Source organism: Amycolatopsis sp. NPDC048633, from assembly GCF_040650695.1.
Taxonomy (GTDB): Bacteria; Actinomycetota; Actinomycetes; order Mycobacteriales; family Pseudonocardiaceae; genus Amycolatopsis.
Genome location: NZ_JBEZHS010000022.1, coordinates 57,672 through 110,959, shown reverse-complemented (window position 1 = coordinate 110,959; position 53,288 = coordinate 57,672). Strand labels below are relative to the sequence as shown.

The 53,288-nt window shown below is 70.1% G+C and carries 64 protein-coding genes (2 of these 64 cut by a window edge); 23 read left to right on the top strand and 41 right to left on the bottom strand.

The window, feature by feature from the left end:
- The 4 genes in view from AB0C38_RS32025 to AB0C38_RS32010 are tightly spaced (each overlapping or abutting the next) and all read left to right on the top strand, a layout consistent with a single transcriptional unit that may run on beyond the window.
- A protein-coding gene (locus AB0C38_RS32025) for a sugar ABC transporter permease (protein WP_360680744.1) crosses the window boundary here: on the top strand, nt 1–761 show its 3' portion. It extends 226 nt beyond the left edge of the window; the window shows 761 of its 987 coding nt (coding positions 227–987); its start codon lies beyond the left edge, outside the window; its stop codon occupies nt 759–761.
- Nucleotides 758–1,648, top strand: coding sequence for a carbohydrate ABC transporter permease (locus AB0C38_RS32020; protein WP_360680741.1), 891 nt, complete (start codon nt 758–760; stop codon nt 1,646–1,648). Before AB0C38_RS32025 ends, AB0C38_RS32020 begins: the two co-directional genes overlap by 4 nt.
- Nucleotides 1,645–2,910, top strand: a complete 1,266-nt coding sequence (locus AB0C38_RS32015; protein WP_360680738.1) for a 6-phospho-beta-glucosidase — start codon at nt 1,645–1,647, stop codon at nt 2,908–2,910. Before AB0C38_RS32020 ends, AB0C38_RS32015 begins: the two co-directional genes overlap by 4 nt.
- On the top strand, nt 2,907–3,875 hold the full coding sequence (locus tag AB0C38_RS32010; RefSeq protein WP_360680735.1) for a BadF/BadG/BcrA/BcrD ATPase family protein: 969 nt from the start codon (nt 2,907–2,909) through the stop codon (nt 3,873–3,875). The genes AB0C38_RS32015 and AB0C38_RS32010 overlap by 4 nt, the downstream gene beginning before the upstream one ends.
- Before the next feature lie 47 nt (nt 3,876–3,922).
- Here the strand turns inward: AB0C38_RS32010 and AB0C38_RS32005 are convergent, their stop codons facing one another.
- The 4 genes from AB0C38_RS32005 to AB0C38_RS31990 all read right to left on the bottom strand — a co-directional run bounded on the left by AB0C38_RS32005 (nt 3,923) and on the right by AB0C38_RS31990 (nt 6,701).
- Nucleotides 3,923–4,432 (bottom strand): SRPBCC domain-containing protein, encoded by a 510-nt coding sequence (locus AB0C38_RS32005; RefSeq protein ID WP_360680733.1) that lies wholly within the window; start codon nt 4,430–4,432, stop codon nt 3,923–3,925.
- Nucleotides 4,429–4,752, bottom strand: coding sequence for a metalloregulator ArsR/SmtB family transcription factor (locus AB0C38_RS32000; RefSeq protein ID WP_360680730.1), 324 nt, complete (start codon nt 4,750–4,752; stop codon nt 4,429–4,431). The genes AB0C38_RS32005 and AB0C38_RS32000 overlap by 4 nt, the downstream gene beginning before the upstream one ends.
- Before the next feature lie 90 nt (nt 4,753–4,842).
- Nucleotides 4,843–6,210 (bottom strand): gluconate:H+ symporter, encoded by a 1,368-nt coding sequence (locus tag AB0C38_RS31995; protein WP_360680728.1) that lies wholly within the window; start codon nt 6,208–6,210, stop codon nt 4,843–4,845.
- Complete coding sequence (locus AB0C38_RS31990; RefSeq protein ID WP_360680727.1) at nt 6,207–6,701, bottom strand: gluconokinase; 495 nt, start codon at nt 6,699–6,701, stop codon at nt 6,207–6,209. Before AB0C38_RS31990 ends, AB0C38_RS31995 begins: the two co-directional genes overlap by 4 nt.
- Nucleotides 6,702–6,803: 102 nt before the next feature.
- Between AB0C38_RS31990 and AB0C38_RS31985 the strand changes: the two genes are divergently transcribed.
- Nucleotides 6,804–7,487: a FadR/GntR family transcriptional regulator gene (locus tag AB0C38_RS31985; RefSeq protein WP_360680724.1), complete on the top strand. Its 684-nt coding sequence runs from the start codon at nt 6,804–6,806 to the stop codon at nt 7,485–7,487.
- A 191-nt stretch (nt 7,488–7,678) separates the two neighbouring features.
- A complete protein-coding gene (locus AB0C38_RS31980) occupies nt 7,679–8,569 on the top strand; it encodes a cobalamin biosynthesis protein (RefSeq protein WP_360680721.1) in 891 nt (296 codons plus the stop codon).
- A gap of 3 nt (nt 8,570–8,572) precedes the next feature.
- Here AB0C38_RS31980 and AB0C38_RS31975 read toward each other — a convergent pair whose 3' ends face one another.
- The 4 genes from AB0C38_RS31975 to AB0C38_RS31960 are packed head-to-tail and all read right to left on the bottom strand — an operon-like array spanning nt 8,573 to nt 11,750.
- Nucleotides 8,573–9,682 carry a TerD family protein gene (locus tag AB0C38_RS31975; protein ID WP_360680718.1) on the bottom strand — a complete coding sequence of 370 codons (1,110 nt, stop codon included), beginning with the start codon at nt 9,680–9,682 and terminating at the stop codon, nt 8,573–8,575.
- A gap of 39 nt (nt 9,683–9,721) precedes the next feature.
- Entirely contained in the window at nt 9,722–10,339 is a 618-nt protein-coding gene (locus tag AB0C38_RS31970) for an FMN-binding negative transcriptional regulator (protein WP_360680715.1), read from the bottom strand.
- Nucleotides 10,340–10,388: 49 nt separating this feature from the next.
- On the bottom strand, nt 10,389–11,228 hold the full coding sequence (locus AB0C38_RS31965; protein ID WP_360680713.1) for an SURF1 family cytochrome oxidase biogenesis protein: 840 nt from the start codon (nt 11,226–11,228) through the stop codon (nt 10,389–10,391).
- Nucleotides 11,229–11,288: 60 nt separating this feature from the next.
- On the bottom strand, nt 11,289–11,750 hold the full coding sequence (locus AB0C38_RS31960; RefSeq protein ID WP_360680826.1) for a low molecular weight protein-tyrosine-phosphatase: 462 nt from the start codon (nt 11,748–11,750) through the stop codon (nt 11,289–11,291).
- A 146-nt stretch (nt 11,751–11,896) separates the two neighbouring features.
- Here AB0C38_RS31960 and AB0C38_RS31955 point away from each other — a divergent pair, with 146 nt between their 5' ends.
- From AB0C38_RS31955 to AB0C38_RS31925, 7 genes are all read left to right on the top strand, one after another.
- Nucleotides 11,897–12,085: a hypothetical protein gene (locus AB0C38_RS31955; RefSeq protein WP_360680711.1), complete on the top strand. Its 189-nt coding sequence runs from the start codon at nt 11,897–11,899 to the stop codon at nt 12,083–12,085.
- A complete protein-coding gene (locus tag AB0C38_RS31950; protein ID WP_360680708.1) occupies nt 12,082–12,603 on the top strand; it encodes a hypothetical protein in 522 nt (173 codons plus the stop codon). Before AB0C38_RS31955 ends, AB0C38_RS31950 begins: the two co-directional genes overlap by 4 nt.
- 5 nt (nt 12,604–12,608) lie before the next feature.
- Complete coding sequence (locus AB0C38_RS31945) at nt 12,609–13,307, top strand: DUF2637 domain-containing protein (protein ID WP_360680705.1); 699 nt, start codon at nt 12,609–12,611, stop codon at nt 13,305–13,307.
- Complete coding sequence (locus tag AB0C38_RS31940) at nt 13,304–14,320, top strand: hypothetical protein (protein ID WP_360680703.1); 1,017 nt, start codon at nt 13,304–13,306, stop codon at nt 14,318–14,320. Before AB0C38_RS31945 ends, AB0C38_RS31940 begins: the two co-directional genes overlap by 4 nt.
- A 75-nt stretch (nt 14,321–14,395) precedes the next feature.
- Nucleotides 14,396–15,181 carry a hypothetical protein gene (locus AB0C38_RS31935; protein WP_360680700.1) on the top strand — a complete coding sequence of 262 codons (786 nt, stop codon included), beginning with the start codon at nt 14,396–14,398 and terminating at the stop codon, nt 15,179–15,181.
- 192 nt (nt 15,182–15,373) lie between these two features.
- Nucleotides 15,374–15,985, top strand: coding sequence for a hypothetical protein (locus AB0C38_RS31930; protein WP_360680698.1), 612 nt, complete (start codon nt 15,374–15,376; stop codon nt 15,983–15,985).
- A 30-nt stretch (nt 15,986–16,015) separates the two neighbouring features.
- A complete protein-coding gene (locus tag AB0C38_RS31925) occupies nt 16,016–16,252 on the top strand; it encodes a hypothetical protein (RefSeq protein ID WP_360680695.1) in 237 nt (78 codons plus the stop codon).
- Between the two features lie 15 nt (nt 16,253–16,267).
- Here AB0C38_RS31925 and AB0C38_RS31920 read toward each other — a convergent pair whose 3' ends face one another.
- A complete protein-coding gene (locus AB0C38_RS31920; RefSeq protein WP_360680693.1) occupies nt 16,268–17,029 on the bottom strand; it encodes a GntR family transcriptional regulator in 762 nt (253 codons plus the stop codon).
- A gap of 633 nt (nt 17,030–17,662) precedes the next feature.
- On the opposite strand from AB0C38_RS31920, the gene AB0C38_RS31915 reads away from it, so the two are divergent.
- Both AB0C38_RS31915 and AB0C38_RS31910 read left to right on the top strand, forming a co-directional pair.
- Nucleotides 17,663–17,974, top strand: a complete 312-nt coding sequence (locus AB0C38_RS31915) for a PadR family transcriptional regulator (RefSeq protein WP_360680691.1) — start codon at nt 17,663–17,665, stop codon at nt 17,972–17,974.
- Nucleotides 17,971–18,450: a hypothetical protein gene (locus AB0C38_RS31910; RefSeq protein ID WP_360680690.1), complete on the top strand. Its 480-nt coding sequence runs from the start codon at nt 17,971–17,973 to the stop codon at nt 18,448–18,450. The genes AB0C38_RS31915 and AB0C38_RS31910 overlap by 4 nt, the downstream gene beginning before the upstream one ends.
- Before the next feature lie 27 nt (nt 18,451–18,477).
- Here the strand turns inward: AB0C38_RS31910 and AB0C38_RS31905 are convergent, their stop codons facing one another.
- The 23 genes from AB0C38_RS31905 to AB0C38_RS31795 form a co-directional block, all read right to left on the bottom strand.
- A complete protein-coding gene (locus tag AB0C38_RS31905; protein WP_360680688.1) occupies nt 18,478–19,206 on the bottom strand; it encodes a hypothetical protein in 729 nt (242 codons plus the stop codon).
- Nucleotides 19,206–19,541: a hypothetical protein gene (locus AB0C38_RS31900; protein WP_360680683.1), complete on the bottom strand. Its 336-nt coding sequence runs from the start codon at nt 19,539–19,541 to the stop codon at nt 19,206–19,208. The genes AB0C38_RS31905 and AB0C38_RS31900 overlap by 1 nt, the downstream gene beginning before the upstream one ends.
- Nucleotides 19,538–19,930 (bottom strand): hypothetical protein, encoded by a 393-nt coding sequence (locus AB0C38_RS31895; protein WP_360680680.1) that lies wholly within the window; start codon nt 19,928–19,930, stop codon nt 19,538–19,540. The genes AB0C38_RS31900 and AB0C38_RS31895 overlap by 4 nt, the downstream gene beginning before the upstream one ends.
- Complete coding sequence (locus AB0C38_RS31890) at nt 19,930–20,484, bottom strand: hypothetical protein (protein ID WP_360680677.1); 555 nt, start codon at nt 20,482–20,484, stop codon at nt 19,930–19,932. The genes AB0C38_RS31895 and AB0C38_RS31890 overlap by 1 nt, the downstream gene beginning before the upstream one ends.
- Before the next feature lie 21 nt (nt 20,485–20,505).
- Nucleotides 20,506–21,207 (bottom strand): hypothetical protein, encoded by a 702-nt coding sequence (locus AB0C38_RS31885; protein WP_360680674.1) that lies wholly within the window; start codon nt 21,205–21,207, stop codon nt 20,506–20,508.
- Nucleotides 21,207–22,190 (bottom strand): DUF5047 domain-containing protein, encoded by a 984-nt coding sequence (locus AB0C38_RS31880; RefSeq protein WP_360680672.1) that lies wholly within the window; start codon nt 22,188–22,190, stop codon nt 21,207–21,209. Before AB0C38_RS31880 ends, AB0C38_RS31885 begins: the two co-directional genes overlap by 1 nt.
- A gap of 158 nt (nt 22,191–22,348) precedes the next feature.
- A complete protein-coding gene (locus tag AB0C38_RS31875; protein ID WP_360680669.1) occupies nt 22,349–23,752 on the bottom strand; it encodes a hypothetical protein in 1,404 nt (467 codons plus the stop codon).
- Nucleotides 23,749–25,623: a hypothetical protein gene (locus tag AB0C38_RS31870; protein ID WP_360680666.1), complete on the bottom strand. Its 1,875-nt coding sequence runs from the start codon at nt 25,621–25,623 to the stop codon at nt 23,749–23,751. The genes AB0C38_RS31875 and AB0C38_RS31870 overlap by 4 nt, the downstream gene beginning before the upstream one ends.
- 56 nt (nt 25,624–25,679) lie before the next feature.
- Nucleotides 25,680–26,174 carry a hypothetical protein gene (locus tag AB0C38_RS31865; RefSeq protein ID WP_360680663.1) on the bottom strand — a complete coding sequence of 165 codons (495 nt, stop codon included), beginning with the start codon at nt 26,172–26,174 and terminating at the stop codon, nt 25,680–25,682.
- A gap of 205 nt (nt 26,175–26,379) precedes the next feature.
- Nucleotides 26,380–26,658, bottom strand: a complete 279-nt coding sequence (locus AB0C38_RS31860; RefSeq protein ID WP_360680660.1) for a hypothetical protein — start codon at nt 26,656–26,658, stop codon at nt 26,380–26,382.
- Between the two features lie 11 nt (nt 26,659–26,669).
- Nucleotides 26,670–27,020, bottom strand: a complete 351-nt coding sequence (locus AB0C38_RS31855; RefSeq protein ID WP_360680658.1) for a hypothetical protein — start codon at nt 27,018–27,020, stop codon at nt 26,670–26,672.
- Nucleotides 27,021–27,034: 14 nt separating this feature from the next.
- Nucleotides 27,035–27,448, bottom strand: a complete 414-nt coding sequence (locus AB0C38_RS31850) for a hypothetical protein (RefSeq protein WP_360680655.1) — start codon at nt 27,446–27,448, stop codon at nt 27,035–27,037.
- 12 nt (nt 27,449–27,460) lie between these two features.
- Nucleotides 27,461–27,829, bottom strand: coding sequence for a hypothetical protein (locus AB0C38_RS31845; protein WP_360680653.1), 369 nt, complete (start codon nt 27,827–27,829; stop codon nt 27,461–27,463).
- The gene (locus AB0C38_RS31840; RefSeq protein ID WP_360680651.1) at nt 27,826–28,179 is read right to left on the bottom strand and encodes a hypothetical protein; all 354 of its coding nucleotides are present in this window, start codon (nt 28,177–28,179) and stop codon (nt 27,826–27,828) included. Before AB0C38_RS31840 ends, AB0C38_RS31845 begins: the two co-directional genes overlap by 4 nt.
- Before the next feature lie 2 nt (nt 28,180–28,181).
- Nucleotides 28,182–29,495 (bottom strand): phage major capsid protein, encoded by a 1,314-nt coding sequence (locus AB0C38_RS31835; protein ID WP_360680648.1) that lies wholly within the window; start codon nt 29,493–29,495, stop codon nt 28,182–28,184.
- A gap of 129 nt (nt 29,496–29,624) precedes the next feature.
- The gene (locus AB0C38_RS31830) at nt 29,625–30,434 is read right to left on the bottom strand and encodes an HK97 family phage prohead protease (protein WP_360680645.1); all 810 of its coding nucleotides are present in this window, start codon (nt 30,432–30,434) and stop codon (nt 29,625–29,627) included.
- Nucleotides 30,427–30,684: a hypothetical protein gene (locus AB0C38_RS31825; protein ID WP_360680643.1), complete on the bottom strand. Its 258-nt coding sequence runs from the start codon at nt 30,682–30,684 to the stop codon at nt 30,427–30,429. The genes AB0C38_RS31830 and AB0C38_RS31825 overlap by 8 nt, the downstream gene beginning before the upstream one ends.
- Nucleotides 30,681–31,931, bottom strand: coding sequence for a phage portal protein (locus AB0C38_RS31820; protein WP_360680640.1), 1,251 nt, complete (start codon nt 31,929–31,931; stop codon nt 30,681–30,683). The genes AB0C38_RS31825 and AB0C38_RS31820 overlap by 4 nt, the downstream gene beginning before the upstream one ends.
- A complete protein-coding gene (locus tag AB0C38_RS31815) occupies nt 31,931–32,128 on the bottom strand; it encodes a hypothetical protein (protein WP_360680638.1) in 198 nt (65 codons plus the stop codon). Before AB0C38_RS31815 ends, AB0C38_RS31820 begins: the two co-directional genes overlap by 1 nt.
- Nucleotides 32,129–32,138: 10 nt before the next feature.
- Nucleotides 32,139–33,683, bottom strand: a complete 1,545-nt coding sequence (locus tag AB0C38_RS31810) for a terminase (protein WP_360680636.1) — start codon at nt 33,681–33,683, stop codon at nt 32,139–32,141.
- Nucleotides 33,680–33,994, bottom strand: coding sequence for a hypothetical protein (locus tag AB0C38_RS31805; RefSeq protein ID WP_360680633.1), 315 nt, complete (start codon nt 33,992–33,994; stop codon nt 33,680–33,682). Before AB0C38_RS31805 ends, AB0C38_RS31810 begins: the two co-directional genes overlap by 4 nt.
- Nucleotides 33,995–34,151: 157 nt before the next feature.
- Nucleotides 34,152–34,538, bottom strand: a complete 387-nt coding sequence (locus AB0C38_RS31800) for a hypothetical protein (protein ID WP_360680632.1) — start codon at nt 34,536–34,538, stop codon at nt 34,152–34,154.
- Nucleotides 34,532–34,810, bottom strand: a complete 279-nt coding sequence (locus AB0C38_RS31795) for a hypothetical protein (RefSeq protein ID WP_360680629.1) — start codon at nt 34,808–34,810, stop codon at nt 34,532–34,534. The genes AB0C38_RS31800 and AB0C38_RS31795 overlap by 7 nt, the downstream gene beginning before the upstream one ends.
- 126 nt (nt 34,811–34,936) lie before the next feature.
- Between AB0C38_RS31795 and AB0C38_RS31790 the strand changes: the two genes are divergently transcribed.
- Both AB0C38_RS31790 and AB0C38_RS31785 read left to right on the top strand, forming a co-directional pair.
- On the top strand, nt 34,937–35,209 hold the full coding sequence (locus AB0C38_RS31790; protein ID WP_360680626.1) for a hypothetical protein: 273 nt from the start codon (nt 34,937–34,939) through the stop codon (nt 35,207–35,209).
- Between the two features lie 138 nt (nt 35,210–35,347).
- A complete protein-coding gene (locus AB0C38_RS31785; RefSeq protein ID WP_360680623.1) occupies nt 35,348–35,998 on the top strand; it encodes a hypothetical protein in 651 nt (216 codons plus the stop codon).
- 384 nt (nt 35,999–36,382) lie between these two features.
- Here AB0C38_RS31785 and AB0C38_RS31780 read toward each other — a convergent pair whose 3' ends face one another.
- The 4 genes from AB0C38_RS31780 to AB0C38_RS31765 all read right to left on the bottom strand — a co-directional run bounded on the left by AB0C38_RS31780 (nt 36,383) and on the right by AB0C38_RS31765 (nt 40,737).
- The gene (locus tag AB0C38_RS31780) at nt 36,383–38,089 is read right to left on the bottom strand and encodes a phage/plasmid primase, P4 family (protein WP_360680620.1); all 1,707 of its coding nucleotides are present in this window, start codon (nt 38,087–38,089) and stop codon (nt 36,383–36,385) included.
- Nucleotides 38,086–38,409 carry a hypothetical protein gene (locus tag AB0C38_RS31775; protein ID WP_360680617.1) on the bottom strand — a complete coding sequence of 108 codons (324 nt, stop codon included), beginning with the start codon at nt 38,407–38,409 and terminating at the stop codon, nt 38,086–38,088. The genes AB0C38_RS31780 and AB0C38_RS31775 overlap by 4 nt, the downstream gene beginning before the upstream one ends.
- Nucleotides 38,410–38,590: 181 nt before the next feature.
- Nucleotides 38,591–38,857 (bottom strand): hypothetical protein, encoded by a 267-nt coding sequence (locus tag AB0C38_RS31770; RefSeq protein WP_360680615.1) that lies wholly within the window; start codon nt 38,855–38,857, stop codon nt 38,591–38,593.
- Between the two features lie 455 nt (nt 38,858–39,312).
- A complete protein-coding gene (locus tag AB0C38_RS31765) occupies nt 39,313–40,737 on the bottom strand; it encodes a recombinase family protein (protein ID WP_360680613.1) in 1,425 nt (474 codons plus the stop codon).
- A gap of 362 nt (nt 40,738–41,099) precedes the next feature.
- Here AB0C38_RS31765 and AB0C38_RS31760 point away from each other — a divergent pair, with 362 nt between their 5' ends.
- The 4 genes from AB0C38_RS31760 to AB0C38_RS31745 all read left to right on the top strand — a co-directional run bounded on the left by AB0C38_RS31760 (nt 41,100) and on the right by AB0C38_RS31745 (nt 45,731).
- The gene (locus tag AB0C38_RS31760; protein WP_360680610.1) at nt 41,100–41,921 is read left to right on the top strand and encodes a Nif3-like dinuclear metal center hexameric protein; all 822 of its coding nucleotides are present in this window, start codon (nt 41,100–41,102) and stop codon (nt 41,919–41,921) included.
- 9 nt (nt 41,922–41,930) lie between these two features.
- Nucleotides 41,931–42,668 (top strand): C4-type zinc ribbon domain-containing protein, encoded by a 738-nt coding sequence (locus AB0C38_RS31755; RefSeq protein ID WP_360680608.1) that lies wholly within the window; start codon nt 41,931–41,933, stop codon nt 42,666–42,668.
- Nucleotides 42,665–43,804, top strand: coding sequence for a bifunctional RNase H/acid phosphatase (locus tag AB0C38_RS31750; RefSeq protein ID WP_360680605.1), 1,140 nt, complete (start codon nt 42,665–42,667; stop codon nt 43,802–43,804). The genes AB0C38_RS31755 and AB0C38_RS31750 overlap by 4 nt, the downstream gene beginning before the upstream one ends.
- Before the next feature lie 184 nt (nt 43,805–43,988).
- The gene (locus tag AB0C38_RS31745; protein ID WP_360680603.1) at nt 43,989–45,731 is read left to right on the top strand and encodes a hypothetical protein; all 1,743 of its coding nucleotides are present in this window, start codon (nt 43,989–43,991) and stop codon (nt 45,729–45,731) included.
- Between the two features lie 107 nt (nt 45,732–45,838).
- On the opposite strand, the gene AB0C38_RS31740 is transcribed toward AB0C38_RS31745, so the two are convergent.
- The 5 genes from AB0C38_RS31740 to AB0C38_RS31720 all read right to left on the bottom strand — a co-directional run bounded on the left by AB0C38_RS31740 (nt 45,839) and on the right by AB0C38_RS31720 (nt 52,286).
- Nucleotides 45,839–47,080, bottom strand: a complete 1,242-nt coding sequence (locus AB0C38_RS31740) for an SLC13 family permease (protein ID WP_360680600.1) — start codon at nt 47,078–47,080, stop codon at nt 45,839–45,841.
- Between the two features lie 94 nt (nt 47,081–47,174).
- The gene (gene sfnG / locus AB0C38_RS31735; protein ID WP_360680597.1) at nt 47,175–48,287 is read right to left on the bottom strand and encodes a dimethylsulfone monooxygenase SfnG; all 1,113 of its coding nucleotides are present in this window, start codon (nt 48,285–48,287) and stop codon (nt 47,175–47,177) included.
- 57 nt (nt 48,288–48,344) lie between these two features.
- On the bottom strand, nt 48,345–51,125 hold the full coding sequence (locus AB0C38_RS31730; RefSeq protein ID WP_360680594.1) for an AAA family ATPase: 2,781 nt from the start codon (nt 51,123–51,125) through the stop codon (nt 48,345–48,347).
- A 31-nt stretch (nt 51,126–51,156) separates the two neighbouring features.
- Entirely contained in the window at nt 51,157–51,711 is a 555-nt protein-coding gene (locus AB0C38_RS31725) for a hypothetical protein (RefSeq protein ID WP_360680591.1), read from the bottom strand.
- Nucleotides 51,708–52,286 carry a sigma-70 family RNA polymerase sigma factor gene (locus tag AB0C38_RS31720; RefSeq protein WP_360680588.1) on the bottom strand — a complete coding sequence of 193 codons (579 nt, stop codon included), beginning with the start codon at nt 52,284–52,286 and terminating at the stop codon, nt 51,708–51,710. Before AB0C38_RS31720 ends, AB0C38_RS31725 begins: the two co-directional genes overlap by 4 nt.
- Nucleotides 52,287–52,523: 237 nt before the next feature.
- On the opposite strand from AB0C38_RS31720, the gene AB0C38_RS31715 reads away from it, so the two are divergent.
- Nucleotides 52,524–53,201 carry a DUF4142 domain-containing protein gene (locus AB0C38_RS31715; protein ID WP_360680585.1) on the top strand — a complete coding sequence of 226 codons (678 nt, stop codon included), beginning with the start codon at nt 52,524–52,526 and terminating at the stop codon, nt 53,199–53,201.
- A gap of 8 nt (nt 53,202–53,209) precedes the next feature.
- A protein-coding gene (locus tag AB0C38_RS31710) for a ferredoxin (RefSeq protein ID WP_360680583.1) crosses the window boundary here: on the top strand, nt 53,210–53,288 show its 5' portion. Its footprint extends 728 nt past the window's final position; the window shows 79 of its 807 coding nt (coding positions 1–79); the start codon lies at nt 53,210–53,212; its stop codon lies off the right edge, out of view.

Below are 53,288 nucleotides of genomic sequence, written 5' to 3'. Positions count from 1 at the left end.
GGATGTTCACCACCGAGCCGCTCGTCGGCACGGCCGCGTACAACACGCTGTGGCTGGTGGTCATCCTGACGACGTGCCGGGTGCTGTTCTCGCTCGGCATCGCGTCGGTGATCTCCCGCCTCAAGTCGGGTGTCGGTCTGGTCCGGACGCTCTGCTACCTGCCGACCCTGGCCCCGCCCGCCGCGGCGACGCTGGCGTTCGTCTTCGTGTTCAACCCCGAATTCGGCCCGGTCAACCGGTTCCTGCGGCTCATCGGCATCGACGGCGGGCTCTGGTTCAACAGCCCGGCGATGTCGAAGCCCGCGCTGACGCTGCTGGCGCTGTGGGGCTCCGGCGAGCTGATGATCATCATCCTGGCCGCGCTGCTCGACGTCCCGACCGAGCAATACGAGGCCGCCGAGCTCGACGGTGCCGGCCCGGTCCGGCGGTTCTGGCACGTCACGCTGCCGTCGATCTCGCCGGTGCTGCTGTTCGGCGTGGTCAACTCGATCATCTACGCCTTGCAGTTCTTCACGCAGGCGATCGTCGCGTCGTCCGCGTCCGCGGGCACCGCCGACGTCGCCGGCAACTCGAAACTCATCGGTGCGCCACAGAACTCGACGCTGACGTACCCGATCTGGTTGTACGTCCAGGGCTTCCGCTACTTCAACATGGGTTACGCGGCGGCGATGGCCGTGCTGCTGTTCATCGTGAGCGCCGGCTTCACGTGGATTCTGGTGAGGCAGCTCCGCAAGTCCCAGCACCAGGAGGAGGGGGCATGACCGCACTGGCCGAAGCGCCGCAGAAACCGGCGGGTGTGCCGCCGAGGGTGCGGTTCAAGCGCAGCTGGGACAAGCGGCTGTCCTACATCGCGACGCACGCGATCGGCATCGCGCTCGGCGTGATCTTCATGCTGCCGCTGCTGTTCGTGTTCCTCACCGCGGTGATGAAGAGCGACCAGGCGATGACGGCGAGCCTGTGGCCGACCGAATGGCACTTCGAGAACTTCGTCGAGGTGTTCAAGAAGGCGCCGCTGCTCGAGTACTTCGGCAACAGCCTGCTGTACTCGGCCCTGGCGACGGCGGGCGCGCTGCTTTCGGCGATCCCGGCGGCCTATGGCCTCGCGAAGCTGCGGTGGCGCGGGCAGAACCTGTTCTTCATGCTGACCGTGGCCGCGATGCTGCTGCCGCCGCAGGTCACCATCGTGCCGCTGTACGACCTGTGGGTCCGGATGGGGCTCACCGGCACGCTGGTTCCGCTGATCGTGCCGTACTTCTTCTTCGACGCGTTCTCGATCTTCCTGCTCCGCCAGTTCTTCCTCACCATTCCGAAGGACTACATCGAGGCGGCGAAGATCGACGGCTGCAACGAGTTCCAGGCGATGGTCCGGGTGCTGATCCCGATGGCCAAGCCGGGGATCGCGGCCACCGCGATGTTCTGCTTCCTGTTCACCTGGAACGACTACTTCGGCCCGCTGCTCTACACCGGCGAGGACCAGGACCACTGGCCGCTGTCGCTGGCGATCGCGTCCTTCCGCGGCATGCACCACGTCGAGTGGAACCTGACGATGGCCGCCACCGCGCTGATCATGGCGCCGGTGATCGTGCTGTTCGTGTTCGCGCAGAAGTCGTTCGTCAAGGGCATCACATTCACGGGAGTCAAGGGATGAAGCTGGCAGTCGTCGGTGGCGGGTCCACCTACACGCCGGAGCTGATCGACGGGATCGCCGGTCGCCGGTCCACTTTGGACGTCGACGAGATCGTGCTGGTCGACCCGGACGCCTACCGCGTCGAGGCCGTCGGCGGGTTCAGCCAGCGGATCCTCGACCACGCCGGTCACCCCGCGCGGGTGCGGACCACGCAGTCGCTCGAAGAGGGCGTCGACGGCGCGTCGGCGGTCCTGATCCAGCTGCGTGTCGGCGGGCAGCGGGCGCGGCGCTCCGACGAGACGTTCCCGCACGCCTGCGGCTGCGTCGGCCAGGAGACGACCGGTGCCGGCGGGCTCGCGAAGGCGTTGCGCACGGTGCCGGTGGTGCTCGACATCGCAGAGCGCGTCCGCAAGATCGCCGGCGACGACACGTGGATCGTCAACTTCACGAACCCGGTCGGCATCGTCACCCGCGCGTTGCTCAACGAGGGGCACCGCGCGGTCGGGCTGTGCAACGTCGCGATCAACCTCCAGCGGCAGTTCGGGAAGCTGCTCGGCGTCGGCGCGGACGACGTCAAGCTCGTCCACACCGGACTCAACCACCTGAGCTGGGAGCGCGGCGCGCTCGTCGACGGCGTCGACCGGCTGCCCGAGCTGCTGGAGAAGCACCTGGACTACCTGGCCAACGAGGTCAGCGTGCCGGAGAAGTGGTTGCGGCGGATGAACGTCGTGCCGTCGTACTACCTGAAGTACTTCTACGCGCACGACGAGCAGGTCACCAAGCAGCGCACCGAGCGGCCGCGCGCGGACGTCGTGTCCGACGTCGAGGAAGAGCTGCTGAAGATCTACCTCGACCCGGAGCAGAACACCAAGCCGGAGTCGCTGGAGAAGCGCGGCGGCGCGTACTACTCCGAGGCGGCGGTGCAGCTGGTGCACGCGCTGACCGCGGGCGGGCCGGCCGAGGAGCACGTGGTGAACGTCCGCAACGACGGCACGTTCCCGTTCCTGCCGGACGACGCCGTCATCGAGGCACGGTCCACTGTGGACTCTTCCGGCGCCACGCCGATCGCGCAGACGCCCGTGGAGCAGAACTTCGCCGGGCTCATCGCGGCGACGACGGCGTACGAGTTCCTGGCCTTGGAGGCCGCGGTCAAGGGCGGCCGCGACCGCGTGGCCGACGCGCTGCTGGCGCACCCGCTGGTCGGCCAGTACACGAAGGCCGACACGCTGGCGGACTCGCTGGTGCAGATCAACCGCGAGTACCTGCCCTGGGCGCGCGGATGAGGCCAGCTGTCATTGCCATCGACGGCGGGAACAGCAAGACCGAGGTCCTGGTGATCTCGGAAGACGGCGTCGTGCTGGGCAAGTCGCGCGGGCCCGGGGCGTCGCCGCAGAACATCGGCGTCGCGGCCTGCGTCGCGGCGCTCGAAGAACTGGTGCTGGAGGCGTTCCCGGGGTTCGGCGAGAAGCCGTTCGCGGTGCACACGTCGGCGTACCTCGCGGGGCTCGACTTCCCGCGTGAGGAGGAGGCCTTGCACGCGGCGCTGGCGGCGCGCGGCTGGAGCGACACGCTGGTCGTCGGCAACGACACCCTCGCGCTGCTCCGGGCGGGCAGTGCCGGAGTCGGCGTGGCGGTCGTGTGCGGCGCCGGGATCAACGGCGCCGGCGTCGGCCCGGACGGCCGGGTGCACCGCTTTCCCGCGCTGGGCAAGATCTCCGGCGACTGGGGCGGCGGCTACCGGCTCGGCGAGGAGGCCCTGTGGTGGGCCGTGCGCGCCGAGGACGGCCGCGGCCCGCGGACGGCGTTGATGCCGGCGGTGGCGTCCTTCTTCGGGAAGCCGACGCTGCTGGACGTCGTGCAGGGCCTGCATTTCGAAGAGATCCCGGCCGCCTCGATCCACGGGCTGTGCCCGCTGCTGTTCGAGGTGGCGGCGGCGGGCGACGAGGTCGCGGGCGACATCGTCACCCGGTTCGTCGAGGAGGTCAGCGTGTTCGCGGCGGTGATCCTGCGGAACCTGGACCTCACCGAAGAAGCACCGGAGATCGTCCTCGGCGGCGGCGTGCTGACCGGGGTCGGCGCGCCGGTGATCGCGGAGATCGAACGCCGGTGCCTCAAGGTCGCGCCGCGCGCGGTGGTCCGCGTCGTCGACGTGAACCCGGTGGTGGGGGCGGCTTTGTTCGGATTGGACACGCTGGGCGCGTCGGACGCCGCGAAGGCGTCCCTGAAGGCGGCGACCCAGCGCGCATAGACCTGGTGGCCTGCCTCGAAGCGGCGCGAGGCAGGCCACCAGCCCCTTCACGGTGCGGGGACCAGGGTTTCGCCGGTCTCCAGCAGGGACTTGAGGTCCGACAGGATCCAGTCCCAGCCGCCGCCCGCGTTCTCGCCCGGGCCGGCGTCGACGTCTTCCAGCTGCCCGCTCACCAGCGCGGCGATCTGCGGCGCGCCGGTGACGTCGTGGGTGACGGTGAGTCTCGTGCCCGCGGTCTTGGTTTCCTCGATGTCGTAGGTGAGCGTCGTGTACGGCTCGGCCAGCAGCTCTGGACTCATGAGCAGCTTCCACGTGATGACGAGCTTGCGCGGCGGGTCGACTTCCAGGACCTCGCCGTCGAGGAGGTCACCGGTGAACCCGGCGTCGATGAACCCCTGCGTCGGGCGGGTGCGGTGCTTGCCGCCGACCTTGAGGTCGAAGTCGGCGAGGCCGGTGTAGCCGTACTTCTGCGTCCATTCGGGCTTGGTGATGGCTTCCCAGATGCGCTCCGGGGTGGCCTTGATGTAGACGCGGTGGACCTGCACGGTGGTCGTCATGGTTCTTCGCCTTCCAGTTCGTTCTTGAGATCGAGCAGCGCGGTCACGTGGCGTTCGGTGTACTTGTCGATCCACCGGTCGTGGATCTGCCGGATCGGCACGGGGTTGAGGAAGTGCCGCTTCTCCCGGCCTTCCCTCCGCGTGACGACGAGCCCGGCCTCTTCCAGGAGCTTCAGGTGCTTCATGACGCCGAAGCGGGTCATGTCGACCTGGGTCTCCAGCTCGGTGAGCGTGCGGCCGTCGCGCTTGAAGAGCAGGTCGAGCAGGAACCGGCGGGTCGGATCCGCCAGCGCCTTGAACACCAGGTCGTCGTCGGGCACGTCGGAAGGATAGGTGACCAAAAGGTCACATGTCAACGGTTGAAGAAGGCCGCCACCCGGGATGGGTGACGGCCTCCCCGCGTCCAGCGCCTAGACGATCAGCGACAGCGGCAGGATCAGCGCGATCGCCACCACCGAAATCAGCGTCTCCATCACCGACCAGCTCTTCAGCGTCTGCCCGACCGACAGCCCGAAGTACTCCTTGACCAGCCAGAACCCGGCGTCGTTCACGTGCGAGAAGAACAGCGACCCCGCGCCGATCGCGAGCACCAGCAGTGCGCTGTGCGACGGGTCCATCGAAGCCGCCAGCGGTGCGACGATGCCCGCCGCCGAGACCGTGGCCACCGTGGCCGAGCCCGTCGCCAGGCGGATCGCCACCGCCACCAGCCAGCCCAGCAGCAGCGGGGACAGGTTCGCGTCCTTGGCCAGGCCCGTGATGACGTCGCCGACGCCCGCGTCGACCAGCGTCTGCTTGAACCCGCCGCCCGCGCCGACGATCAGGAGGATCCCCGCGATCGGGCCCAGCGAGTCACCGACCACAGTGGACAGCCGCGCGCGGTCGAGGCCGGCCGGGCGGCCCAGCAGCACCATGCCCACCAGGACCGCCGCCAGCAGCGCGATCAGCGGGTCGCCGACGAAGTCGAGGATTTTCCGGGCCTCGTTCTCCTTACTCAGCAGGATGTCCGAGAGCGCTTTCGCCAGCATGAGCACGACCGGCAGGAGCACCGTCGTGAGTGTCGCGGCGAAGCTCGGGCGCGGCTTGTCCGGGTCGGCGCGCTCCGGGATCAGGCGCTCGGGCGGGGTCGCGTCCGGCACCATCCGGGCGGCCAGCTTGCCGAACAGCGGGCCCGCGATGACCAGCGTCGGGATGCCGACGAGCAGGCCGAACGCCAGCGTGATCCCGACGTTCGCGTTGAGCGCGCCCGCCGCGGCCAGCGGGCCCGGGTGCGGCGGGACCAGCCCGTGCAGCACCGAAAGGCCGGCGACCGCGGGAATTCCCAGCAGCATCAACGGTTTCCCGGTGCGCTTGGCCGCGAGCAGCACCACCGGGATCAGCATGACCAGGCCGATCTCGAAGAACATCGGCAGCCCGATCAGCGCCGCCACCAGCGCCATCGCCCACGGCAGCGCCGCGCCGCGGGCCTTGCCGAGCACCGTGTCGACGATCTGGTCGGCGCCACCGGAGTCGGCCAGCAGCTTGCCCAGCATCGCGCCGAGGGCGATCAGGATGCCGACCGACGCGACCGTGCTGCCGACACCGCCGGAGAAGCTCTTGATCAGGTCGGCGATCGGCATCCCGGCGGCGAGGCCGAGCAGGAGCGAGCCGAGCACCAGCGCCAGGAACGGGTGCAGCTTCACCTTCGTGATCAGCACGACGATGACGGCGATCGCGACCACGGTCGCGGCGATCAGGCGGGTGTCGTGGCCGGTCCAGGCGGCCGCGAGGACGGTGGTCATGCGTGCTCCCGGAAGGCGGTCAGGGCGGCGTCGGTGATCTCGCCGGGCGTCTCGCGGATGTCGAAGATCGCGCCGGGCTCGTCCGGGTCGAGGGGTTCCAGGTCGGCGAGCTGGGAGTCGAGCAGCGACACCGGCATGAAGTGGCCGGACCGGGACCGCATGCGTTCGGCGAGGATCTCGCGATCACCGTGCAGGTGGGCGAACCAGACGTTCCCGCCGCTCCGCAGCACGTCGCGGTACCGGCGCTTGAGCGCGGACGACGTCACGACGCCGCCGGTGGCCTGGTGCTCGCGGATCCAGCCGGCGATGGCTTCGAGCCAGGGGGCGCGGTCCTCGTCGGTCAGCGGGTGTCCCGCGGTCATCTTGTCGATGTTGGCCTGCGGATGGAACGTGTCCGCCTCGGCGTACTCGACGTCGAGCGCGTCCGCGAGCGCCGTGCCGATCGTCGTCTTGCCGGAGCCTGACACCCCCATCACCACGATGACGGTCATCCGCACCTCCCACTTCGTTGTGCTCAGGTGAGTGAAACTCAAAAGTACTACTTATTCAAGATGAAGTACTACTTAATCGAGCCAGCTGGTTAGGTTGGCGGGGTGAGGCACGAGCAAGTATTGGACGCCCTCGGCGCGTCGATCGCGAACGGAGCGCTGACACCGGGCACCGTTTTGCGCTCCGAAGAGCTGCAAGAGCGCTTCGGCGCTTCGCGAACCGTGGCGCGCGAAGTCGTCCGGGTGCTGGAGACGATGCGGCTGACCAGCAGCAAGCGCCGGGTCGGGGTGATCGTCCGGGAGCCGGCGGAGTGGAACCACTACGACCCGCGGCTGATCCGCTGGCAGCTCGACGGCCCCGCCCGCCCGGCGGCCCTCGCGACGCTGAACGAGCTGCGGTCGGCGATCGAGCCGTGCGCGGCGCGGTACGCGGCCCTGCGCGCGACGCCGGAGGAGCGCGGCCGCCTCGGCGCGCTGGGGGAGCGGCTGGCGCGCACGGCTCGGGCCCGCGACCTCTCGACGTTCCTCGAGTACGACATCGCGTTCCACGGCCTGCTGCTCGGCGCGTCCGGCAACCCGATGTTCGCGCAGCTGTCCGAGGTCGTCGCGGAGGTGCTCACCGGGCGGACCGGGCACGGGCTGATGCCGCCGGAGCCGCAGCCCGAGGCCGTGGCGCTGCACCTGGAGGTGGCCGCGGCGGTGACCGCCGGCGACGCGGACCGGGCGGAACGCGCGATGCGCGACATCGTCGTCCAGGCGCGTGAGGAGATCGCGGCGCTGGTCGAGTAGGGCCTTCGGGGAAGAGACGCAGCGCCGGGACCTCCGCCGGCTCGGACCGACGAGCCCGCACGGTGGCGTTCCGGGGCGATCGGCCGCCGCGGCAACCCCCTCCGCCGGCTCGGGCCGGGGAGCGGCGGGGCGGGTTCCGGGGTCGAGTAGCCTCCCTCGGGAACGGGACTTTCTTCTGCCGGGGGGCACGGGTGAGCGCGGCGCGCGCGATCGGACTGGTGTTGGGCGTGGCGGCCGACGGCGCCCTCGGCGACCCGCGTCGCCGCCCTCCGGTGACGGCTTTCCGCCGGCTGTCGCCAGGCCCTGGCCTCGTCGTCGCGGGTGCCGCGGTGGCGGGCGGGCTGCTGCTCGAGCGGGTCGGCCGTGGCCGCCCGTTGGTGCAGGCGTCGGCGACGGCGGTGACGACGTGGGCCGTGCTCGGCGCGGCCGGCCTGGCCGTGCAGGGCACGGAACTGGCGCGCGACCTCGAAGAGTCCCGCTTCGACCCGGCCCGCGAGACGCTGTCCGAACTGGACCCCCGGGTGGCCGACGGCCTGGACCTGGTGGGGCTTTCGCGCGCGTCGGTGGAGATGCTGGCCGAGAACACTTCGGACGCGGTCGTCGCGCCCCTGGTCTGGGGCGCGGTGGCGGGGGTGCCCGGCCTGCTGGGCGCCCGGGCGGTGAGCCTGCTCCGCCGGGCGCGCATGGGACGTCAGGGCCATTGGGCGATCGACCGGCTCGACGAGCTGGTCCACCTGGTCCCGACCCGCGTGGCGGCGGGCCTGACGGTGCTGGCGGCCCCGGTGGTCGGCGGCTCGGCGGGCGGCGCCTGGCGTGCGTGGCGCCGCGACACGATCGCCCACCCGAGCCCGAACGCCGGCCGCGTCGAGGCGGCGTTCGCCGGAGCCCTGGAGGTCCGCGTCGGCGGGCGGACGGTCTATCCGCACGGGGTGGCGGAGCTGCCGGTGCTGGGCGTCGGCCGCAACCCGGACGCGGGACACGTGACGCGGGCGGTGGAGCTGTCCCGGGTGGTCGGGTGGCTGGCCGGGGTGACGTCGGTGGTGCTCGCGGTGGTCGCGGGCCTGTGGCGCCGGAATCGCTGAGCTTCAGTAGCTGAGCCCGTATTCGCGGGACACCCCGACCAGACCGGACGGGAATTCCTGGGCCGCGGGCTCGAAGAGCCAGCTCTTCTTGTGCCGGCGTAGCGAGCAGATGACCGCCGAAGTCCCCTCGGACAGGCTGTCGGGGCCGTGCCCGGCCAGTTCGGCGCCATCGGGGCCGGTGAGCCGGACGTACGGGTCCTCGACCTGCTCGAAGCTCAAGTAGCGGGTGTCGGCGTCGTAGATGGTCAGGACGAACACGATCTTCCGCACGTCGGCGTCGAGCTCGCGGAAGGAGATCCGGATCCGGTCCTCGTTCGCGTTCTGCTCCGCCCGGGCCTGCCGGATACCGCCGCAGGGACTGCGCTCGTTGTTGAAGAAGACGTGGTAGTCGTCGCCGAGAGCGTTGCCGCCGGCACCGCACCCGATCGCGGCGGCGTCGAGGTCGATCTCCACGCACGTGCCCTCGGCGAGCCGCCACCCGAGCTCGACGTCCACCGACTCGAGCCGGGGCAGCCGGATCGGCGCCGGCTCGGCCGGAGCGCCCGGCTCGATGAGGAACACTCCCGCGGCGATTTCGCGCGAGCGCACGCGAACCCGCGGCGCCAGCCCCCGCGGCCAGGTCGTCTTCGTGCTCCACACGACGCCCCGCAGGCGGTGCAGGTCGCCGGTCCCCGGCCGGGAAAGCTCACCACTCGACCGGCCGAAGGCGGACAGATCGAGGTCCGACAGGTCGGCCGTGATCCCCGCGACCGCCGCGGCGAGCCGCGACCGGAGTGCGTCCACCAGAGCCCGTTCGCGGGTCTGCGCGGAGTCCCGGGCCCGGACCAGGGTCGCGTAGCGGTTACCCAGCAGGGGCAGGTAGCGGGCGATGTCGAGCGCGCAGGCGATGGCCTCGTCGAGGTGGTGCCCCGCGTCGTGGCGGCGGGCGGCCGCCCGCAGGTCCGCTGAGAAGGAGCGTGCTCGCTGACGGATCTCCGGCCGGGCGCGGTTGATCACGACCTGGCCCAGCAGCCGGTCGAGCGCCCGGGCGGTCTCGCGGAGCTGTTCGACCTCGCTGATGAGCGCGGCCGCTTCCGCACCCCGCCGAGGGCGGATTCCGAAGCGATCGGTCACGACCCGCATGCTGCCCGACCTCGCCGGGGAGGGGTCCCCTCAGCCGCGGCGCCTCAGCTGTGTCAACGCTTCCTCGTCGAGCCGTCCACCGCGGTCTGCCAGGTGGGCGCTGATCCGCTCCCGGTCCTCGGCCGTCTTGTTGCCGCCGAACTTGAACTTCGCCCGCACACCCGTGATCGTGAACTCGATCCCGCGGATCCCCGGCAGCAGCCGCCGGTCCGGCGACTCCGAAGCCGCGCTCACGGCCGCCCGCGCACCGTCCGTCTCGAAGTGCCGCAACTGCTTCTCCAGCAAAGCGGCCTTCAACGCCGGGTCGTCGACCAGCCGCACGTCGCCCTCGAGCTGCACCGTCGCGTAGTACGACGTCGGGACGCCGAACGCCGGGTCCGCGGCCGTGTTCCAGTCCGCGCGGATGTACGTGTAGTCGTCGACGACCGTCAGCAGTGCTCGCGGGTGCTCCTCCAGCAGCGGCCAGATCGGGTTCGGGCGCGCCAGGTGCGTCACCACCGTGCGGTCGCCGTCGAACGCGAAGTGCGCCGGGGTCACCACCGGCAGGTCGCGGCCCGCGCCGCCGGCGATCAGCTGGCCGAAGTCGTGTCCGGACAGCCACTCGCGCCACTCGGCGTCCTCGGCGGCGTCCCACGGGTGGATCAGCATGACCCGAGTATCGCCCGGCAAGTGGCACTGCTGAAGGGCCAGTAAGAAGCTATTTCTGATGGCCACTTTCGGCGAGCTCGTCTTCGGCCAGGATCTCCGAGACGGACTTCCGGCGCGTACTGGCCGCCGCGGGCTCCCCGGTGACCAGCGCGCCACCCGGCTTCAGCTCACGCACGGTGAAGTACAGCCAGCCCAGCAGCGCCATCGCGCCGAACGCGATCCACTGCAGCGCGTAGGACAGGAACGGCCCCGAGTCGGTCTGCGGCAGCGGCAGCGCGCCCAGCACGCCGGGCTGGCCGGCGTCGAGCTGGAAGTACCCCGGCCGGATGTCGAGCTTCCCCGCCCGCGCGACCACCCGCGAGTCGACGACGTAGCTCTGGAGCTGCCCGCCGGTCGACGCGTCGGCGAACGCGTCCCGGTTCTTCGGGTCGGTCTCGTCGGCGCGCGCCCGCGCGGTGACCTGCACGATCCCGGGCGGCGGCGGCGCGTACGGCAGCACGCCGGACTTGCTGTCGAGCCGGACGTACCCGCGGTCGACCAGCACGACCGTGCCGTCCGTGGTCCGCATCGGCGTCAGCACCTCGAAGGCGCCCTCGCCCTGGACCGTCCGCAGCCGCGCGACGACCTCCTTGTCCGGGAGGTACTGGCCGGTGATCGAGACGAGGTGCCATTCCGTGTGCTGGTCGGGCACGCTCCCCGGCGGCAGCAGCTGCGTCAGCGGCAGGGGCGCGGCGGTGAACGACGCCGCCAGCGCGGAGTTCTGCTGCTCGCGTTCGGTGTTGCGGCCGAACTGCCACGGCGAAAGCAGCGTGAAGCAGCAGATGGCGAAGGTGAACACCACCACCGTCAGAGCCAGCCACCCGGGCTTGAGCAGGAACCTCAACCGCACCCCACCACGGTAGGCCGTACCCCGCCCCGGCCGCCCGCCGACCTCCACCGGCTGTGACTTCTACCCGCGCGAACGCACCCAATCCAGCAAACCGGGCATCGCGCGTTCGATCATGCCGAGGACGTCTTCGAAGCCGTCGTCACCGCCGTAGTAGGGGTCCGGGACTTCGGCGCCTTCGGGGGCCGTCGGGTCGAACGACCGCAGCAGCCGCACTTTCGCGGGATCGCCGGCCCGGGAGCGCAGGAACTCGGCGTGCCCTTCGTCGGCGGCGAGCAGAAGGTCGGCACCGAGGTCTTCGTCCGAAACCTCGGAGGCGACGTGCCCGGTGGGATAGCCGTGGGCTTTGAGCGTCGCGCGGGCCCGCTTGTCGGCGGGTTCCCCGGCGTGCCAGGGCCCGGTGCCGGCACTGGACACGCGGACGGCGTCGCCGAGACCGGCGTCGTCGAGGTGCGAGCGGAACACGAGTTCGGCCATCGGCGAGCGGCAGATGTTGCCGGAGCAGACGAAGACCAGGTTCAACACTTTTTCGTCCTTCACTCCGGGAGCGTAGCTGTGACCTTCCTTCTTCCCGTCCTCGCCAGCCTTGGCGGCGCACTGGCCGGGGCCCTCCTCGGCTTGGCCGCCTGCCGCCTCGGCGTCGCGCTCGCCGACTGGTCGGAGGCGCGGCGATGAACGTCACCGAGGCCAACGACACCAGCCGCGTCCTGCGGTACCTGCTCCAGCTGCGCACCGGCGGCGGGCGCGGCCCCGACGCGGACGTCCGCGAGGCGGCCGAACGCCTCGCGGGACGCGTGAACAAGACCCTGCACGCCGGGGTCACGCCGGAGGAGATCGCCGCGGGGTGGGACGCCCGATGACGCGGCCGCTCGCTCTCGTGGGCGTCCTGCTGGCCCTGGTGACGCTCTTGGCCACGGTCGCGCCGAAGGTCAGCGCCACGCCGGCCACCTGGACTCCGGTCCGCGACATCGATGGTGCCACCGGCGCGCGATGCGAACTGGACACCTCCATCCGGACGGCGCTGGAGCGCCTGCACGAACCCGGCCTGCGGTACACCGTCGAGTCCGGGATGGACGCAGGCGGCTATGCCGAACCGGAGCACATCGTCATCTCCGACGCCTGGTCCGGCTGGTGCTCGCTCGTCTGGGCCGTCGTCGCGCACGAGGTCGCACACGTCCGCCAGTTCCGCGACGCCCGCCCGCTCAGCGACTACGAGGCCGAGATCGGCGCGGACTGCGCGGCCCTGCGGACCGGCTGGCTCACCGAGCAGCAGTCGCCCTACCTCGCCGAGCGACACGCCCACGGCGGCCCGGCTGGCTGCACCGACTTCGAGCAGCTGACGGCGTGGCTGCTGGCATCCGATTGGGGTCAGCGGTGAACGACATGAGCACGCGCGGCACCACCGACGGCTTCCGCACCAGCGGCATCATCTTCGGCGCCCTGGTGGCGCTCGTCGCCGCCGTCGCCAGCTACACCCACATGCGAGACCTCGCCGCGAAGCACGGCGAAACGTGGCTGGCGTGGCTCGTCCCGCTGTCGGTCGACGGGCTCCTGGTCGTCGCCAGCCTGGTGATCCTCCGCGCCCGTCGTGACGGCACCCCGGCGCCGGGCCTGGCGTGGCTGGCGGTCGTCGTCGGCGTCCTGGTGAGCCTGGTGGCGAACGTGGCGAGCGCCGGGCCCGACCTGGTGAACAAGGTGGTGGCCGCCTGGCCGCCGCTGGCGTTCGCCATCGCCTACGAGCTGGTCGTGTCCCTCATCCGCCCGACCGCTGCCAGCGACTCGGCGGCGGCTGGCGAGCCGGAGCCCGTCCGCCAGGAGACGCACCAGGGCGCTGGTGAACTTCACCAGGAAGCTGGCGACGGCCCGGTGGCCAGCGAAGACGTGCACCAGGACGCCCCGCCACTGCGGGACCGCGTGGCCGAGGCGCTAGCCGCCGCCGAGGCCGCCGGGCGACGCGCGCCCGGCCGTCAGGCGCTCGCCCGCCAGCTCGGCGTCGGTGAGCACGAGGTTCGCCAGGTGCTCGCCGAGCTGCGTCAAGAGCAGCCCGCCCGGCTGGCGATCGTCCACCAGGACGCCCGGTGAGGCGCCGGTGGCGCTCCAGGCGCCGCTCCCGGCTCGCCCGGTTCGTCTGGTGGCTGCTGGCGCGGCTCACCCGGTTCGCCTGGCGCCATCGGGCGGCCCTGGCACCGGTGTGGGTGTTCGCCAGCGTCACGGTCACCGGCCTGGCGCTGTACCTGGCTCCGGGCGCCTGGTGGCTGGTGCCCGCCATCGGCGGCCCGGTCACCGGCCTCGCGTTGCACACCTGGGGCGACCGGCTGTCCCAGCCGCTCCAGCACGCGCTCGCCTTCGTCGTGCCCGACCGGTTCGACGAGGGCCGCAAGGGCATGCTCGACCGCGACAGCGAGCGCGCCTACCTCGGCGTGCTCCTCGCGGTCGGGGGCGGCTGGGCGGGCCTGCTCGGCGCGACCGGCCTGCGCGCGCCCGGCATCGGGTGGGTCGGACTCGGGCTGATGCTCGCGCTCGGCACGCCGTGGTGGTGGCACCGGCGCATCCGCCGCACCGGCCGCGGGAACCGGTTCGCCCGCCGTTGGCCGGTCGTGACGCAGGACGTATTGGCGTTCAACGGGTCGAAGGTGCTCCCCACCGGCGTCGAGACGATCCCCGGCACCAAGGGCGGCACAGTGCTCGCCGTGAAGCTGGCCTCCGGCAAGACGATCGAGGACGTCGCCTACCGCGCCCCGGCGGTCGGCTCGGTCTACAACCTGCGCAAGGGCGCGGTCACCATCTCTCCCGGCCGCACGGAGCGGCAGGTAGCGGTGCGCATCCTGCCGCGCGACCCGTGGCAGGCCCGCATCGAGCACCCACTGATCGCCAACCCGCGCCGGCACTCGCTGGCCGAGTCGGCGTTACTGCCGATGGGCGTGCTCGACGACGGCCGCGACCAGCTGTTCCAGCTGCGGCACCTGGCCGTGGTCGGACAGAACGGGTCCGGGAAGTCGGCGTTCCTGGAGTCGCTGCTGGTGTGGCTGCTGTCCAGCGTGGACGCCGCCGTCATCGGGGCCGACATGGCGGCCGGGGCAACCCTCGGCGCCTGAGAGTCCGCCCTAGCGGCCCCGCTGGCCACGACCACCGAGGACGCCGTCCGGCTGCTGGTCGGCCTGGAGCAGGTCGTGCAGTACCGGGAGGGCTTGCTGGCCGCCGGGAAGCGCGCCGCAGGTGGCGCCGGGGCGGACGTCTTGGAGGTCTCGCCGGAGATGCCATGGCTGGTGGCAATCCTGGAGGAGTTCCCCGACCTGGTGGCCGAGGGCGGCGACCAGGTGGTGAAGCTGGTGGGCCGGATCGCGAAGCGCGCCCGCAAGACGAAGACGACGCTGGTGCTGGCCGCGCAGAACTCGACCAAGACGGACATGGGGTCGACGGAGCTGCGTGCACAGCTGGGCATGGCGGGGTTCCGGCTGGACTCGCAGCAGTCGAAGACGTCGTGGGGCGAGCTACGCAGCCGGGGCTACACCTCGGTGGGCCTGCCGACCGGCGTGTTCCTGCTGCACGACCAGGAGCACGACGCGCCGCGCCAGTCGAAGGGGTTCTTCGTGACCCCAGCGGAGCGGGCCCGCTTCCTCGCCGGCCTGCCGGGCGCACGCCTGCTCGACGCCGGGTCGGCCACGCGGCTGCTCGGGCCCGATGGGCAGCCGGTGCACGCCGAGGCGGAGCGGCTCGCGCACGAAGACGCGGTGTCGCCGGAGGCGGTGCCCACGCCCGTCCGCGTGCCGGTGCAGCGCCCGGCGAGCAAGCACGACTGCGTCGCCGAGCTGCTGTCGGCAGCACCGGTAAGTCCGGCACAGCTGCGTGAGGCGACAGGCTTCCCGGACTCGACGCTGCGGCGGCTGCTCGCCGAGCTGGAGGCCGAGGGCCGGGCACGGCGAGAGGGCCGCGGCAGGTGGGTGCACTCAGGGTGATGCTCTTGGCGAGCGCTCAACGCTCACCGGCGCGCCATACGCGCAGGCGAGAGCGAGCGTTGAGCGCTCGGCGAGCGTTGCATGACGACGGAAAGTAACGATCGGATTGCCGACGCTGAGGTCGGCAAAACTCGCGTAACACCCGACGTTCGCCCCGCGACACTTGATCACAACATCCAAGGGGACGAAGTAATGATCAAGCGCACCATCTTTTTCGCTGCGGCCGGAATTGCCACTCTCGCGCTGACGGCCTGCGGCAACCAGGCGCCCGCTCCGGCGGCGGCCAGCGCAGGCGCTGCCGCTCCCGCGAGCGTGCCTCCGTCGACGTCGGCCGCCCCCTCGTCGACGGCGCCGGCATACATCGCGAAGAAGGTCGGCGAGAAGGCAGGTGTCACCAACTCTGACGGCAGTCAGGCCGTTGACTTCTGGGTCACGAAGATTGCCGTCGACCCGAAGTGCGAGCAGTACATGTCGCGTGACACGGGCAAGCACACGATCTTGCTGGATGTGACCGTGAAGACCTACATCGACAAGGACTCGTCCACCGGCATCAGCGCGTTCAGCATCCTGCCTGGCTTGATCAACCCGTACGCCTTCTCCACGACGGGCAGCGACGGAGTCACGAACCAGGCTGAGACGGACATGTGCGTAATGCCGAAGCAGCTGCCCTCGTCCTACGCGCCGAACCGCACGTACACCGGACAGATCGCTATCGCGACGACGTCCAAGAGCGGCACTCTCCAGATGACCGACAACTCCGGGATGTTCGGGCCCGGCGCGCACGGCTGGGAATGGTCGTACTGATCGTTGTCGACGAGCAAAGTAGGAGCCTCAATGATCACCGTCGTCCTTTTGAGGGACCACTACCAGCCTGCGACGCTCGAACTTCCTGACGACGAGCCGCCGGCCGTACTTCGCATCCCGACGACCGAGGGGACGAACACCTTCAACACCGACCAAGGCACATTTACGAAACCGCGCCCTGGCACTGCGGTGTACGACTACTCGCGCGAGTCCGACGACAGGGGGCGCCCCGTCTACATCCACCGCTACACCGAGGCGACGCCGTAGCGGCAGCCAGGCTCGTCAGTCGGCGGGCCACTCGTACGACAGCTCGTAGCGGTCGGCGGCCATCACCATGTCGTTCATCTCCAGCGGAGTCCCGTCCTCGCCGAACGCCACGCGCGTCACGGTGATGACGGGCACGCCGACAGCCAGCTGCATGAGCGACGCTTCGTCCGGCGTCGGCATGCGGGCGCCGACGTGCTCGGCGAAGGACCCGATGCGGTGTCCGGCCTCTTCCAGCCGTGCGTACGCGCCGCCGGGCCCGGTGTCGACCTGCTCGATCGCGGTGTCGCGCGTGAGCTGGCGAGGGAGGCGCGACACCGCGAGCTGGACCACAAGCCCATCGGCGCGCATCACGCGGTCCCGGACGGTCACCTCGGTCCCTTCGTCGACTGCGAGGTGAGCCGCTGCGCGTGCGTCGGCCTGCTCGAAGCGGATCTTCACCGACGTGGACGGCGTGAAGCCGCGGGCGGCGGCGTCGGCAAGGAATGCACCGCGATTGCGCTCGCGGGCTTCGCGGGAGAGCCGCGTCCGGGCGACGCGCTGAATGCTGGCCGGCGGCCGGACGAAGACACCGCGTCCGTGCTCCGCCGTCACGAGTCCTTCAGAGCGCAGCAAGTTCACTGCCTCGCGGATCGTCGGCCGTGAGACGCCGTAGGAGTCGACAAGGTCGCGTTCGCTCGGCAACTGCTCGCCGGGCGCATACGCGCCTGCGGTGATCTTCTCGCGCAGGTCCGCAGCTACCTGCCTGAATGCGGGCATTCCGCTCGTCCGATCAACCATGCTTCCAGTATCTCACTGGTCAGCTTGTCTTGACCAGTGACCTGTCTCATGGCACGGTGAGTGGTCAAGACGTGCTTACCAGTGGTTTGAGGCGGGCGATGACGACGAGAGTCACGGAGACGCGATCAAGCGGAGCCCGGTACGTGCAGCGCTACGTCAGCGCGGACGGCCGGATACACGACTTCGCCCTCTCGGTCCTCGAACGGGCGGGAGCCAATGTCACCTACGTGCCGCGGTGCCAAGAGGACCGGAACTACCCCGCTGCGCGGTTCTTCGCCGATGAACTGCACGATGCAGACGAAGTTGGACAGGAATGTCGATGCCCGTGGTGCGGGGCGAAGGCGCGGCGCCGATGAGCTGGACGACGTTCATGCCGAACTCGGGCGGCGGGCCAATCGTGAGTCCTGCCGAGCGGGAGCGGCTTGAGCGGCCGCGAGAAGCCGACGACTCCCGATCGGATCGTAGATGCCCGCCACCCGGCGACTCGGCCGAGGATCAGCCTCCGCCCATGCTCTCCGCATAACGCAGGCCAAGACTCCCGGCCGCCGCGCTGCCCTCCATCGGCGCGGTGGCCGGGTTCCATGTCGATCGACCCCTACCTATGTAGATTACGACCCGTGTAGACTTCGATCCATGCGAACGACTCACGCCCTGGTTCAGGTCGCGGAGGTCCTGATGGCGGACCAGGCCGACCGGCACTGGGGGTACGACTTGAGCAAGCGGGCAGGAGTGCGCTCCGGCGTGCTGTACCCGTTGCTGACACGGCTGCTTGATGCCGGGTGGCTCACGGACGGCTGGGAAGACCCCTCTCAGCTGACGGAGAGGCGGCCACCGCGTCGCTACTACGAATTGACCGATTCCGGGCGTCGCGAACTGGGCGCGGTCCTCCAGAAGGCCAAAGTGGACCCTCGCTTCCAGGGCTTCACGATCGGGTGGGCGCAGTGAAGGACTTCATCTTCTCCTGGTGGGACCTCGCTTTAGGCTTGCTCGTCTTTGGTTTCGCGCCAGGCCTCGTCCTTCGAGTAGTGGTTCTGATCTACCCGAAGGACGACCCGCGCAGGCGCGAACTACTGGCCGAGCTGTACGCAGTCAAGCGACTGGAGCAACCGTTCTTCGTTGCGCAGCAACTAGAGACAGTTCTCTTCGAAGGTGTGCCTCACCGCGTCAAGGCCTTCTTCTCGTGGTTGTACAACACATCCGACCCGGACCGGATGATCTGGCGTGTCCAAAACATAGTGGCACCAGGGCTCTTGGCCGTTGCCGGGGCCGACGCGCTTTCCGATCTCACCAAGACGCCTTGGCTCTCCGCCTCTGCCCTACCCGCGACAATCGTAATGACGATCATCGTCCCCATTATGGTGATTGGCCATGTTCGGTGGCTCCGTGCGGGCGGCCGACGCAAACGTCGCGGCAAGCAGTAGTCAGCGCGGTCCTTATGCAGCAGCCGCTCAGACGATCGCCTGCACGTACAGGTCGATTTCGGACGCGCACGAGTAGGAGATCTCGGCCTTCGTGGTCCCACGCGGGATCGAGATGACTTCGCCTTCCTTGATCTCGGTGCGCCACTGCACGGGGTCACCGCCGGTGCCCTGCCCCGGCACGGCGGACCAGCAGTAGATGTGGCCGCCGAAGATGACGGTCTTGGCCGCGAAGATCAGCTTCACATCGGCGTCCGGCGGCAGCGCGATGACCTCGGAGCGGGTGTTCGGTTCGGCGGGCAGCTTCATGTGCGTGTCTCCGTTCAACAGCTGGCGGCCGGATGGCTTGGTGCCGCCGCCGAGGTTCCAGGGGTCGGTGCGGTCGCCCAGCGCCCCGGCGAACACCGAGACGTGGACGTGGTGTTCGTGCGCGTTAGCGCCCGAGTAGGGCATCCACTGCCACGAGTGCTGGCCCGCGCGGCTGTCGATGATCCGGTGGTTGAAGATCACGTACTTGATCCGCGGGTCCCGGCTCGCCACGAGCACGTCGGCGAGCCACTGGCCGGCCAACCCGCCCATCGGGTCGTTCGTGAAGTCGCGGGCGCACACCTGCCCCGTGCTCGTCGGGTTGTGGTCACTCTCCCGGGCGGAGTGCGAGGCGTCGCCGATCGAGCCGTCCGACACCTTCGACCGGTTCGGTGCCTTCGCGTTGAGCTGGCCGAGCAGCACGTCCAGGCTGCGGGCGACGTACCAGGACATCAGGGCACCTCCGGAAGATAGAGCGGTGGCGGGTCGGCGATCGAGCCGCCGAGCTGGCGCAGCTGGTCCACGACCTGCTCGTCCCAGCGGTGGTGCACCCGCAGCACGTCGTCGTGCCGCCGCTGCGTCGCCCGGACCTCGCGCAGCTCGGTGCGGACCTCGCGCAGGTCCTCGCCGAGGTCCTTGTTGGACTCGGCCGCGGTTTGCACCAGCACTGCGGCGGAGTCGGCGTTGACCTTCCGGGCGTCCGAGCGGGCCTTGACGATGTCGAAGATCGCCTTGGCCACCGCGCCGACACCCCCGGCGCCGCCGAGCCACGTGAGGACGTCGCTCATCGCAGGGCCACCTTCCGTGCGCGGGAGATCTGCACCGCCCGCCACGTCGCGGCTGCCGACATCGCGAGCAGGAAGAGGCAGAAGGCCAGCGCCCGGACGCCGGTCGTGCCGATGCCCCAGCAGGCATAGGCGAAGCCGACGCCGGCGAGCCCGGTCAGTCCGGCGCGCTCCCACAGCACGCCCTTCACCGTGGCCGCGCGGATGATGCCGGTAAGCGCGACCGAGCACGTGATCAGCCCGACGGCGAGGAACACGTGGCCGAACGGGATGGGGTAGCCGCGCAGCGTCGTCGTGGCCACCGAGTCGAAGGCGACCAGGCCCGCCACGCAGTACAGCCCGAACGCCGCGACGATCAGCGTCTCAAACGGATTCCGGTTGCTGGTCAGCATTACGCCACCTTCCAGATCTTGAACCTCGGGTAGCGGGTCGTGTACGTCGACGCCGAGCTCCCGCCGTTGTAGTAGTAGGCCGACAGCTGCGTGCCCGCGGGGAGGTAGACCGTGCCCGACACGAACACGTCGCCGTACCCGCCACTGCTGGACAGGCCGGGGATCACCAGCGTTGCGTCGTTGTACGGGGCGGTGGTGATTGCCATCGCGTCCTGGACAGCGGCGGCGTTCTTGCGGCACTGCGCGTACACCGAGTACACGCCGGCGGATCCCACGGTGAACGTGTCGTTGCCCGTCCACGTGACGCCGTTCAAGGCGACCGCCACCGAAGCGAACACCAGTTTGTTCGATCCGGCCGTCAGGGTCTGCGCCGTGCCGGTCGCTACGACTTCGCCACCGATCGGCGCCGAGGGCACCATGAACGCGGCCAGCGTGTCGTCGAGCCCACCCACGGTCGCCTCGATGGCCTGCTCTGCGGTCTTCAGATGCAGCGCCGTGTTCGGCGGGTCACCGATCTCCGGGTACGCCCAGCCGTATCGGCTCGTGTTGCCCATGACTGGGCTCCTCTCCTTGTGTCAGAACGGGATCACGGCGATTGCTCGGCCGCTGAAGGTTGCGTTGACGCCTGCCGTCGCGGCGGCGTATTTCAAGGTGAAGGTGTTCAGCCCGACGTTTAGCCCGTCGGCAGCCGTGACGAGCCAAGTCTGAGAGAACGTGCCGATGAAGTCCGCTTCGAACCCGATGAACCCCGTGGCGTAGAACGGCGTCGTGGCACCGCTGGGCCCGATGGTGCTCGCGCCGCTGACAGCGAGCGTGAGCCAGCCGCCCGCGTACTGGTTCGCCGTGACGAAGGTGGAGTCAACGCCCGTGTTCGCCAGAACAAGCGCTCGCCGCGTCGATCCGATGTAGACGGTCTTACTCGGGCCAACCGTTGCGAGATCACCGAAGTTGACGTTGGAGGTCGCCTGCGGGGTGTTGACCACCGCGGCACCGATCTGGTTCGCCGCGCTGGCGCCGGGGGCCGCGACCTTGCCGAGGATGTACCACTGGCTCATGCGCTTCTCGACCATCACGGTGTCGCCCGGCTGGTAGACGATCCCGATACCGGACTGAAGCACGCGAAGGTTCGACACCGGCGCACCGTTGATCATCACCGAGTTGAGGCCGGTGGACTCGTCCCACGTGATGACCTGGCCCTGGTAGTGCGCAAGGTCGGCCCCGCCACTCGGGGCGGCGTTGGCGGCGGCGAGGACGGCAGCGAGCTGCAAAGGGTCCATCACGCACCCGCCTTCCGCGTGAGGTACTGCTTGCGGGTGTCGATGCCCATCGAGTCGCCGGGCGCCAGGCCGTAGGTAACGCGGTCGATCACATGCACCTCGGAGTTGCCCGGGTAGGACACGGTGACCACGTCCCAGCCCTCCAGCGCCGGGTTCGGCACCGCGCCGAGCGACACCGCGTACGGCAGCCCGGTCACCTTCGACAGCTTCGCCTTCGCTGCTCCGGCGCACTGGGCGACCGTCGTCATGAACGCCGAGCTGTAGAAGGTGGGCACCAGCCCGAACGGGCCTCCCACCCACGTCGGCGACGTCGGGTCGTCGTCGCTCGCGACGGCCTGCACGGGCGGCAGCTCACCGACCGGCTCACCGCGCGCCACCACGATGTTGTAGACCGCGTCCCGGGAGATGGTGCGTTGCATCGACACCAGCACGCCGTCGCGGCCGGAGTTGATTTCCCACACTGGTTTGGCCTTCGTCAGGTCCGGAACGGACTTCACCTGAAGACGGCCGGCGTAGTCGAAGTAGCCGTACTTGCCGTACGCGGCAAGCAAGTCCTGCACGAACCCCAGCCGGTCCTCGTCGAGCACGTGATCGGAACCGAGCGGCGTCGTGTACGCGCTGAAGTCGTAGACGGTGACCAGCCCCGGCACGGCCTGGCCCACGACGTAGTCGATGACCGAGCCAACCGAGGCACCAGAGCCGAACTGGACCGGCGCGGTGTTGCGGGCGTCGCGGACCATCGCCATCCGGTCGGACGCGGTGATCCTGATACCGCCGTCGGGGATGCTCTGCTGCTCGACCTTGTCGATGCGGAAGTACCCGAGCCCCACCAGCTCCTGCGTGCCGGTGCCGTACTCGATGCCGCGCTCGACGTAGATCTCCTGGCCGTACGGCGTGCCCGAGTCGCTCGGCTTGGACGGCCACGGATAGACCGTCGACAGGTCCAAGGTGGACTGCACGTCGGCGGTCATGTCGGTGGTCACGTCGCCGGAGTTGATCGGTAAGCGGCCGAGGTTGGAGACGCCAGGAATCGGGATACCGGTCGGGGATGTGCCGGTCTGACCTGGCGCAACCAGAGTGCACCGGGACACCAGGGTGTGAGAGCCGCGCAGTGCAGCAAGGAAGCTGTCCGTGGTGGGCCTCATGGCACGATCACCACCGCGGTCGACACCTTGTCCACCAGCGCCGAGTACGACGCGGCACCGGCGACCACATCGGCGATCGTGGCGTAGGTAGCGAGCACGTCGGCGTAGGTGAAGGTGTCGGAGTACACCGTGGACGCCGGTGCGGCGACCTCGGTCAGCGGCAAGTCGAAGTATCGGCGCACGCCGCGCGCGGAAGTCTTGCGCGCCGTGGTGTCGCCGACCGTGGCGTACATCGTCGGCACCGCACACAGCGCTTCGGGCGCTTGCAGGAACACCGCGTGCCCGGTCAGCGTGGCGTTGTCGAAGTCGGCGGCGGCGGCCAGGCTCGGCGTGGTCACGGTGATGGACAGCCGCCGGGACCCGCGCACGTCGTTGATGGCGATCGGCATCGTACGGCCGATCACGTCGATGATCGCCACTCGTGCCGGGCGGGTGATCTCGGACAGGCCGGACACGGTGACCTTGCGGTTCAGGCTCGGCCGGCGGACGTTCTTCAGCCACACCGAATCCAGTACCGGCGTGATCGACGAGGTCTCGACTCCGACGTTCGGGCGGCGGGTCATCCGCAGCAGCCGCGCCTTAGACACCGCGGCCGAGCCGCCGGTCCACACCGAGCTCCCCGCGGTCACGGTGCGGACGTTCACGGTGGCGTCGGTGCGCCAAGTGTAGTGCGACTCGTTGTTGGCCCCGGCAGTGTTTGATCCGCCCTGCTGGTCGCCGAAGGATGCCGGGGTTCCTGCCGTCGTACTGGCCGACTTCTTCCACTCCTGCATCACCCACGCGATGCCGTCCTGAGCCAGCGTCGCGCCCGGGTAGGCAACGTTCTGTGCCGACGCGTTCGTGAGCAGCCCGGCGTGCACGGGCACGTCGGCGTTGGTCCACGCCCGGATCTGCGCCGAGCACGAGTCGCCCGCCGCGCCGCCGGCGAACGCCACGGACGGCGCGGTCACCCCGCCGGCCATGACGCGGTAGAACACCGCCATGTGCCCGGCGCCGCCCGCGAGCAGCGTCCACCCGGTCGGGTTGGTGATCGTGGCCGCGGTGTTGGTGTGGGTGACGAACAGCAGCATCATGGCGCCGTTCGGCACGCTGGTGGGCAACGGCGGGTTGAGCGTCGCGTTGTTGCCGGTGGTGAAGGTGCCGACCGTCGAGTGCGGCTGGACGGCGGCCGAGTCGACCGCGGTCACGCGGTAAGTGTTCGCGACCCCGGCAGCGAACTCGTAGTCGTCGAGCTTGCCAGCCCCGGCAGTCAGCCCGACCTTGTCGCCGCCCCGCACGGTGGTCCAGGTGATGCCGTCGGTGGAGCGCTCCACGAGGGCGTAATCCGCGTCTGTGTTCAAGCCGGTGAAGGCCACGCGCACGCGGCCGAGGTCGTCGAGATAGGTCGTAGTGGTGCTCATCGCATCCCCCCGGTGCCGGCCGCAACCGCGCGCCGGGTCTGACGGCCGGCGCTGTCGAGCGCGATGCTCACTCGCTGGCTGATGCCCTCGCCGAGATCCAAGGTCAGCTCGATCGTCTGCGGGCTGCCGAAGGTCTGGGCGTTCGACACCACGCGTCCGGTCTGGCCGGGCACAAACAGCTCGGGGCCGCGCTCGCCGACGATGTACGGACGGCCGCCCTTCGCGGTACCGCCCTTGGCCAGGTACGGGATGTGCGGGATGCCCGGGATGCCGACGACGCCGGTGATGTTGTTGATGCCGTCGATGGCGCCGTTCAGGAGCCGGATCGCGCCGTTGAGGGCGCCCTTCAGGCCGTTGCCGATGCTCGACCACACCCCGGAGAAGAAGCTCCCGACGCCGTTCCACGCGCCCTTGATCCAGTTCAGGGCGTCGTTGAAGCGGTCGCGGACCCAGTTCATCGCAGTGGTCACGCCGCCGGTGATCCCGCCCCACACGCTGGAGAAGAAGCCGGTCACCCCGGACCACGCGCCCTTGATGAAGTTCCAGGCGTCCACCAGTCGTTGCCAGATCCATTGCGCAGCAACGGTGACGGCGTTCTTCACCGTGTCCCACAGGCCCACGAAGAAGTCGGCGATCGGGTCCCAGTACGTGATGATCACGGCGACGATCGCGATCAGCGCGCCGATCGCGAGGATGACCAGCCCGATCGGGTTGGCATCCATCGCGATGTTGAGCAGCCACTGCGCCGCTGCCCATGCGCCGATAGCGATGATCAGCGGGGTGATCCAGCTGGTGTTCTGCGCGATGAAGTTCGCGATGTTCGCCAGCACCGGGGCCAGGAAGTTGATGACCGGCACGAGGATGTTGCCGATGGTCGTCGCGAGGTTCGCGAAGGCCGAGGCCAGCGGCGGGATCGCCGGGGCGACGGCGGCCAGCAGTGCACCAAGCACCTTGGACACCACACCGGCCACGGTGTTGAGCGACTGGAAGAACTTGACCAGGGTGTCGTGGCCCTGCGCCGAGTCGAGGAACTCGCGCACGGTCTTCAGCAGCGGGCCGATGAACCCGCCAATCCCGCCCCCGGCGTCCTGGATCGCGCCGAGCACCGAGGAGATGATCCCGACCACGTCGCCGACGACACCGAAGAACGACTTGAACCCGGCGATGGCCGAGCGGATCCACTGCTCCAGCTCGCCGGAGTCGGCGAAGCTCTGCACCGCGGCGTTGAACTTCTCGCCGGCCGAGCCGAGCCCACCGGACAGCTGGACCAGGATCGGCATCGCGACGGCGCCGATCCGCAGGAACGCGGCGATCACCGGCGCCAGGAACTTGCCGACGTTCTGGATGATCCGAGCTGTGCCGGACAGCAGGGTGTTGACCTGCTCGGTGCCCTTCGCCGAGGCGACCACGCCCGTGACCTTTGTGGCCACGCCACCCATCGCGGTCGCGATCTGCTGGAACCCGCTGGTGGTCTTGGGTAGCAGGCCCTGAAGGTTCCGCACGGCGGGCAGCAGCGCGGACTCGAAGCTCGACGACACCGCGGACTTGAGCGCGGTCACCTGCGGATTCAACTGGGAGAACGCACGCTTCGCCCCGTCGGCGCCGAGCTTGACGGCGATCATGGCACCGGCGAAAGCGAACGCGCCCGCAACCGCCAGCGGCAGCAGGCCGGCGGCGGCGACGATCCCGTTGATGGCGACGGGCAGCAGATTGGCGACCGACGCGGCGGTGGACGCCTTCAACATCAGGTCGAGCACGCCGCGCGCGGCCTTGCCGACGCCACCAGCGAAGTCGTTGAGCGCCTTGGTGCGCTTCTTGGCGTCATCGCTCAACGACTTCATCTCGGCCTTGGCGATTGCCGCCGCGGCCACCAGGCCCGTGCTGGACCCGTCAAACTTGATCTTGACTGTGCGCTCACCGATGGCCATCACGCACCGCCTTCGGTGAACTTGCGCACGACCTCGTCGACCGCCGCGTGCCACTCACGCGAGATCGTCGGAGCCTCGCGCTCGACGAGCGGGAAGAACGCGTAGGCGCCGCCCTCGTGCGGCCGATACTGGCGGCCGGCCGAACTGCCGTAGCGGGTAGCGGAGTACCAGCCGGAGCGGCCGTTCATGCCGAAGATGGAGCCGAACAGCGTCCCGTACGCGGGCGCACGATGGCGGCCGAGCTTGCGTGTGCCGCCGACCTGGATGGCCGGCACTCGGTCGCGCACGGCCTTAACCGTGGTCGCGAGGTTTGGCCCCTGCGGTCCACCGTGGACAGAGACGTCGACGACGGCCTTGACGGCGAGCTTGCGGGCCAGCGCCTGCGAGTGGTCGCGGATCGCCTTCTGCGCGTCCTTCGGCAGCACGCTGAAGGCACGCAGGATCTCCCGCACACCGTCGATGCGCACCTTCACGACGAGCGTGGACTTCGCCATCGGGGTGCACCTCCTCGCGCCTATCCGGACATCTGGGCGGAGCCGTAGCGGCTCGGGACTTCACCTGTCCCCGAGGTCTTTCCCTTGGCTTGCTTCTCGGCCTGTTCGAGAATCCAGGCCATCGTGGTGATCGATCGTTCGTCGAGTCGGCCGATGTACTGCGGCGCAATGCCTGTGGCTACGGCGATCCCCAGGACCGTGTAGCTCAGGGAGCCGCGGGCGTAGGGCCCGGCGGTTCCTCAGCCTCCTCGACCGGCAGCACGTCGAAGGTCACCTCGAACTCGGCGAGCTTCGCCGGAGTGTCCTGCGGGTGCTGGATCTTCATCACCAGGTGGGCCAGCTGGTACAGCGTGGCCATCGACACGCCGTCCTCGAAGTCCGAGAGCTTCGTGCCGGTCGCCCGCTCGAACGCGAGGATGTGCCGCGGCTTCGCGATCACCTCGGCGTCGAACCCGTTGTCGCCGGTGATCTTCAAGGTCATCATGATGCGGGCTCCTAATAGGACAGGACGGAACGCTTGATATCGCCCGGGGTGCCGGTGTAGTTCACGAACGCCCTGCCCGCGTTGGCGTCGCCCTCGGGGAAAGCGAACGTGCCCGACGAGATCGGGCCGACCACCTTCGTTGCACCGGCCGCGAGCGACACCGTTAGGTCGTCGACCGCGAGGCCGTCGAACGTGGCCTGGGAGACCACAACGGCGGTGGCGGGCGAGCCGCCGGTGTTGGACAGCAGCAGGAACACCGATGCGCCGGTGTCGATGATGTCGCCGTCGACGTTCGGGGACGCCGCGCTCGGAACGGTTCCCGCACGGGTGATCTTCTGCGTGGTGACGGACTGACGTGCCATCTCTTCGATCTCCCTTACGGCCGCGAGAACTCGGGGTCGCCGACACACATGAACGTGATCTCGGTCATCTCCTGGTCGCCCCGGTCGCCGCCGACCGGCGCGGGCTGGATCAGCACCTGCCCGTTCCAGCGGACGTGTTCGAGCGCGATGTCCGGGTGGTGGTCGAGCTGGAAGTCCACGACCACGCCGCGGTTGTTCCAGAGGAAGTCCTCGAACCCGCCGGCCACCCACTTGCTGTACGTCTTCACCTGAAGCGTCGGCTCGGCGTCGGTCTCCGCGATCGCCACGCCGTCCGGGCAGTAGCTGTACAGCCGGTCGCCGTCCTGCACGCCGGGGTCGAGGTTCCAGCTCGACAGCTGGCACTCGACCGACACCGTGCCGATCGTGAGGTTCAGCAGCTTCAGCCGCCGAGCGGTCAGCGAGCCCATCGGTTCCTCCTCCTACAAACCCACGTCGACCGTGAGGGCGTACGTGGGGAGCTGAGTCCCGCCCTGCTGAAGCAGGCCCGGGGATGCCGAGGCGACCGCGAACAGCGGGTCAGCCTCGATTGCGTCCACCACCGGCTCGACGAGGTCGTAGAGCCGGGCGGTGGCGTACTCGTCGAGCGGGACGACCAGGTGCACGACGAACGTGGCTTCGGTCGGCGCGGACCGGGCGAAGCTGTCCCACGCCACGGTCGGCGGGGTGATGACCGCCCCGACGCTGGACACGGTGGCGCCGGGGTCCTCGTAGACGCGCCCGTCGAGCTGCTCGACGGTCTTGAGCGCGGCCTTCAGCGCGGTGACGGCGTCCTGCATCCGGGTCGTCATGCGAACACCGGCCCTCGGAACCGTCCGATCTGGAGCAGCCGCTCGATGTCGGGATCGAACGACGGGACGCGGGCCGAGCCCATCTCGCCCATGGTCACCAACGCCTCGGGCGACCGGCGGCGGGTGAACCAGCGGCCAGCCAGTCGAAGCGTGCCGAGCACGAGATCCGCATCCGGCACCGTGACACCGGGCAGCGGGTTCGGCCGGTAGTCCACATCGGACCGGACCCGCTGTACCACCGTGACCGCCGCGTCAAGGCATGCCTGAAGCGCCGGATCGTCGCTCGCCCCAGCGGGCGAGTTCATATCCGTCTTCAAGTCCGCCAGCAGCGGCGGCCACGTCGTCGCCATGATCAGGCAGCCGTCACGGTCATGATCGCGACGCTGTTCGGGTGGCGCACCAGGGTGCCGACGTAGCCCCAGATGCCCATCCGGACGGCGCTCGGTCCCACAACCTGCTCGTAGGTGAAGTCCATGACGTCGGACTCGCCGAGGATGACGGCGTGGCGACGGAGCACGGCGTACTTCTCCGCGTAGGCCGTCGGAACACCGGCGGTGCCGACCGCGTCCATGCCCTCGATGTCGCCGACGAGCAGGTTGCCCAAGGCACCACGGGCGTTGGTCGGGCCGTAGCGCGACACCGGCATGAGCGGGCGACCGGTGCTGTCCTTGAGCTTCCGGTGCGCGCCCCAGCGACGGAAGTTCATGATGACGAGGTCCGCCATGCCGCGCTGGTCGGAAGCGACGTTGGTCTGGGCGTCGATCGCGCCGTCGATGGCGCCACCGTCGGCGGCCTTGAACGCGGCTTCGGTGGCGAACGTCGCACCGGTCGCGGTGCCGCCCGCGAGGATCGCCGCGCAGACCAGACCCTCCACCTTCGCGTCCCACGCCGCGCGCAGATCGCCGAAGATCAGCGAGTCGACGGCCGGGCTGGACGAGTCGAGCAGCTGCCGCGACACGTCCTGGTACGCGGCCTTCGTGGTGGGGGTCAGGGTGTCCTTGTCGGTGTCGAACCGGTCCGTTCCCCAGCTCGCCGTGTTCGTGCCTTCGGCTGCCTGGTCGATGATGTTCGCGTCGGTGCCGGCGGTCTGCTTCGGCAGCGTGAGCGGACGCGGATCGCGGCCGAGCGGAAGCCGACGGACCATGTCCGCGACCACACGCGCCTGCCGGGCCAGGGGGTCGTACTCGTCGACCAGCCACTTCGGCGGGATGATGCCGTCACCGGCACCTGCCTGCGTGACCGCGCGCATGTGCTCTTCCAGTCGCCGCGTGGCGTCCTGGTTGCCGAGCACGCGGGACCGGTAGTGGTCGGCGAAGAACGAGCGCTGACCGCCCTCGGTGGCCGAGCGGTAGTGCCCCGGGTCACGGTCGCGGGTGGTCGTGCGGGAGCGGGTCTGCTCGCCGCCGAGGTTCTGCTCCTGGCCCTGCTCGTCCTTGTCGAGACTGGCGGTCAGTTCGCCGACGCGGCGGCTGCGGGTCTCGACCTCCGTCAGGGACTCGATCTGGTCGGTCAGCGTCTTCAGCTGCGCCGCCTGCTCGGTGACCGAGCGGAGTTCGTCTTCGGTGAGGTCGCGGTTGCCCTCGGCAGCGCGCGTCTGCATGCCCTCGATCGAGGAGCGCAGCGCGTCGTGCTGCTCGCGCAGCCGGACCAGGTACGGGTTCGGCATGGCGCCGTCCTCCCGGACTCGGAACGGATGGGGTTCCGCCCGAGCGGCCGGGGTGTCGGTTTCCTTGAGGGACCGAGGTGTCGGCGTCCGCGTTTGAGCCGAGTGTAACCGACGAACTCGTATAGACGGTTACTTCGCGATCTTCCCGTGATGCGCGGCGAACAGCGCGCGCCCGGCCGGCGTCGCCTGCATGACGTTCGTCGCCAGGCCGTCGGCCATCGTGACGGGGACCCCTTCCTTCAGCAGCGCGTCCCGCAGCGTCGTCCACGGCTCAGCAGCCGCGCCGTAGCGGGCGAGTCCTTCCGGTCCGGTCCAGTACTTCCACAGCGGCGAGCCCGGCCCGTACTTCAGGTTCGAGCCGCCATGCGCCGAGCGGGTCAGCAGCTTGGCGTCGGCGGACAACACGGGGAGCTGCGCGAGGATCTGCGCCGCCTCCCCCAACCGGTCCACCGTGGACTGGGCACGCACCGAGGCGACCATCGCCGCCTCGCCGTAGGCGCCGGCCATCACGATGGCGACCTCGGTCAGCGTCGCCGTCGCGCGCTCGATCACCCCGCCGGACAGCGTGCGGTTCTGGCCCTCGCGGAACCCGATGGACAGCTCAGAGAGCGCGCCGTCCTTCACCAGCTCCAGCGTCTCGTCACCGACCGGCGTCTTCGACACACGCCATTCGCCGTACAGCCCGGCGGTGTCGTCCCGCAGGATCGTGGCGACGCCGATCAGCTTCCCGCCGTGCGGGCCGTGGTCGCGCATGAACGGGATGCGGTGCGCCGCGCGCAGCTGGGCGTTGAACGCGCCCCTGGCGAACTGCTCGGTCAGCCTGCTGTCGATGTACTGCGGTCGGGCGTACGGCACGGCGATGCCGCAGATGGTCCGGCCGTCGCCCGACGAACGGACTTCCAGCTCCGGCATCCACTGCCGGGTCAGCACTTCAGTCATGGCGAGCGACCTCCCTCAGGTCCAGGCGGGTGGTGAAGTGGCCCATACACAGGCCGCGGCCTGGCTCGAACTCCAGCACCGGACAGCCATCCACAATGCACTCGTCGACAGCGACCGCCTCGACGCGTGAGTCCGGCCGGCGAATTTCCTCGAGGTTTTTCGGGGCGGGCGGCTGCTGCTCCGGCTCGGCGGGAGCGACGGGCTTCGCGGCCGGGTGCTTGACGGCGGGCTTGCGGGTCCTGGCGGTCATGATGCGTTCCCCTTCCGGGTCGGGAGCGGCACGACGGCCGCGGGCTGCTGAGCGGGCACGAGCGGCGCCCGCTGGCGCGGCCGGTCGTCGATGCCCTCCTTCGGCGGGAGGTCGTCCTCCTTCGCGCGGGCCTCCGACGGCAGCAGGAACCCGGCGTCGATGCCGGTCTTGTAGGCGCCGTAGCGGGCCGCGGTGTCGGAGCGCAGCAACGCGCCGAGGTCGGCCCGGACCTGCGTGCCGCGCGGGAAGGCAAGGGACAGCGTCTGCTCGAACCGCGTGAGGTGGCCGCCGATGCTCAGCTTCAGCAGCTCGATCGCCTCGGTCTCCGACGTGCTGTAGGTCATCGAGTCGCCTGACGAGGCACCGAGGTACCGGGGCGGCAGCCCGAAGGCGTTCGCCACCTCCAGCAGTGAGAGCTTCCGGGCCTCGACAAGCTGTAGCTTCTCCGGCTCCCACGCGAGCGTCTCGAACTCGGTGTTCGGCGCGAGCGCGGCCAAGGTGCGGTCCCGCTGCGTTTCCAGGAACAGCGCCTTCGCCACGCGTAGCTGGTCCGGGGTCACGTCCGAGCTGGTCGCCTTCAGGAGACCGGTGGGCACACCGTCGTTCGCGATGGCGTTCGCCTGGCGCGCCAGCTCCTCGGCGAGGTCGAGCGCGCCATGGCCGTTCAGGTGTGCTTCCAGCACGCCGAGGCCACGCAGCTCGCCCGGCTCGGCGAGGCCCTTCACGTGGAAGACGTCGTGCGCGGAGAACGTCCGCGTGCCGATGCTGTACTCGATCGCGCCCTCGGGCAGCACGGAGTACGTCTGGCCGTTGACCCGCCGGACGCCCACGCGGCATGCCGGGACCGGCACCACGGCCGTCGGGACGCCGAGCGCGTTTCGTTCTGTGTAGACGCCCACCGCGTTGCCGTGCAGCAGGTAGTCCGCCACCCACGCGGCCATGCTGACGATCCGGACCTCTTCGGGGTTCGGCTGCTCCAGCAGGACCGGGCGCGGCGTGACCTTCTCCGCCACCTCGCGGCCGTGCGTGGTGTAGGCGTCGAACGGCAGCCCGCCGATCAGGTCGGAGATCAGGCTGACCGCCCGGCCGACGCCGGGGATGCCGAGCGCGCGCACGAACCCCGCGTGGCCCCAGCCGGTGTCGCCGATCAGGTCCGAGGCCGGGGCGATCCGCCAGCCGTTCGACACGATCATCCGCACCTGCTCCTCGGCGACGGCCGAGCGCATGAACGTCTTCCCGAGCCCCATCAGAGCCTCCCCGCCTCACGCAGCACGCCGAGCGCGCCGAGCACCAGGCCGCCGAGCACCAAGCCAGCCACCACGCCGAACACCGGCCCGGCCGTCTCGGCCACTAGCAGCACCAGGCCGGCCAGCACCGCGAGCACGCCGAGCACCTGCGCGGCGGGTGGCCACGCTGCCCGGAACCTCTTCAAGATCGCGTCCACAGTGCTCTCCTCACACCACGCCGAACCAGCCGGCGGGCTTCTCCTCGGGCAGGGTTCGGGCCAGGTGCACGGCGCCCGCGATGGCGTAGGTGGCGTCGCAGTGGCCGGCGCCCCGGCGGCCGAACACCCAGCCGTCGCCGCGGCGCAGCTTCTCCGTGCTCGGGATCTGCGCGTTCAGCAGCTCGTCGTCCGGGTGCGCGACCTCGGCCGCGTCGACCAGCTGCGCGAAACCCATGCAGACCGCCGGTCCGTCGGCGCGGATCCCCTCGACCTCGACGCCCTCGGGCGGCCAGCTGTCCTGGTCGTTGTCGTCGAGCTCGGCGGCGTACGCGGCGGCCGGGCCGGACGGGAACCAGCCGACCCGGCGCGGGCCGACGCGGCGCACTACGGCGCGCAGCTCCTGGCGCATCTTCTTCATGTCCGTCCACGCCTCGACGACCTCGACGCGAACACGGCCGTCGTCCATGACGGCGGCGGCCGCCAACGTCGCGTGCTTGCCGTCGATCGACACGTCGAAACACAGCGCCACGCGGTTCCGCAGCTCGGACATGTCGCCCGGGTCCAGGCAGCCGTCGGGCGCCGGAGCCGTCCACTTGTCGTTGTTGATCGCCGGGTCCAGCATCAGGACCTTCATGCACAGAATCTCGGTGAGGAAGCCCGTCAGCTCCGCGCCGCCCGCGCGCTGAACGCGGCGCGCTTCACCGAGGATGTCCGACAGCAGCAGCCGGTATCCCACGTTCGGGTTCGCAGCCCGGATCCCGGCCACGTCGGTGGCTTTCGAGCCATCCGGGGCGCTCCACTCCATGATCCCCAGGCGCTCGTCGCCCTCGCCGGTCTCGATGTACTCCAGCGCGGCCTTCCGCAGCGAGTTGAGCACGACCGCCCTCGCGTCACCCTGGTTGCTGATCAGCCACCCCTGCGCGTCGAACACGGCGTTCATCGCGGGCACCGAGGCGTCGTAGGCCGACCAGTCGGCGTGCTCACGCAGCTCGTCGAGCACCAGGCGGTCGATTGTCAGCGACCGGCCGCCCTTCCGGTTCGACGCGGCGATCTTGTATCGCGCCTTATAGATCGTTTTCAGAACCTGCTCGCCGTTGGCCCGGCGAACGCCGTTGGGCGCGATGTCCTCCGCCAAAGCGTCGATCGCTTCAGCCAGCTCGACGGCCTTTTCCCAGCTCTCTTTCGCGTAGTCCAGGTTCGTGGAGGTGCCAAGCACCAGCTTCCGCTCTTCGATGAAGAGCCAGAACAGGATCAGGATCACCAGCAGCTCGGTCTTGCCGTTCTGCCGGGCGACCAGGACCAGCAGTTTCTTGAAGCGTGGCCGGCCATCGGGCAACAGCTCGCCCCCGTGGATCGCCGCCCAGCGCTGCCACGGGTCCAGCGGTCGCTCCACCACGTTGATGGCGAACGTCTCGACCTTGAAGCCGTACGACGTCGCCGGGGTCAGCGCGCACCCGCAGCCGCACGGGCCCGGTGGGCCCTGCACCAGCGGGGGCGTCCAGAGGCGAGGCGTCGTCGAGCCGTAGACGACCGGCTCCATCGCCGCGGCCGTCACGCGCCACCCCGAGCCGTGCGACGCTCCTTCAGCTCGTCCTTGGCGCGCTGGGCCGCCGAACGCTCTGCCGGAGCCGAGCGCGGCAGCACAGCCTTCCGCGCGGCCGGGGTGGCGCCTAAGGACTCCAGCGTGGACAGCAGCTTTCCGGCCAGTTCGGCCACGGTCCGGCCGTTCTCCTCCGCGTCGATCGCAGAACCCAGCCGAAGTGCCAGGGCGACCGCAGCCTGGTCCTCGTCGTCCAGATCGAGCGCGTCGAGCGCGTCCTTCACGGCCCCGTGGACGTCCTCGTGGCGGCACGTGTGCTCGGTCATCGCGGGCTCCCGGCGGCCGGGGAGAGAGAGGACATAGGGGCGCGGATGTCCAGGGCGGCCGGGTGATCCAAAAAACCGCAGGTCAGCGCATAGCCCACTGCGCACACTCGTTCGCGCAGGTCAGAGCCTTGATCGACTGCATGCCTTGTCATGCCCCTCACCACCTGGTCATGGATCGGGGCACGGGGTCGCCGCCGGGGTCGCGGTCCTCCTGCGTGCGCCAGTACTTGATGGCGGCGATGTGCCGGTGCGGCTCGGTCCGCTGCTGCGCCCGCTCGACGAGCACCGAGTCCGGCAGGTCGAGCAGCACCACGCGGTCGGCCTGGATCTGACGGGCGAAGTCGGCGCGTCGGCTGGCCCCGCCGAGACAGCGGATCACCCACACGTCGCCCGGTGGCCGGCCACTGCGCAGCTCGTCGACGCCAGCCCGGTACGCGGTGGCGCCGATGGCGTCCTGGTCCAGCACGAGATCGCCGGGCTTGCGGCGCTGCTCGACGTAGTAGTTCTTGCCCGCGCAGGGCGGCCCGCAGACCAGCGTCACCATGCGGTCACCCGCTTCGGTTCCGGGTCCGCGGTCCGGGTGGGGTCGCCAGCCGCGAGGTTGCAGCGCCGGTGCACGGCCACCATCCGGTCGAGGTCGTCGCCGTAGACCTTGCCGTCGAGATGGTGGACGTGGGCGGACTCCGGATCGGGGTGCTTGACCTTCGGGTCGATCGGCTGGTTGCACAGCTGGCAGACCCAGCGGTCGCGGTCGAGCACGTAGGCGCGCAGCTTGCGCCACCGGCGGGTGCTGCCGCCGCGCCACGAGATCGACATGCGATCAGAGTACCCGCGGTATCTGGATACCAACAGAATCTGAATGCTGTCGTGACCCTCGCCCGATGAAACAGGCAGCTAACGCGCAGCGACTACGTCAACATCACCAAGAGGGAAGGCAATACCATGATCAGCTTGTTCAGCGGCGGAATTGGCGTCGGCCTCCGCGTGGACCGCGAGGTCGACTACGCGGAAGCCGAGGTTGCACTGAAGCGCCATGGCTTCAAGTCGTTCAACGTCAATCGAACATCACACGGACCGCAGGAGACGGAGCTCCACCTCCACACGGCCATCCCGGTGGAGGAGATCACGGCCGACGGTGTTCCGCAGGTGGACGCAGCGGATGCCCTCCGCCGGCTCGCCGCTGTGGTGGAAGACCTGGACAAGGGCATCAAGTAGGTCAGGGTCATCGCAGGTGCACGGGTTGGCGCACGCACAGAACGTCAACCTGAGCACTTAACCCCGGATCCTGATCCCAGGCCTGAGTCTCAGGCCCCCAGCCGAAACGCTCGAAACCCGTCGTACGACACTCCTTGCATGCGTTTTGGCAAGTTCGATGTTCGCTACCTCGGTGCGGTCGCCGCCCTCGGCATGGTTGTACTGATCGCCGTCAGCCAAGGGCAGCATCGAGGCGACAACTGGTGGGCAGCGTGGGGCAGCTGGATCGGAGGCTTCGGGTCCATCACAGCCGCCGGGGCCGCGGTCTGGATCGCCATCGAAGGCTGGCGCCGCACCGAGAAACAGCTCCAGAGGGCAGAGGAGCGTGAATATGCAACCAAGTTCCTGGTGTGGATCGAGCACGTTAGCCAGTCTGAGTATCGCGTCGTGTATATGAACTCGGGGCCGTTGCCCGTTTTTAACGTCCAAGTGGTGATCTACTACAACGACAACCCGATCGGCGACTTCCCGATGACGGACCTCCGCCCTGTCACCACGCCGACAGCGCGGGAGCCAGCAACCGCTCACGTCGCGTTCTGGGTCGAGAAAGAAGTCGAAAGACAGGCCGGCCATCCTTTCGTCGGCCCAGATCGAGTCATCGGCACCGACGAAGCGAAGCCTAGGCAAGCTGACGTCGCTGCCCTGCGCCGTATCACCAAGGAGATCCGCTTCGCCATTACCTTCGAAGACGGCAACCGCGCTCGATGGGAACGAACGCACGCAGGGGAACTGCGCCGAATCCCACGTTGATGCGCTAACAGTGAGCCGGTGCTGCCCGGCTGAGCCGCTGCTCACCCGGGTGTCCAGATGGTGTCCGGGTTGCGGCCAGGTTCCGAGCACACCGAGACACCGTGTTTCCACAGCTCAGCGCGCGATCGCGCGGCCGTGTCCAGGTGTCCCGGTTTCGTGCCCTGTAGCCCTATATGAATAGGTGGCCAACTAAGAAATCCTCTTTAGGGCGACTGTCGCAAAACCTAGACACCTAGACACCTAGACACTTGATCTTGACTATCCATCCTGATCTGCGGAAACCCGGTGTCCAGGTTTTCGTCAAACCTAGCCGCAACCCGGACACACCTGGACACCACAGCACCCCGGGCGCGGTGTGCTCCCGGGGCGCTGTCTGTGCTGAGGTCAGGGCGTGAGGCGGTCGGCGTCTTCCACGGCGCGCAGGCGCAGCCCCATGCGTGCGGTGACCCGCTTGTCTTTTGGTCCGACCTTGCGGGTGCTGTAGCCCCGGTCGGCGAGGCCACGCCCGAAGGCGGTCAGGGTGAGGCGGTCGGCGTCCTTGATTTGCGCGTAGTCGCACCATGCCTTGAACGACTCCCACAGGTCGGCCATGACGGCGGTGTACTCGGCGCCGGGCTCGGTGTACTCGGCGCGCCACGTGTCGAGGACGGACAGGCTGTCGCGCAGTTCGAGGGTGGCGACGTCGACGGCGTGGGGCGGGTTGTCGATTCCCTCGGCTCGGTAGGCGTTCCAGCCGCGCACGCACCACGCCAGCACGGCGGCGGCATGCTCGCCGGACAGCCGTGTCTCCAGCGTGGTGTCCTCGGTGTCGACGGGGTCGCCGCAGGGCACAACGACGAGGCGGCGCCAGAGGGCCTGGTCGACGCCGACGATCGTGGGCGGTTTGTTGCAGGCGATCCATCCGGTGAAGGCGGGGACGCGCTCGACGAACTCGTCGGCGCGCATCCGGCGGGCCTCCTGGACGGCGTTCCCGGCGAGTGACTTGATCTCGTCGGCCTGCATGGCCCAGCGCTCGGGCGGGTCGTCGGCGTAGATGAGGCGCCGGGGCAGTGCTTTGAGGATGTCGGGGCGTGCAGCGTCGGTCTGCTTTCCGGCGAAGAGGCTGACGGAGAAGGGTCCGGCATGGTCGCCGAGCACCTTACCGATGATCTTCAGGAACGTGGACTTGCCGCTGCTGGTCGGGCCCTTGAGGAAGATCAGCTTTCGCTTGGTGTTCTCGCCGAAGAGCGTGTAGCCCATGAGCCGCTGGGCGTAGGCGCGCGCCTCGGCGTCGGGGATGACGTGCGCGACAAAGGCGTCCCACTCGTCCGAGCGGGCGTCGGGGTCGTAGGGCGCGGCGGTGACGCGGGTGAGCCGGTCAGCGCGGCGGTGCTCGCGCAGGTGCGCGGTCTGCCCGAGCACGAGCGTGCCGTTGGTGACGGTGAGCAGCGCGGGATCGGCGTCGAACTTCTCGGCATCGACGGCGAGGCCTTCGGAGTGGGACAGCGTCAGAGCGTTGGCGATCGTGCGAGCGCTCTGGGCGCGCTGGGCGAACGCGCGCACCGCCTTGGCGTGGGCCTTGGCGCCATCGGCGGCTTCCTTCAGCGTCTCATCGGCGGCCGCGTCTTCGGCGGCGATCTTGGCGGCGGCCTCGGCGCGGGCAACCTCCCCTTTGAGCAGGTCGACGGTCCGCACGGCGAGGGCCTGGGCCTGGTGCTTAGTATCGCTGGTGCGCCAGCGGCGCCCGTCCCACAGGGCCCAGCCGCCGTTCAGCTCGGCCCAGGCGAGGTTGGGGATGTGCTGGTCGGCGATGCGGCGGGCGAGGCCCAGTTCGGTGAGGTCGTGGTCGACGATCTCGTCCTTGACCACGTCGACGACAACGGCCGGGTTGGTTCCGGCGCTGTAGGGGTGGAGCGCGGCCAGCCGGGGCCAGCGGTCTTCGTCGACGCCGCAGTGCCGCAGGTGGGTCAGCATGCGGCGCAGGCTGCTGCGGCTGTCGTTCTGGGCTTGGATGCGCAGCCGGTCGGCGAGGTCGGCGAGCGCCCCGGCGCGCGCCAGGGGCGTGAAGGGCTCGGGCGTGATAGCGGCGACGGCCGCGTTCCAGTCGGTCACGCCAGCCCCCGGGCAGCGTGGCCGTCGATGGTCGAGGAGAGTCCGATTACACGGCCGTCGTCGTCATCGTCGACGAGGGTGCGGGTGATGCCGCCGTCGGGGGTGGGTTCGAGGATCGCGGTGGTGACGCCGTGGGCGATCTCGCGTTCGTGGGGCAGGGCGGGGCGCTCGAAGGGCTGGCCTTCGGTGAGGACGAGCGTGGCGAAGTCGCGGCGCCAGGTGTCGGGCTCCGGGTTGATCGCGCATGTGTGGAGGACGGCGGGCACGGTGCGGCCGTCGCGGCGCGGGATGCATGCGGAGCAGGCGGAGTTCGCGTTCATCGGCGTTCTCCCTCCGGGCGCCGCTTGCCGGCCGGATGCCGGGCGATCGAGTCCTCAATGGACTTGTCCAGGACTCCACCCACGACCCTTAGCGCGGTAAAATCGTGCTGACTGTTGTCGTCGGATGCAGTTCGTGCGCCGCCCCGGGGTCCCGCCGGGGCGGCGTTCTTCGTGTTGGGCATCAGGCACCGCCGCCCTGCGCCTCACGGCGCACGCGGCGAGCTGCGGCCGAGGCGCGTCCGCACTGCACGAAGTGCTCATGCCTGCGCTGCTCGACCAGCTCGGCGCGCTCAGCGGCGGGCAACCGGTTGTCCGGGTCGACCTCGCGCGCGAAGCGACGGCGCAAGCCGTCCTGGGTCGCCCGGGCGGACTCGCGGCGTTCCGCAGGGCTCTTGGGCTGCCAGCGCGCGGCGGCAAGGGCGCGTGCCGCAGCAGTTGTTTCAGACACAGCGTTCTCCCGTGATGTATAAGGAAGGGAATGGAGGTTGGCTGTCTCGGGGCGCCATCCGCGGAGGCCCGGGCGCGGGAACGGTTTTGAGGACCTGTCCGGCCGGAGTGCATGCAGCTTATGCGGAAATTTTGTAGCCGTGCAACCCCCGCAACCGTGACGTGAACTGCGGTAATATTCGAGCCGCGCCCAGGGCGGCTAATCAACTCGGCAATTTACTGGCCGCCCTCAGAATGGCTGCAAAATTCTGACCTGCACATTTGTTGTGAAGTCAAGAAATGCAGGGGTATGTGCGCAAGAATTGCGCCTTCTGTATTAGGCTGGGCAGCGTGACGAGTGAGGCGAACGACGCGATGCAGGAGTACGCACGCGCACTCGTCGCCGGTTGGCCCCCGATCACCGAAGAGCAGCGCCAGCACGTGACCGCGCTACTCGCCCCGGGCGAGGCTGAGCGCTCAGCGGGGCAGGATCTCGACCGTCTCCGGGTCGAACGCATGCCGGCCACGCGGAGCCTTCAGGATCGTGACCGTCACCAGGGCGCCGATGATGGCCCGCTGGCGCTCGATGTTCTTCGCCAGGAATGCGCGGCTCGGGCTCGCCGCGTCAGCGATGCCGTCCAGCGCCGAGCCGTCGGCTAGATCGGCTAGCTCCCGCTTCGCCTTCTCGATCTCCGGCCGCAGCCGGGCGTTCGTGGTCTTGAACTGCTCCGCCGTGTAGCCGCTGTCCGGGTCGCCGAAGAGTGCAGCGGCTTCCTCCGCGCGGGCCTCAAGTCGTGCGAGCCGCTTCATGATCGGCTCTCGGTCGGGAGTCGGCTTGAGCAGCTTCACATTCTCGCGGTCCAGGCGGGCGCACACCACCGCGCGGACCAGTTCATCGACGGGCTTCGCGAGCCTCGTGTGTCCGTTGCCTTTGCACATATACCGCGGCATGCCCGACGCCGTGTTGCCGCCCGAGCGCTCGATCTCGCCGCACCAGCAAAAAAACAGGTGGGAGCCGACCAGAGTCAGCGACGTGGCCCCGTGGTTCCCCAGGCGGCCCGGAGCGGCCAGCTTGAGCGCCAGGGCTACCCACAGGTCCTCGGCGGCTTGGCGGTCGTCTGGGGCGAACATCGGCTTCCACTGGGCCTTCGGGAGCTTCTCCAGGGCCCTCCTGAAGTCCGTCGTGCCCGGCGGGATCTTGCCGACACGCCCCGCGTTGCGGGGCCGGAGCAGCATTTGACGCATATTCGAGCCGTCCCACGGCTTGCCCGACGTCGTGGTCATCCCGGCGGCGTTCCATTCAAGGCAGAGCGAGCGCACGCTGTCCCCGGCCAGCACGCGCTCGGCCGCCTCGCGGCCCTTTTCGATCTCGTCAGGCACAAGCGTCATGCCGTCGGTCTCGTAGCCGAACGGGCGCCTGCCGCCGGTCCAGCCGCCCGCCTCGGCGAGTTGCTTCTTCTGCCTGCTCACGCGCTCCCCGATGTCCTCGGCCTCTCCGGCGTCGTTTGCGGCGAGGATACGGGCGATCCGGCGGCCCGCCGAGGTGTTCAGGTCGAAGCTCGGCGATGCCACGTACCGGAACTCGATGCCGTGCTGCTCGGCGAGTTCGATCTGGCCCTCGTGCTCGCGCGGCCGACGGGTGAGCCGCCCGCTGGTGTAGGCGATGATCATGCCGAAGTGCCCGGCACGAGCATCGCGCAGCATCCGGCCGTAGTCCGGCCGGGTCTTCTTCGAGCGCGTCGAGGCGCCGATGTCGTTGTCCTTGTAGACGCGCCGCACGGTCATCCCCAGTCGGTTGGCCAGGGCTCGCGCGTCCTCCTCCTGGCGTTCAACGCCCAGCTCGCGGCCCTCGCGGTCGTCGCTTATGCGCAAATAGATGGCTGCGGCCTGGGGAAGCGTCATGAAAAGATGCTATCGTGAGTCTTCGTTCAGACGAAGACGAGGTGCGTCACGTCGCGAGCGTAACCGGCCGGTTCACCCGGTCACCCGCTCGCTCGGCGGTACCCGCTGCCCCGCGCGGCCACTTAGCGTCGGTTGCGCGAGGACGCGAACCGGAAGGAGAGCGATCATGCACGGGTGCTGCTCGAAGTGCACCGGACAGGGCTGCGGCTGCTGCGGCAACTGCAACTGACGCTCAACCCGGCGCTCGCGGCGGCGGGTCAGACCGCCGCCGGAGCGCCCCCTAACGGGTGGGGCACGCGGCCCGCGCGTGCGCCACCGCCAGTACTCGAGTGGCCCGGCACCGTGCATGCGAAGATCCCCGGGTGCCCGCGCTTTCCGAAGTCATCACCGTCCTGGAACAGGCCTACCCGCCCGCGCTCGCCGAGTCGTGGGACGCCGTCGGCCTCGTCTGCGGCGACCCCGCCGAGCCCGTCACGCGCGTGCTGTTCTGCGTGGACCCGGTCACCGAGACCATCGACGAAGCTGCCGACCTCGGCGCGCAGCTGATCGTCGCGCACCACCCGCTGCTGCTGCGCGGCGTGCACGGCGTCCCCGCCGACACCGCCAAGGGCTCGCTCGTGCACCGGATGATCCGCACCGGCATCGCCCTCTACTGCGCGCACACCAACGCCGACTCCGCCGACCCCGGCGTCTCGGACGCCCTCGCGCGGGCGATCGGGCTGCGCGTGACCGGTCCGCTGGCGCCCAACGAAGACGGCGTCACCGGCATCGGCCGCCTCGGCGAACTGCCCGAAGCCGAGCCGTTCGCGACGTTCGTCCAGCGCGTGGCCGACGCGCTGCCGGCGACCGTGCCCGGCGTGCTCGGCGCGGGCGACGAGGACCGCCCGATCCGCACCGTCGCCGTGTCCGGCGGGGCCGGGGACTCCTACCTGAAGCAGGCCACCGCGGCCGGGGTCGACGCCTTCGTCACCGCCGACCTGCGGCATCACCCCGCCGGCGAGCACCTCGCGAACCCGGGTCCCGTGCCCGCGCTGGTCGGGCTGACCCACTGGGCCAGCGAATGGCCCTGGTGCGGGCAAGCCTCGGCGGTCGTGGCCGACGCGTTTGCGGGTAACGTCGACGTTCACGTCTCCACGCGGTGCACCGACCCGTGGAGCGTCCGCGCCGAGCGCACATCGATTTAGAGGAGCACCGTGAAGGCCGAACCCGCCGTGCAGCGCCAGTTGCTCGAGCTCGCCAAGGTGGACGCCGAGCTTTCGCGCACCGCGCACCGCCGTCGCACCCTGCCCGAACTGGCCGAGATCGACGCGGGGGAGAAGACCGCCCGCGATCGCCGCGACGCGCTCGTGTCCGTCGAGACCGCTTCCTCCGACCTCGACCGCGAGATCGCCCGGCAGGAGAAGGAGATCGAGTCGGTGCGCGCCCGCGAGGACCGCGACCGCAAGCTCCTGGCGTCCGGGTCCGTCAACTCGAAGCAGATGACCGACATCGAGCACGAGCTGCAGACCCTGCAGCGCCGGCAGAGCGCGCTGGAAGACGACCTGCTGGAGCTGATGGAGCAGCGCGAGGCCCTCGGCCTGGACGCGCAGCGCACCGGCGCCGAGGTCGACAAGGCCGAGGCCGAGGTCGCCGCCGCGATCACCCGCCGCGACGAGGCCTTCAAGGACCTCGACACCACCCGCGCGCGCCGCGACGAAGACCGCGCGAAGCTGCTGCCGCGTTTCCCGGAGCCGCTGCTCAAGCTGTACGAGCGCGTCCGTGAGCACAAGGGCATCGGCGCCGCGCTGCTGCGTGCCCGCCGTTGCGGCGCGTGCCAGCTGGAGATGGACCGCAACACGATCGCCGAGATCAAGGCCGCGCCGGAGGACGACGTCATCCAGTGCGAGAACTGCGGTGCCGTCCTGGTCCGGACCATGGAGTCGGGTCTGTGACGTCGCACGTGATCATCGAGGCGGACGGGGGCTCACGAGGCAACCCCGGGCCCGCCGGCTACGGCGCGGTCGTCAAGGACGCCGCGACCGACGAGGTCCTGGCCGAGCGCAAGGAAAGCCTGGGCGTCGTCACCAACAACGTCGCCGAGTACAACGGTCTGATCGCCGGGCTGGCGGCGGCGGCCGAGCTCGGAGCGTCCACTGTGGACGTCCGGATGGACTCGAAGCTCGTGGTGGAGCAGATGTCCGGGCGCTGGAAGATCAAGCACCCGGACATGCAGCCGCTGGCCGAGCGGGCCAAGGAGCTGGCCGCCGGGTTCGCCCGCGTCAAGTACGACTGGATCCCGCGGGCGGAGAACTCGCACGCCGACCGGCTGGCCAACGAAGCGATGGACGCGGCCACCGGGAAGCCGGCCGCCGGGCGGCCCGGGACCTCCCCAGCCGTGCCGAAGCTGCCGACCCGCCGGCCCGACCGCGCGGCCGTGGCCTGGACCGGCGCGCGCGGCACACCGACCCGGCTGCTCCTGCTGCGTCACGGCCAGACGGAGATGTCGGCGCTGCGCCGCTACTCCGGCCGCGGCGACGTCCCGCTGACCGAGCTGGGCCGGGCGCAGGCCGCCGCGGCGGCGAAGCGGCTGGCCGCGACCGAGGGCTTGGTCGTCGATGGCGAGGCCGTCCCGATCATCTCCTCACCGCTCACCCGCACGAAGCAGACCGCGCAGGCCGTCGCCGACGCGCTCGGCGGCCGCGTCGAGACCCACCCCGGCCTCATCGAGACCGACTTCGGTGACTGGGAGGGCCTGACCTTCGCCGAAGCGGCCGAGCGCGACCCCGAACTCCACGGTTCGTGGCTGGGCGACAGCGCGGTGCCGCCGCCCGGCGGGGAGAGCTTCGACGTCGTGCACCGGCGCGTCCGCAAGGCCCGCGACGAGCTCATCGCCGAACACGGCGGGAAGACGTTGCTGCTGGTCAGCCACGTGACGCCGATCAAGACGCTGCTCCGGATGGGCCTCGACGCCGGGCCGCAGCTGCTGTTCCGGCTGCACCTGGATCTGGCGTCGCTGTCGATCGTCGAGTTCTACCCGGACGGGAACGCTTCGGTCCGGCTGGTCAACGACACCTCGCACCTGGCCTGACCGGCGAGAATGTGGGGCGGATCACGCTCAATGCCGACGCGTGGCGGACCCCGGATGGGGTATTGGCTACAGTGTCTCGACCGCGTCGCCGCGGTGGCGGATCCACTGATGGGTCCACTTCAGGGGGCGCCGGCTCGCGCGTATCCCACCGGCAGAAGCCTGCGGGCGGAACAGTGACGAGGACATGACGGCTAGCGCACTCACCGAGACCTCCCCGAGCGACGTCCCCGAGGACCCGGCACCCGCGACGACCACGCGGAGCTGGGGTGCGCGGCTGGCGCCGGTGCTGGCCGTACTGGCGGGGGTGGCCGCCGTAGCGGTTCATGCCGCCCGCTACGGCCACTGGATCGTCGACGACGCCGCCATCACCTTCTCCTACGCCCGCAGCTTCGCCGACGGCCTCGGCCCGGTGCTGCAGCCGGGCGCCCCGCCGGTCGAGGGCTTCTCCGACCCGACGTGGATGGTGCTGCTCGGCGTCGGCAAGCTCGTCGGCCTCTTCGACCACGGCCTGCTGTTCGGCCTCCCCGACTACGTGCTGTTCCCGAAGGCGCTGGGCCTGCTGTTCACCGGCGGCATCCTGACGGCGTGCTACATCGCCGCGAAGCAGATCTTCACGCGCTTCGCCTGGCTGGTCACGCTGGTCGCCGGCCTGACGCTGGCGACGATCCCGTCGTTCGTCATCTGGGTCGTGTCCGGCCTGGAGAACTCGCTGTTCGCGTTCGCGGTCGTCACGCTGGCCGTGACGTTGTTCGTCTCGGTCAAGCGCGACAAGCTGCTGACGCCGAAGGTCGCGCTGTGGGCGGGCGTCATGGTCGCGTTCGCCGCGCTGACCCGGCCGGAAGGCCTGATCTACGCGGGCGCGTACCCGCTGGCCGCGCTGTGCCTGCTACGCGGCGGCCTGTTCTGGAAGAGCTTCCGCCTGGCGCTGCTGTCGGTGGCGGCGTTCGCCGTGCCGTTCGGCGCGTACGTCGTCTGGCGGCATGCGGAGTTCGGGCGGCTGCTGGCCAACCCGTCGGTGGCCAAGCAGCAGGGCCTGCCCGGCTTCGACGCCGTGAAGCGGCCGTTCGAGCTGGCCGGCTACGCGGGCTGGGCCGGCGTGGTCCTGCTGCTGCTGGTGATCGTGTTCGCGCTGGTCAAGGCGCCGTGGCGGCGTTCGCTGATCGCGCTGCTGGTGCCGCTGGGGCTGGGGATCGTCGCGTACGGCGTGATGGTCGCCGACTGGATGTACCAGCACCGGTTCGCCAGCCCGATCTGGCCGCTGGCGGTCATCGCGGGCACGTTGGCGGCGGGCGAGCTGCTCAAGCACCGGCGAGCGCTGCTGCGCATCGGGATCGTCGTGGTGCTGGTGGGCGCGTTCGTGCCGTCGGCGATCGGGTTCGCGCAGGCCGCGGACGGGTTCGCGAAGAACCCGAACATCACGGCGTGCCTGGTGGCGGACCGCTTCGGCCGCGGGTTCAACACGTACGCGGACATCCTGGGCGTCCAGAAGGCGTCCCTGCTGCTGCCGGACCTCGGTGGCTCGTCGATGACCAGCCGGCTCGAGCTGGTCGACATGGCGGGCCTGGTCAACAAGCCGATCGCCGACCTGGTCCACGACAACGACCTGGCGGGCCTGCGCAACTACGTGTTCGACACGGTGAAGCCGACGTTCATCCACTCGTGGGGCCCCTGGGCGGCGGGCAACGGCATCGCGCTGGACCCGCGCCTTGACCGCGACTACTTCCTGATCTACAGCTCCCCGATCGAGGGCCTGCGGAACGGCGACTGGGTCCGCAAGGACGCGGTGACCGACCCGGCCAAGCTGAAGGCGGCCCAGGACTACGCGAAGGTGACGATCCCGGCGGTGGCGGCAGACCGCTTCGGCGGCCCGCTGGACGACTGCGGCGCGACGATGAAGCCGGGCCAGACGATCACGATGTCCGGCTGAGTCCGGAACTCGCGTGAGTTGACCCGTAACTCGCGTGATTGAGGCCGGAACTCGCCAGTTCCGGCTTCAATCACGTGAGATCCGGCTCCGATCACGTCGGTTACGGGTTACGTCACCAGGCCCAGGCTGAACCACAGGGCCACCGTGGCCGCGGCCAGGCACAGCGGGGTCGTCAGCGCCCCCAGCGCGTGGAACGTCTTCGCCGACGGGTGCTCCGGCAAAGTCCGGCGCCACAGCAGGGTCGCCAGGGAGCCCAGGTAAGTCGCGTTCGGGCCGATGTTGACCCCCAGCAGGACCGCCAGCAGCACCCCCGGCGCCGGGTGGGGGCCCAGCACCGACAGGAGGATCAGCGTCGCCGGGAGGTTGTTGACCAGGTTGGCCAGCAGGGCCGCCACCCCGGCCGCCACGAGGAGCTCGACCAGGCCCGTCGAGGACGGCAGCACCGAGCGGAGCACGCCGCCCAGCAGGTGCTCCGAGACCGCCTCCACCACGACCGCCAGGCCCAGCACGAACAGGCACAGCTGCGGCGCCGCCTCCGTCAGCAGCTGCCACGGCCGGATCTTGCCGGAAGCCAGCGCGCGGACGCCGAGGATCAGCGCGGCCAGCGCCGCGATCCACACCGGCTCGACGTGGCCGAGCGGGCCCAGCGCGAAGCCGAGCAGCGTCAGTGCCAGGACGACCAATGCGAACGTCGGTGTCTCCAGGTGCTGCGGAGGCGTAGCCGTCTCCCGGGGACGAAGGTCGAGCGCGAAGAACCGCAGGAACACCAGCAGCTCGATGCCGATCGTGACCAGCCACGGCAACGCCATCGCCGCCGTGAAGCCGGCGAACGTCAGCCCCGAGGCGCCGAACGCCAGCAGGTTCGTCAGGTTGGACACCGGCAGCAGCGTCGACGCCGAGTTCGCCAGGTGCGCGCACGCGTACACGTGCGGCCGGGCCGGCAGGCGAAGGCTCGTCGCGGTCGCCAGCACCACCGGGGTGAGCAGCACGACCGTGGCGTCCAGGCTGAGGACCGCCGTCACCCCGGACGCCGCGGCGAAGGTGAGCACCAGCAGCCGCTTCGGACGGCCGTGGCAGGCCTCCGCCAGCCGGTTGCCGAGCCAGCTGAACACACCGTCCACACTGGCCAAAAAGGACAAAAGCAGGATCGCCGCCAGGAAGCCCAGCGTCGGGAGGATCTCGACGGCGCGCTCCCCGGCCGCGGCGGGCGGGACGAGCCCCAGCAGGAGCGCGAGACCCGCCGCCGGCACCGCGGCCACCGCTTCCGGCCAGCCCCGCGGTCGCACGATCGCGAAGACCAGCACCGCGGCCAGGAGCGCCAGGCTCGCGGCTCCCGCCCACAAGTTCACCCGCTCACGCTAACCGGCCGCCGGTTTTGTCGGTGCCCTCGGGTAGCGTAGAAAACGGGGGGCGCCCCTGCGGGCGAGTCAGACTCCGGGCGGGTCAGACTCCGAGCGGTTCCGGGGTGGCCGCGCCGCGAGCCAGGTCCTGCTCCTTCGCGCGGATGATCGGCAGCACGTGCTTGCCGAAGTGCTCGACGTCCTCGAGGTAGTGCAGGAACCCGAGGAGCAGCAGCGAAGCCCCGCGCCGCTTGTACTCGATCGCCCGGTCGGCGATCTGCTCCGGGGTGCCGATCAGCTTCGTGCGGAAGCCGTCGTTGTACTGCACCAGGTCTTCGAACTCCGAGTCGGCCCACATGCCCTTCGAGTCCGAAGTGGACTTCCCGGCCTGTGCCACGGCCGACCGGAACCCTTCCACCGCCTCGACGTTCGCCTTGTCGACGATCTCCCGCAAGACCGCGCGAGCTTCGCTCTCGGTTTCCCGGGCGATCAGGAACCCGTTGAGTCCGAACCGGACGGTCCGCCCGTTGCCGGCCGCGTACCCGCTGACCTCCGAAACCTGCTCGCTGAAGCCGTCGAAGTCCTTGCCGTTGCTGAAGTACCAGTCCGAGACGCTGCCCGCGAGCTTGCGCGCGGCGGTGGAGTTGCCGCCCTGGAAGATCTCCGGGTGCGGCGCCGCGACCGGCTTCGGCTTGATGTCGAAGTCGTGGATCCGGTAGAAGTCGCCGCGGAATTCGGCGTGGTCGTTCGTCCAGAGCTCGCGCAGCACGCGGATGAACTCCTCGGTCCGCCGGTAGCGCTCGTCGTGCTCCAGCCACGGTTCGCCGAGGCCGGTGAACTCGCCCTTGAACCACCCGCTCACGACGTTGACCGCCGCGCGGCCGCCGGAGATGACGTCGGCGCTGGCGATGAACTTCGCCAGCACACCGGGGTGCCACAGTCCGGGGTGGACGGCCGCGATCACCTTGAGCCGCTGCGTCGCGAGCAGCAGCGCCAGGCTGAACCCGGTGGATTCGTGCTGGTACGAGGCGCCGTAGCTGGCCGTGTAGCGCACCTGCGAGAGTGCGTACTCGAACCCGCTGTTCTCGGCGAGGACCGCGAGATCCCGGTTGTACTCGTAGCCCCAGTCCGTCCGCTGTTCGATGTCGGACGTGACGAGGCCACCGCTCACGTTCGGGACCCAGTAGGCGAATTTCAACGGCTCTTCGAGCGACATGGCCCGAGTAGAGCAACGACGCCGAAGACGGTCAACGCGCGTCCACGCGGTGGGAACTCACCCGCCGCGCTGGGATTTGGCCAGTGCGCCACCGAGTTCCGCGCGGCCGGGGATGCCGAGCTTGCGGTACGCGCCGGACAGGTGCAGCTCCACGGTCCGCCGCGTGAGGTGCAGCGCGGTCGCGATCTCGCGGTTCGTCAGCCCCTGCGCGGCCATGACGGCGATCCGGTTCTCCTGCCGCGTCAAGCCGTGCTCGTTGTCCTTGGCCGGCGTCAGCGCCCGCCGCGCCGACCGCAGTTCCTCCGCCGCGCGCCGGGCGAGCGGCCGTGCGCCGCAGTGCTCGCTCAGCTCGACCGCCTGCCGCAGCGTCTCGATGGCCTTTTCGGACTGTCCGTGCCGCGCCTGCAGCGTGCCGAGCTCGGTCAGCGCCGTCGCCAGCTGCAGCCGCGCCGGCGACGACTTGAGCGTCGTGATCGCCTTGTTCAGCGCCCGCTCGGCTTCGTCGTCCTCGCGGACGAGCCCGAGCGTCGTCAGCGCCGTGCCGAGTGGCCGGTCCGCGCCCCAGCGCGTCGACGCGGTCATGTCCTCCTCGGCCAGCCGGGCCGCGTCGTCGGCCTGGCCCAGCGCCAGCGCCGCCCGCGCCGCGTGCGCACGCCACGGCACGAAGCCCGGGAACCGCATGCCGTGGTGCGCGAGCCGGCGTCCGCAGCTGAGCAGGTCCTCGAACCCGAAGCGCGTGTACCCGGTCGCGACGCGCAGGCGGCCGCGCGCGTACAGGAGGTAGGTGTGGGTGAACAGGCCCTGGCTCGCGACGAAGTCCATCCGGTCCAGCAGCGACGTCGCCGCCTCGAACCGGCCCAGGTCCACCCAGCATTCGACGAGCTTCGCCGCGCACAGCACGCCGACCGGGCACGTCGTCGTCCCGCCGCGCTCGTCGAAGCGGCGCAGCAGCGACTCGAAGTGGACGCTCGCCCGCTGCAGGTCGCCGCTGGCCTGCAGCGCGATCCCGCGGGCCAGCGTCGGCAGCGCGCCGTGCGGCACGTGCACGTCCCACGGCTCGCGCTCGACGTCGAGGACGCGGCACAGCCGGTCGACGTGCGCCGGCTCGTCCGCGAGCACCGCGGTGGCCAGCGTGAAGAAGTAGTGCTGCTCGAAGAGGTCACCGTCGTCGCCGGTCAACGCGTCGGCGAAGTGCCCGACCGCGTCCAGCGAGGACTCACCGCTGCGGACGGCGTCGAGCGCCAGCAGCGCCGACCGGCTGCGCCGCGCCGCCGGGTCGGTCAGCGGCGCCCACTGCACCTCGAAGTCGCGGAACTCCGGCGGCGGGCCGAGCCGGCTGCCGGCCTCGGCGAGGTAGGTGATGCACAGCAGCGGCCACACGGCGTCCGGGCCGCCGGCGTCGAGCCGCGCGGCGATCTGGCCGGCCGCGCTGATCGCGAGCCGCGCGTCCTGGCCGCCGCAGAGCGACAGCAGCATCGCCGACGCGATGAACGCGGCCGTGTCGCGGTTGCCGATGGTGTCGACGGCCTCCCGCACCCGCTGCGCCGCGGCGGGCGGGTCGAGCTGGAACTCCGCGTGGGCCAGCTGCAGCAGCACGGCCACCCGGCGCCCCGACGTCAGCCGCTCTTCCAGCGCCCGCCGCAGGTACCGCGCGCCCAGCTCGGGACGGCCGGAGAACACGGCGTTGCGCGCGCTCAGCCGCAGGACGTCGACGCCCCACGGGATCCGGATCGACGTCGCATCGAGCAGGTGCGCGGCGACGCGCTCGGCCGTCGCGCCGGTCTCGGACAGCAGTTTCGCCGCGCGCGCGTGGTTGACCGCCCGCGTGGTCTGCGGCATGTCCTTCAGCACGGAGTTGCGGACGAAGGGCAAGGTCAGCGTCGGGCGGCTGCTGTTGTGCAGCAGGTGCAGCCGGACCATCGTGTCGATGGCCTGCAGCGCGTCGAGCTCGTCCACCCCGGCGAGCAGGGCCAGCAGGTCGAAGCCCGCGTCCTCGCCGAGGATCGCGGCCGCGTGCAGGATCGCCGGCGCGTGCGGGAACTCCTGCATCCGGGTGTGGAGCACCTGGCCGATCAGGGACGAGCCGAGCTCGTGCGGGTCCGCGCCGGGCAGCAGCCGCGGCCGCAGCGCGTTCAGCAGGTACGGGTTGCCGCCGGTCGCCTGGCGGCAGGCGGTGGCGAGCTCGCCCGGGGCGAGGCCCAGGACCTCCGCCGCCGCCGCGTCGCCGAGGCCGTTGAGGGTGATCGTCGCGGGCGTGCAGCCCGCCATCTCCAGCAGCGCCACCTCGCGGTGCGGCGGGTGCCCGGTCAGGGAGGTGAGTATGATCAACACCGGCAGGTCGAGCACGCGGTGCCGGATGTAGGCGAGGCACCGCATCGACCAGGCGTCGGCGAGGTGCACGTTGTCGATGCCGAGGAACAGCGGGCCCCGCTCGGTTGCGTCGCGGACGAGGCGGAAGAAGTGCTCGAGGGCCGCGCTCTCGCCGGCCGGGCCACACTGCTCGGCGAAGCTCGGGCGGGGATCGCCCGGGTCGTAGAGCGCGTCGGCCAGCTGGCGGGCGAGCCCGCCGGGCAGGTGGCTCTCCAGCCGCGACCCGGTGGCGATGGTGACGGTGAAGCCGGCGTCCGCGGCCAGTGCCGCGGCGGCGTGCAGCGTGGCGCTCTTGCCCATGCCGAACTCGCCGACCAGCACCGCGCTCGCGGCCGTGCCGCCCAGCGCGAGGGGAAACAGGCTGGTCAGGCGGCTGAGCTCGGGTTCGCGGCCGGGGAGCCGCGGGGTGGGGCGCTTCGGTACCGAAGCCCCGCTGACGGGATGCTCGGAATTTACTTCGGTATCCACCGTAAGGACTTTCATGTTGGGTTGGGGCAGACTACTGGAAACCGGCTGACCACGGGAGATCCCGCAGGTCATGGCCGGTACCGGCCACCACCTGAGCAGGGGAGACGATGGACGCAGTGGATGCGAACCAGGTCCTCGCGACGGCCGGCCGGGCCGCGCAGCCGATCGTCACGGCCACGCCCAGTACGAGCAGCAGGAGCGCGCCGGCGGCCGGTCCCCGCCGTCCGGTGAACACGCACGGCTTCCGGCCCGCACCCCCGCTCGGCGGCGGGTAGCTGGGGCGGGACGAGCCGGCCTCGAACGCGGGAGCGCTGCCGAAGGAAGAGGGGCCGTGATCGACGGAGGCACCCGAGCCCCGGGAACCGGTACCGGCTGAGCCGCCGGAGACCGGCGGACCACCGCGAGGGGAACCGCCGCCCGGCAGGTAGCCGAGCCGGGCCGCCTCCTCGAGGGCCGCGGTCACCGGGTGGAACCCGGTGAGCAGGTCCCGGCACCGGGCACAGTCGCCGAGGTGCGTTTCGAACTCTTCCGGATCGTCGAGGACGCCGAGTTCGTAAGCCGCGGCGTCGCGGTGCTTCCCCTTCATCGCACCGCTACTTCCCCGAGCGCCTTCCGCAATTGCCGCATCGCCGTGTACAACCGCGATTTCACGGTTCCCTCGGGAATTCCCAGATTTGTCGCCGCCTGCCGGACGGTGTTTCCGGCGAGGTATGTCTCGGCGATTACGGACTGATATTTTTCATCCAGTTCCGATAACGCCCGGCTAATCGTTAGTGCGGCTAACGAACTGTCCGCACGGTCGGTGGACTCGGCGTTTTCCGGGATCTCCAGAGCGACCTCCTGCGGGCGGACCCGGCGATTTCGCCAGCCGTCGATGACGATCCGGCGCGCCACCGTGAGCAGCCAGCCGCGCAGCATTCCGGGCTCGCGTTCGAGCGTGCCGGAGTGCTGCCAGGCGCGGATCATGGTCTCCTGCACGACGTCTTCGGTCCACTGCCGGTCGTGGTTGGTCAGGGCCAGGACCTGCGAAAACAGGGTGGCGCGGAAGTTCTTGTACAGCAGTGGGACGAGGTCGTCCGCCGCGTCGGGGCGCGCTTCGACCGCGATCGCGGACGAGGGGTGGCCGACGTGGCCGCGAATTTCTCTGCCCAGTGCTTCCATAAAGCTTGCAACCTCACCTGACTGGCGGACCGTGGGGCCTTCGGAGCGTAGCGCAAAACCACTTAATAGGCCATATGCATTAGTTTCCCTGCCCCATTAGCTGCGGCGTACGAACTGGTCGGTTCAAATTGTGTCTTGTGATGTACATCACAGTCACTAAAAGGTGACGGAGAGAACCGGTGAACGCCGTTCTTCCGTAACCCCCGTTGAGACGTACTTCGCGAAGGGACAACGGGGATGCCGTTCCGATTCGTGGCTTTGTTCGCCGCCACGACCGCGCTCGTGCTCGGCTGCGCCCTGCCCGCGTCCGCCGGGGAGCTGCAACAGACCGACCGCACCTTGCTGACGCGCCTGAAGCAGCACACGCTGTGGGCCACGCCGGCGAGCAGGCTCGCCGCCGACCGCGCCACCAACCGGCGCGTGCGCGCGGTCGCCGTCCGCATCGCCGACGACCAGGCCCGCCTCGACGTCGCCCTGCGCGCGGTCGCCGACCGGCTCGCGGTCACCCTCCCCACCGGGCCCACCGCGCAGGAGCGGGCGTGGGCCGGCGAGATCTCGGCGGACTCCGGCGACGCGTTCGACCGGGTCTACGTCAACCGCGTGCGCGCCGAGTACGGCTCCCTCTTCGCGCTCGCCTCCGACGTCCGCGCCGGCACCCGCGACGACGACGTCCGCGCGTTCGCCCAGACCGCCGTCGACACCTCGCTCGGCCACCTGACGCTCCTCGAGAGCACCGGGCTGGCCGAGACCACTTCCCTGCTCGTCTCCGCCACCGAAGACGGCACCGACGACACCCTCGGTACCGGCGACCTCGCCCTCGGGGCCGGTTTCGTGGCGTTCGCCGCCGTCGCCACGTTCGGCCTGCTCCGCCTGCTCGGAACCCCCGGCAGGACCCAGCCGCGCACCCGGAGGTAACCCCGCCCATGTCCCCGTCCGCCGCGCTGCTCCCGGTGTCGCCGCACGACACCGGGATCGCCGAGGCCGCCGCGCTCTCCGGCCGTC

Excerpts from the sequence above, each read along its gene's own strand:
- AB0C38_RS31830 (WP_360680645.1), bottom strand. The coding sequence starts at position 30,434 with ATGACTGAAGTGCTGACCCGGCAGTGGATGCCGGAGCTGGAAGTCCGT.
- AB0C38_RS31745 (WP_360680603.1), top strand. The coding sequence starts at position 43,989 with ATGACGGCTAGCGCACTCACCGAGACCTCCCCGAGCGACGTCCCCGAG.
- AB0C38_RS31720 (WP_360680588.1), bottom strand. The coding sequence starts at position 52,286 with ATGGAAGCACTGGGCAGAGAAATTCGCGGCCACGTCGGCCACCCCTCG.
- AB0C38_RS32010 (WP_360680735.1), top strand. The coding sequence starts at position 2,907 with ATGAGGCCAGCTGTCATTGCCATCGACGGCGGGAACAGCAAGACCGAG.
- AB0C38_RS31790 (WP_360680626.1), top strand. The coding sequence starts at position 34,937 with ATGATCAGCTTGTTCAGCGGCGGAATTGGCGTCGGCCTCCGCGTGGAC.
- AB0C38_RS31945 (WP_360680705.1), top strand. The coding sequence starts at position 12,609 with ATGAGCACGCGCGGCACCACCGACGGCTTCCGCACCAGCGGCATCATC.
- AB0C38_RS31885 (WP_360680674.1), bottom strand. The coding sequence starts at position 21,207 with ATGGACCCTTTGCAGCTCGCTGCCGTCCTCGCCGCCGCCAACGCCGCC.
- AB0C38_RS31865 (WP_360680663.1), bottom strand. The coding sequence starts at position 26,174 with ATGGCGAAGTCCACGCTCGTCGTGAAGGTGCGCATCGACGGTGTGCGG.
- AB0C38_RS31800 (WP_360680632.1), bottom strand. The coding sequence starts at position 34,538 with ATGGTGACGCTGGTCTGCGGGCCGCCCTGCGCGGGCAAGAACTACTAC.
- AB0C38_RS31925 (WP_360680695.1), top strand. The coding sequence starts at position 16,016 with ATGATCACCGTCGTCCTTTTGAGGGACCACTACCAGCCTGCGACGCTC.
- AB0C38_RS31890 (WP_360680677.1), bottom strand. The coding sequence starts at position 20,484 with ATGGGCAACACGAGCCGATACGGCTGGGCGTACCCGGAGATCGGTGAC.
- AB0C38_RS31835 (WP_360680648.1), bottom strand. The coding sequence starts at position 29,495 with ATGCCGAACCCGTACCTGGTCCGGCTGCGCGAGCAGCACGACGCGCTG.
- AB0C38_RS31795 (WP_360680629.1), bottom strand. The coding sequence starts at position 34,810 with ATGTCGATCTCGTGGCGCGGCGGCAGCACCCGCCGGTGGCGCAAGCTG.
- sfnG (WP_360680597.1), bottom strand. The coding sequence starts at position 48,287 with ATGTCGCTCGAAGAGCCGTTGAAATTCGCCTACTGGGTCCCGAACGTG.
- AB0C38_RS31990 (WP_360680727.1), bottom strand. The coding sequence starts at position 6,701 with ATGACCGTCATCGTGGTGATGGGGGTGTCAGGCTCCGGCAAGACGACG.
- AB0C38_RS31915 (WP_360680691.1), top strand. The coding sequence starts at position 17,663 with ATGCGAACGACTCACGCCCTGGTTCAGGTCGCGGAGGTCCTGATGGCG.
- AB0C38_RS31715 (WP_360680585.1), top strand. The coding sequence starts at position 52,524 with ATGCCGTTCCGATTCGTGGCTTTGTTCGCCGCCACGACCGCGCTCGTG.
- AB0C38_RS31845 (WP_360680653.1), bottom strand. The coding sequence starts at position 27,829 with ATGACGACCCGGATGCAGGACGCCGTCACCGCGCTGAAGGCCGCGCTC.
- AB0C38_RS31840 (WP_360680651.1), bottom strand. The coding sequence starts at position 28,179 with ATGGCGACGACGTGGCCGCCGCTGCTGGCGGACTTGAAGACGGATATG.
- AB0C38_RS32005 (WP_360680733.1), bottom strand. The coding sequence starts at position 4,432 with ATGACGACCACCGTGCAGGTCCACCGCGTCTACATCAAGGCCACCCCG.
- AB0C38_RS31905 (WP_360680688.1), bottom strand. The coding sequence starts at position 19,206 with ATGTCCTGGTACGTCGCCCGCAGCCTGGACGTGCTGCTCGGCCAGCTC.
- AB0C38_RS31875 (WP_360680669.1), bottom strand. The coding sequence starts at position 23,752 with ATGAGCACCACTACGACCTATCTCGACGACCTCGGCCGCGTGCGCGTG.
- AB0C38_RS31920 (WP_360680693.1), bottom strand. The coding sequence starts at position 17,029 with ATGGTTGATCGGACGAGCGGAATGCCCGCATTCAGGCAGGTAGCTGCG.
- AB0C38_RS31995 (WP_360680728.1), bottom strand. The coding sequence starts at position 6,210 with ATGACCACCGTCCTCGCGGCCGCCTGGACCGGCCACGACACCCGCCTG.
- AB0C38_RS31855 (WP_360680658.1), bottom strand. The coding sequence starts at position 27,020 with ATGGCACGTCAGTCCGTCACCACGCAGAAGATCACCCGTGCGGGAACC.
- AB0C38_RS31850 (WP_360680655.1), bottom strand. The coding sequence starts at position 27,448 with ATGGGCTCGCTGACCGCTCGGCGGCTGAAGCTGCTGAACCTCACGATC.
- AB0C38_RS31765 (WP_360680613.1), bottom strand. The coding sequence starts at position 40,737 with ATGACGCTTCCCCAGGCCGCAGCCATCTATTTGCGCATAAGCGACGAC.
- AB0C38_RS32015 (WP_360680738.1), top strand. The coding sequence starts at position 1,645 with ATGAAGCTGGCAGTCGTCGGTGGCGGGTCCACCTACACGCCGGAGCTG.
- AB0C38_RS31900 (WP_360680683.1), bottom strand. The coding sequence starts at position 19,541 with ATGAGCGACGTCCTCACGTGGCTCGGCGGCGCCGGGGGTGTCGGCGCG.
- AB0C38_RS31950 (WP_360680708.1), top strand. The coding sequence starts at position 12,082 with ATGACGCGGCCGCTCGCTCTCGTGGGCGTCCTGCTGGCCCTGGTGACG.
- AB0C38_RS31785 (WP_360680623.1), top strand. The coding sequence starts at position 35,348 with ATGCGTTTTGGCAAGTTCGATGTTCGCTACCTCGGTGCGGTCGCCGCC.
- AB0C38_RS31930 (WP_360680698.1), top strand. The coding sequence starts at position 15,374 with ATGATCAAGCGCACCATCTTTTTCGCTGCGGCCGGAATTGCCACTCTC.
- AB0C38_RS31825 (WP_360680643.1), bottom strand. The coding sequence starts at position 30,684 with ATGACCGCCAGGACCCGCAAGCCCGCCGTCAAGCACCCGGCCGCGAAG.
- AB0C38_RS31970 (WP_360680715.1), bottom strand. The coding sequence starts at position 10,339 with ATGCTGATCCACCCGTGGGACGCCGCCGAGGACGCCGAGTGGCGCGAG.
- AB0C38_RS31820 (WP_360680640.1), bottom strand. The coding sequence starts at position 31,931 with ATGGGGCTCGGGAAGACGTTCATGCGCTCGGCCGTCGCCGAGGAGCAG.
- AB0C38_RS32020 (WP_360680741.1), top strand. The coding sequence starts at position 758 with ATGACCGCACTGGCCGAAGCGCCGCAGAAACCGGCGGGTGTGCCGCCG.
- AB0C38_RS31895 (WP_360680680.1), bottom strand. The coding sequence starts at position 19,930 with ATGCTGACCAGCAACCGGAATCCGTTTGAGACGCTGATCGTCGCGGCG.
- AB0C38_RS31860 (WP_360680660.1), bottom strand. The coding sequence starts at position 26,658 with ATGATGACCTTGAAGATCACCGGCGACAACGGGTTCGACGCCGAGGTG.
- AB0C38_RS31805 (WP_360680633.1), bottom strand. The coding sequence starts at position 33,994 with ATGACCGAGCACACGTGCCGCCACGAGGACGTCCACGGGGCCGTGAAG.
- AB0C38_RS31725 (WP_360680591.1), bottom strand. The coding sequence starts at position 51,711 with ATGAAGGGGAAGCACCGCGACGCCGCGGCTTACGAACTCGGCGTCCTC.
- AB0C38_RS31955 (WP_360680711.1), top strand. The coding sequence starts at position 11,897 with ATGAACGTCACCGAGGCCAACGACACCAGCCGCGTCCTGCGGTACCTG.
- AB0C38_RS31775 (WP_360680617.1), bottom strand. The coding sequence starts at position 38,409 with ATGAACGCGAACTCCGCCTGCTCCGCATGCATCCCGCGCCGCGACGGC.